This is a genomic window from Arthrobacter sp. E44, assembly GCF_041877125.1.
GTDB lineage: Bacteria > Actinomycetota > Actinomycetes > Actinomycetales > Micrococcaceae > Arthrobacter.
On record NZ_JBHDJA010000002.1, the window covers coordinates 281,154 to 338,824 of the forward strand.

Below are 57,671 nucleotides of genomic sequence, written 5' to 3' on the forward strand. Positions count from 1 at the left end.
CGTCTCGGTCCTCCCGTTCTACTGGATCCTCCGGACCGCGCTGTCCACCAACGGGGCCTTGGCCGGCAACGCCACCAACCTGCTCCCTGCAGACTTCAACCTCGGCGCATTCCAGCGCGTTTTCGGCCTGCAGTCCCCGGAAGAGGCCGTGGCCCAGGGCGGATCCGGTGCCCAGATCGACTTCTGGATCTACCTGCGCAACTCCGTCCTGTTCGCCTCCATCACCACTACCGGCGCCGTGTTCTTCAGCGCCATGGCCGCCTACGCGTTCGCCCGGCTGCGGTGGCGGGGACGGAACCTGGTCTTCAGCCTGTTCCTGGCCACCATGATGGTGCCACCGATCTTCACCGCGCTGCCCAACTTCCTGCTCATCAAGAACCTGGGCCTGCTCAACACCATGGTGGGACTGGTGCTCCCCTATATCTTCATGACCCCGTTCGCCATCTTCTTCCTCCGGCAGTTCTTCCTGAACATGTCCCGCGAGGTGGAGGAAGCGGCAATGCTCGACGGCGCCAAGCACCTTCGGATCTTCTTCCAGATCATCCTGCCAAACGCCGCAGCCCCCATCGCCACCCTTGCCCTGCTCACCTTCATCGGCCAGTGGAACGAATACTTCTGGCCCCTCCTGGTGGGCCAGGACGAATCCGTCCGGGTCCTCACGGTGGGCCTGGGCGTCTTCAAGTCGCAGTCGCCGCAGGGCGCCCCCGACTGGTCCGGACTCATGGCGGCCACCCTGGTATCCGCCCTTCCCGTGCTCATCCTGTTCGCCATCTTCGGCAAGAAAATCGTCAATTCCATCGGTTTCTCCGGCATCAAGTAGCAGTAACCCTCCCCACGCAATTCCCCAACACCCTGTCCCGGTACAGGCCATGGCGGCCTGCCCGGAAACACCTTGAAAGGACCTGTAATGAAAATGAACAAAAAAGCGCTCGGCTCCCTGGCAGCAGCCGCCGCAGTCCTGGCTCTCTCGGCCTGCGGTGGCGGCGGCGGCTCCGCCGAGGCCGGCAAGGGCGAAATCAACTATTGGCTCTGGGACGCCAACCAGCTGCCGGCGTACAAGCAGTGCGCTGACGACTTCCACAAGGCCAACCCGGACATCACCGTCAAGGTCACCCAGCGCGGCTGGGACGACTACTGGGGCACCCTCACCAACGGCTTCGTGGCCGGCACCGCCCCTGACGTCTTCACTGACCACCTGGGCAAGTACCCGGAATTCATCAAGAACAAGCAGCTGTTGGCACTGGATGACGCCGTCAAGAAGGACAACATCGACACCAGCGTCTACAACTCCGGCCTCGCCGACCTGTGGGTGGGACAGGACGGCAAGCGCTACGGACTGCCCAAGGACTGGGACACCATCGCGCTGTTCTACAACACCAAGCTCGCGGCCGACGCCGGCGTCACGCCTGAACAGATGGCCAGCCTCACCTGGAACCCCCAGGACGGCGGCACCTACGAAAAGACCATCGCCCACCTGACCGTGGACAAGAACGGCAAGCGCGGCGACGAACCCGGCTTCGACAAGAACAACGTGGCTGTCTACGGGCTGGGTCTCAACGGCTCCGGCTCCGGACAGGGCCAGACCGAGTGGAGCTACCTGACAGGCACCACCGACTGGACGCACACCGACAAGAACCCCTGGGGCAAGCACTTCAACTACGACGACCCCAAGTTCCAGCAGAGCATCGACTGGTTCGCCGGCCTGGTGGAAAAGGGCTACATGCCCAAGCTCGAAACCACGGTTGGCGCGAGCATGGCTGATACCTTTGCCGCCGGAAAGTCCGTCATCAACGCCAACGGCTCCTGGATGATCGGCCAGTACACCGGCTACAAGGACATCAAGGTGGGCATCGCCCCCACTCCCGTCGGAGTCAACGGCAAGCGCGCCAGCATGTACAACGGCCTGGCGGACTCCATCTACGCCGGCACCAAGAAGCCTGAAGCCGCCATCAAGTGGGTGGAGTACCTGGGCTCCGCCGCCTGCCAGGACGTGGTCGCCTCCAAGGCCGTCGTCTTCCCCGCCATCAAGACCTCTGCCGACAAGGCCGTTGAAGCCTTCAAGGCCAAGGGCGTGGACGTGACCCCCTTCAGCGAGCAGGTCAAGGACGGCACCACGTTCCTGTACCCGATTGCGGACAACGCCGCCAAGGTTGACGGCATCATGAAGCCGGCCATGGACTCGGTGGTGTCCGGCAAGGCACCAGCCAGCTCCCTCACCCAGGCCAACGACCAGGTCAACGCCCTGTTCAAGTAGCCCTCAGTATGTGGTTGCGTATGTGGTCGCAACCACCGGCCGGATGCCTCCGCTTCCTCCTCGCGGCGGCGGCATCCGGCCACCCCTTTCCCTTGCTTTCTCCCGTGCGTAACTTAAGATGCACCCCTTGAACACTGAAAGAGATCCTATGGAACCCCTCCACCTCCGTTCCGCCGGCACCAGCCTGGTGATTAGCTTCGACAGCGGGGAGGCCGAGGTCATCCACTGGGGTGCCGACTTGGGCGACGCCCTGCCGGACCTCGCGATCCTGGCCACGCCCGTGGGGCACTCCTCCATCGACGCCCGCGTCCCTGCCGGCCTCCTTCCCCAAGCCTCTTCCTCCTGGCGCGGCCGCCCGGCCCTGCGCGGCCACCGGATCAGCGAAGGCGCGGCCGGCCTTGACTTCTCCTCCCGCCTCCGCGTCACGTCCGTCAGCCCCGAAGGGGCCTCGGCCACCATTGAACACGCCGACGCCGACACCGGCATCGGCGTAACAACCTCCCTCACGCTGCACCCCGGCGGGCTGCTGGAACTGCGGCACACCGTCACCAACAACGGCACCACGCCCTTCCAGGTGGACGAACTGGCAACCGTCCTGCCCGTGGCGCCTGACGCCGTCGAACTTTTGGACCTGACCGGGCGCTGGTGCCGGGAACGCCACCCGCAGCGGCACCGGATCCAGCAGGGCACCTGGGTACGGACCGGACGGCACGGCCGCACCGGGCACGATTCCTCCCTGCTGTTCGCCGCCGGCACCCAAGGCTTCGGCAACCGGCACGGCAAGGTCTGGGCGACGCACCTGGCCTGGAGCGGCAACCACGAACAGTTTGCGGACACCATCGGTGACGGCCGGACCATGATCGGCGGCTCGGAACTCCTGGGCCCTGCCGAAGTCATCCTGGCAGCGGGCGGCAGCTACACCACGCCCGCCCTGTTCGCCGCCTACTCGGACCGGGGCCTGGACGGTATCACTGAAGCCTTCTACAGCTGGTTCCGCTCCCGCCCGCACCACGTGCTGCCCGCCGCAGCCACCGGGCTGCCCGCCGGCAAACCGCGCCCGGTGGTGCTGAATACCTGGGAGGCTGTGTACTTCGACCACAACCTGGACACCCTGATCGAGCTGGCCGACTCCGCCGCGGACCTCGGCGTGGAGCGCTTTGTGCTCGATGATGGCTGGTTCCGCGGGCGGCGCGACGACCGCGCAGGCCTGGGCGACTGGTATGTGGACGAGACGGTGTGGCCGGACGGCCTGGCGCCGCTGATTGACGCGGTCACCTCCCGCGGCATGGAGTTCGGCCTGTGGGTGGAACCGGAAATGGTCAACCTGGACTCGGACATCGCCCGGGCGCACCCCGAATGGATCGTGGGTCCCTCGGCCGCCGCGCACAAGGACGGCGGCCGGCTGCCGCTTGAGTGGCGCAACCAGCATGTCCTCGACCTGGTGAACCCCGAAGCCTGGCAGTACGTCTTTGACCGGATCGACGCCCTGCTGGCCGGCAACAACATCAGCTACCTGAAGTGGGACCAGAACCGGGACCTCACGGAACACGGCCACGGCGGCCGCGCTTCCGTCCACGAACAAACCCTTGCCGCCTACCGGCTGTTTGACGCACTCCGCAAGGCCCACCCCGGCGTCGAAATTGAAAGCTGCTCCTCCGGCGGCGCCAGGGTGGACCTGGGCATCCTGGAGCGGACGGACCGGATCTGGGCGTCGGACTGCAACGACGCGCTGGAGCGGCAGACCATCCAGCGCTGGACGGAGGCCGTGGTTCCGCCGGAACTCGTGGGCAGCCACATCGGGCCCACCACCTCGCACACCACCGCCCGCACCCACGACCTGTCCTTCCGTGGCATCACGGCACTGTTCGGCCACTTCGGGATGGAATGGGACGTGCGCAGCGTGCAGGGCAAGGAGCGCGAGGAGCTGCGGCGCATCGTGGCCCTGTACAAGGAGCACCGGGACCTGATCCACAGCGGCCGTGCCGTCCATGCGGACGTTGCGGACGATTCCTTCCTGCTGCACGGCGTGGTGGCGGACAGCTCCGTGGCGGCAGGGACGACGGCGGCCCTGTTCACCCTGGTCAGCACGCGTACCTCGGCTGCCGAGCAGCCGGGGCGGATGGGCATTCCGGGACTCGATGATGCGCGCAGCTACCGCGTGGAGGCGGTCTTCCCCACCGCAGAGGACGCCGACTACCGCCACACGTTCACCCAGGCCCAGCCGCCGGCATGGCTGGCTGAGGGTGCGGTGGCCAGCGGCAGGTTCCTTGCCGAAGTCGGCCTGCCGATGCCCATCCTGAACCCGGAGCACGCGCTGCTGCTGAAGGTCACAGCCCTCTAACAGCCTTCATCACCGTCGATTGCTGAGTACTTGTCGTTTACAGGCCTGAAAACGACAAGTACTCAGCAACCGATGGGAGGGAGTTGCGTAAGAATGCGCGGCGGGCCGGGCCACCCGATAGATTTGCAGGCATGACTGAAGCCTCCTCCACTGTCGAAGCCGGCCGCGGCACCATCCTGGTCATCAACGGCCCCAACCTGAACCTCCTCGGAACCCGTGAGCCGGAGAAGTACGGCACCTCAACCCTTGCCGACGTGGAACAGCTGGCAGCGGCCGCTGCCAAGGCGCACGGATTCGCGGTGGAATGCCTCCAGTCCAACCACGAGGGCGTCCTGCTGGACGCCATCCACGCAGCCCGGGGCACCGCCGCGGGCATCGTCCTGAACGCCGGCGCCTTCACGCACACCTCCGTGGCACTCCGTGACGCCCTGGCAGCCGTCCAGCTTCCCGCCGTCGAGGTTCACATCACCAACGTCCACCAGCGCGAGGAATTCCGGCACCACTCCTACCTGTCGCCGGTCTGCGCGGCAGTGATCGTGGGTGCGGGTGTGTTCGGCTACAAGCTGGCCATCGACTACCTGGCCGAGGTCCTCTGACCGCCAGGTCCTACTGCTGGATGCCCTGCCCTACTTCTGGATGCACTGTCCGGAGGAAACCGGTGAGGACAGTCCCGGCGCCTGCTCTGCCACAGGCTCCAGGTCATTCATGGTGATGGCGAACCCTACTTCGGCATCCGAGGTTGCCTTGGCGAACACCACCCCGGCCACCTGGCCGTCGGTGGTGAGCAGCGGGCCGCCCGAATTTCCGGGCTGCACGTCCCCGGCCAGGCGGTAGATGTCCTCCGGCGAGGGGTTGTTGCCGTAAATGTCCGGGACCAGGACGGTGGCGATGTCCTGGACGGTGGCAGGCTTGGACTGGAAGGGACCGCCGTGCGGGTACCCCGCGAATGCAGCCTGGCTGCCGCCGGGCAGGTCGCGGCTAAGCGGCAGCGGCCGGGAGGGCAGGTTATCCACTGCCAGGACTGCCAGGTCGTGCTTGGTGTCGAAGTAGACCACCCGGCCGGGCATGGCACCGCCGTCGGGCATTTCCACCACGGGCTGCGAGACGCCGGCCACCACGTGCGCGTTGGTCACCACGCGGTCATCGGAGACCACGAAGCCGCTGCCGGTCTGGTTCTGGCCGCATTCGTAGGCCGTGCCCGCAATCCTCAGGACGGACTGGGCAGCCTTGTTGAGCGCCGGCGTGTTGGTGCTCGTGTTGGGCACCTGGACCGCCTGGCCCTGGTCCAGCCCTTCAATCAACGTGGGAATGCCGTTGCCGATCACAGTGGAACGCAGCTGCGCCATGGTGGCCTTGACCGGCGTGGGAGTGAGCCCGTCGATGAAGCGGATCACCTTGGATGCGGCCAACTGCTGGGACACAACAGGCACGCCGAGGGAGCTGACGCTGAATGCCAGCATGGACATCACCAGCGCGGCGACCACAAGGTTCAGCGCCCCGCCCACCAGGCGGTCCACCGCGCGCAGCGGCCGGATCCGAACCACGCCGCGCAGTTGCCGGCCCACCATGGTCCCCAGGCCGTGTCCCAGTGCCATGAGTACGACGGCGGCAGCAATGATGGCGGTGAGCCGCCATCCTGAATCCTCAACGAAGGTGCTGACGAGGGGGACGGCGAAGAAGGCTGCGATGGCGCCGGCAGCAAAGCCCACGAGGCCGCCGACCGTGACCAGGAACCCGTTGCGGAGGCCGTAGATCAGGTATGACAGCAGCGCCAGGATCAGGACAATGTCCAGGACAGTCAGGCCGACCACAAAGGCTCCTTATTAACAGTTGAACCTCCATTCTAGTGGGGGGTGGCTGACAATCTTCTGTGGCCTGCCGCCCCCTCCGGCGGACCGGCTGCGCACTGCCCGCAGGTGTTTCGGCTGCCAAGTTCGTCACAGAACCTTGAAAATTCTGAAACAATGGCAAAAGCGCCACAGCCGATACTTTTACGTAGGAGATTTCATGGACATCGAGGTACTGCGCCGAGCACCCCTTTTCGCCACGCTCGACGACGACGCATTCCGTCTGCTGACGGACGAGCTCACCGAGGTGGACCTTTCCCGCGGCGCGTCGGTGTTCCGCGAGGGCGACCAGGGTGACCAGCTGTACTTCATCGTCTCCGGCAAGGTGAAGCTCGGCCGCACCTCCCCCGACGGCCGCGAGTCCCTCCTGGCCATCCTTGGCCCGGGTGAGCTCTTCGGCGAGATGGCCCTGTTCGATCCGAGTCCCCGCACGGCTACTGCCACCGCGGTGTCCGAGACCCGCCTGGCCGGGCTGAAGAACGAAAGCCTCAACACCCTGCTCCGCACCCGCCCGGAGGTCTCGGCCCAGCTGCTGCAGGCCCTGGCCCGCCGCCTGCGCCGCACCAACGATTCCCTCTCCGACCTCGTCTTCTCCGACGTCCCGGGGCGCGTGGCCAAGGCCCTGCTGGATCTTGCAGACCGCTTCGGCCGGCCGGCAACCGACGGTGTCCTGGTGGCACACGAGCTCACGCAGGAAGAACTGGCCCAACTGGTGGGCGCCTCCCGCGAAACGGTCAACAAGGCCCTGGCCGAGTTCGTCCAGCGCGGCTGGCTCCGCCTCGAAGCCCGCGCCGTGGTCATCCTGGACATGCAGCGCCTCCGCCAGCGCTCGCGCTAAATAAAGCTGGAACCCAACAAAAAAGCCGCCCGAGGGGGCGGCTTTTTTGTTGCCGGAGGTTCGTCGACCCGCCGTCGGATCAGCTCTTCGCCACGTCCAGTTCGACGACGGCCCACGAGAGGGCGGGAAGGCTGAGCCGCAGCTCGGAACCGTTTGCCTTTGCTCCCTCCAGCGGCTTGAGGCCCACCCGGTCGGGGTTTTCCTGGCTGTTGATGGTGAAGCGGTCGCCGCCTTCCGGGATTTCCAGGACCTCAGCACGGACTACCCGTTGGGCGTCGAAACCGCGCAGGCTGACCTCCACGTCGGCCGCTTCTTCAAGGCCCCGGTTGGCGAAGAAGAGCGCCACGCGGCCGGTCTCCTCGTTCCAGGTGGCACTGACATCCACGAGGTCCGTGCCGCCAAAGCGCTCATTTTCGTACTTGTCCGAGTCAACGGACAGCCGCAGGATCTGGCCCTTGGCGAGTTCTGCCATCCGGGAGAAGGGGTGGAAAATGGTTTGCCGCCAGGCCGGTCCGTTCTCTTCGCTGAAGATGGGGCCGATGACGTTGACCAGCTGCGCCTGGTTGGCGATCTTGACGCGGTCGCCGTGGCGGAGCAGCGAGTTCAGCAGGGTCCCCACCACCACGGCGTCGGTCACGTTGTACTTATCCTCGATGAGTCGCGGGTGCTCGCGCCAGCCCGCCTTGGCGACGTTCCGCAACTGGTCCTCGGTGTCCCTGCCGCGCTGGTACCAAACGTTCCATTCGTCGAAGGAAAGGTTGATGTGCTTCTTGTGCTTTCCCTTCGCCCGGACGGCATCGGCAGTTGCGATGACTGATTCGATGAAGTAGTCGGTATCAACTGCGCTTGCGAGGAAGCTGCCAGCGTCACCTTCATACTCATGGTAGTAGGCGTGCAGTGACACGTAGTCAACCTCGTTGTAGGTGTGTGTCAGGACAGTCTGCTCCCAGTCGCCGAACGTAGGCATGCGTGAATTGGAACTTCCGCAGGCCACCAGCTCGATGCCAGGGTCAACATAACGCATGGCCTTGGCAGCCTCCTGTGCCAGGCGGCCGTATTCGTCGGCGGTCTTGTGGCCAATTTGCCACGGCCCGTCCATCTCGTTGCCCAGGCACCAGAGCTTGATGTTGAACGGGTCCTTGTGGCCGTTCTTTGCGCGCAGGTCAGAGAGGCGGGTGCCGCCGGGGTGGTTGGCGTACTCCACGATTGCCCGGGCGGCGTCTACTCCCCTGGTGCCGAGATTGATGGCTTCCATGATTTCGGTTCCTGCCTGGCGGGACCAGTCCACAAACTCGTGGAGGCCGAAGGCGTTCGTTTCCACCGTGTGCCAGGCGCCGTCAAGCCGGCGCGGGCGGTCCTCGCGGGGACCGATGCCGTCTTCCCAGTCATAGCCGGAAACGAAGTTGCCGCCGGGATAGCGGATCACGGTGGCGCCCAACTCCTTGACGAGCTTGAGGACGTCCTGGCGGAAGCCGTTCTCGTCGGCCTCCGGGTGGCCCGGTTCAAAGATGCCGGTGTAGACGCAGCGGCCCATGTGCTCCACGAAGGAGCCAAACAGCCGGCGGGGCACTTCACCAATGGTGAAGTCGCGGTCGAGGGTGATTCTGGCGCGGGACATGAGGACTATCTCCTTGGTTGTGCAGCAGGTACGGGGTGAAAAGTGACGGTGGGCATCAGGTGCCGGCGAGGCCCGTCGTCGCAACGCCCTTGATGATCTGGCGCTGGAAGAACAGGAAGACCAGGATCAGGGGCAGGGCCGCGAGCAACGCGGACGCCATGTTCTGCGCGTACTGGATGCCATAGGCGCTCTTGATGGTCTGCAGGCCCACCGGGAGGGTGAGGAGGGACGGGTCGTTGGTGGCGATGAACGGCCACAGGAAGTTGTTCCAGGCGCCGATGAACACGAAGATGGCGACGGCGGCCAGGATGGGCCGGGACAGCGGCAGGATTATCTGGGTGAAGATCCTCATCCGGCTGGCGCCGTCCATCACTGCGGCTTCTTCAAGTTCGCGGGGAATCTGGTCGAAGAACTTCTTGAGCACGAACACCATGGCGGGGTGGATGACCTGCGGCAGGATGATGGCCCAGGACGTATCGATCATGTGGAGGGCGAGCATCTGGTAAAACAGCGGAATGATTAGGACCGGCGGAGGGACGATGATGGAGGCGATGATCACGGTCATCAGCACCTTCCTTCCCTTGAAGTCGATCCGGGACAAGGCGTACGCCACGAGCGACGAGATCACCAGCGTGACGGCCGTGATGGCCGCCGAAGTGTAAAGCGAATTCCAGGTCCAGAGTGGGATGTTGCCGTCCTGGAACACCTTCACGAACGCGTCGGCGGTAAAGCCAGACGGCGGGATCCAGTTGATTTTCGGCGAGGCGGCATCCGTCTCGCTCTTGAACGCCGTAACGGTCGCCCAGGCGAAGGGGACCAGCCACAGGACTGCGATAACGGCGGCGACAATTACGGCAGCGACCTTGCCGGCCGACATCTTCCTGTGTGGCTGGCGGACGGCTGGGCTGGTGCTTGCGCCCAATGTGGCACGGTTGAGGGTCTGGGTTGCCATGGTTATGCGCTCCTGCGGCGGGTTATGACGAACTGCATGGCCGAGACGAGCACGATCAGTCCGAAGAAGATGTAGGAGATGGCTGCGGAATAGCCCAGCCGGTAGCCGGTGAACCCGGTTTCGAAGATGTACTGCACCACGGGACGGGTCGATCCTCCCGGTCCACCGGCGGTCATCTGGTACACCTGATCGAAGATCTTGAGCGAGGCAAGGACCTGAAGGAGCACGATCATCACGGTGGTGGGGACCAGTTGCGGCAGGGTGATGGAGAAGAGCTGGCGCCAGGCCCCGGCACCATCCAATGACGCCGCCTCGTAATGCTGGGCGGGGATGTTCTGCATCGCAGCCAGGTACAACAGGAAGTTGAAACCCACCGTCCACCAGAGGGTGGCAATGACGATCGCCCACATGGCCACGTTGGGGTCGTTGAGCCAGGCGATCTTCGGGATGCCGATCTTGGACAGAGCATCGTTGATCAGGCCAAGCTGCGGGTTGTACATCCACGTGAAGAACAGGGACACGACGGTGGACGCCAGCAGGTACGGGGCAAAGTACGAGAGGCGCCACAGCCACTGCGCCGGCAATCCGACGTTCAGCAGCGCCGCCATCACCAACGCGACCAGCACGAGGGGGACCGTGCTGATGACCGTGAAGTAGAGGGTGTTTCCGAGTGAGCGCCACATGTCGGCGTCAGCGAAGGCTTCGGCGTAGTTCGCGAAGCCAATCACGCTGTCATTGGCTCCGGTAAGGGACTTGCCGGTGAGGCTCATATAGATGCCGTAGACAATGGGCCATACAAGGAAAACGAGGAAGAATGCCAGGAACGGCGCGGCGAACCCCCAACCGCTGAGGTTATTCCTGGTGACGCTGTCGCGGCTCCCCCGGGCTGCTGGTGAAGAAACCCGGCTCCCCGGACTCCGCCGGGCTGTTAATGAAGAACTCATGAAGGACTCCTTTGTCGCTCAGTACGGTTAGACCGGGTTGGGCCGGGAAAGAAGGGTGTTGGTGCGCTTCTCGAAGGCGGCCCATCCATCAGCTGCCTTGTCACGCCCAAGGAGGACGTTCTGTACGTTTTCCGCAAAGTAGGTCTGCCAGTCGGAGCCCGAGCCGCTGAACCAGGACTGGGGATCGTACGCGATGATGTCTGCGGCGTTGGCGTAGTGGATCTGGGGCGTGAGTTCGCGGTAGGCCTGGGATTGCACCACCGGCTGGAAGGCGGGGATATGTCCTGCCTCGGCCCAGGACAGCGAGCCCTTGAGGATGTCGCTGACGAATTTGTAGACGTCGCGGCGCTTGGCCTCGTCGACGTTCAGCTGCCGGGGAAGCACGAAGGAATGCGAGTCAGCGTATGCGGCCGGCGTTCCGAACAGCGTGGGGATGGTGGCGGCGTCAACGGGCAGGTTTGCCTTCTTGAAGGTGGGAAGCTCCCAGACCCCGCTGAAGAGCATGCCTGATCCCCCGCGGGCGAATTCCGCGATGCCGGTACTGATATCGCCGCTTTTGGCCGCGATGGTGTCATCAAAAAGCGATGCCATGAATTCCAACGACTCTATGGCTGCATCCCGGTCAACCTTCATCGGCTGGCCCGGAGTCAGTTCCATGTCCGCGCCGTGCTGTTTGTAGAGCGTGTAGAAAAGCCGCCACATCTGCGATCCACTGCCCAGGTAGCCAAAGGACAACCCGTGGGCTTGGGTAACCTTCTGCATTTCCTTGGCCATGGTGATGAACTCCTGCGGGGACTTCACCTCCTGCAGCTGTCCGTTGCCGGCCAGGACACCGGCTTTGCGTGCCACGTCGGTGTTGTAGAACATGATGAACGGGTGTGAATCCAGGGCGATGGAGAACACTTTGCCGTTTTGCTGGCTTTTGTCCCAGATCCTGGGCGCAAAGCTGTCTGCCGTGACGCCGTTCTCCGACAGCAGGTCCAGGTCCCATGGATCGATCAGTCCACCGGGCGCATAGCCTGGGACCCTGCTGGCGTGCATGATGGCGAGTTGCGGCGGCCGGCCGCCGGCCGATGCCATGGCTAGCTTGGTGTAGTAGGGCGGGCCCCATGCCAGGACGGTCGGGTGCACCTTGAACCCGGGGTTGCCCTCGTTGGCTTTGCTGATCAAGGCTTGCATCTTTATGCCGTCGCCGCCTGACAGGAGATGCCAGAACTGGATGTCCCTGGGAGCCGCGGCGGAGGCGTTCCCACCGCACCCGGAAAGGGTCGCCGCGGCTAGCAGGCTTCCTATTGCTGCCGTACCAGACAGCAGATGCCGCCTGGAAAGCTCCTTGCCTGCGAAAAAGTCAAACTGCTTCACCCGTCACTCCTTTGGATGGGTCCGCTGAAAGTCATTTCGTGCCTCAACCCCCTTGCCGGCAGGATCCCTTCGTTGCAGCCCTGTTGGTTCCGGGGTGTGACGCAGGCAACACGTTACATCGATGTAATGGGAGCCGCAATGAAAATTTGTTAGCGTTCGCAAAGTAACGGCGCGGTCTCGATTAGTCCGGGTCTGGTGGCCCGTCCGTCGACCGAAGGCTAGCGGGCCGTGCTTTCCCGTTCCACGATCTCGTAGTCGATGGCGACCACCCGCTGCGGGCCTTCACGGTTGCCCATGCGCTCGGTGAGGAGGCGAAGGGCCTCACGGGCCAGCTGGCGCTTGTCGAAGGAAACAGTTGTCAGCGCCGGTACCGCATATTTCGCGTCCGCGATGTCATCGAAACCGGCCACGGCAACGTCATCTGGGACCTTCAGGCCGCGCTTCCAGAACACACTGAGCGCGCCAATGGCCATGGAATCGGTGAAACAGAAAAGAGCATCGGGAACGGGATTTGAATCCAGGTAAGCGGACAGCGCACGGGCGGCCGCATCGGGGCTCCACTTTTCACACGGAATGACCAGTGAGTCATCCCGGGCAATGCCGAGTTCAGCAAGTGCGTCCTGGTAGCCACGGGTGCGCAGGGCAGCGGCCGCAGAGCCCCGGCCACCGGGGGCGCCAAGGACGGCAATACGGCGCCTTCCCGTCCTGCCAAGCGCCAGTGTCATGTCACGGGCCGCGGCCACGCTGTCCACCCAGACGCGGTCGGCCAGCTTCTGGGACACTTCCCCGAGCAGGACTACCGGAGGGAGAGCAACGCCGACTTTGACAGCACTCTGGTCCAGCACCACCGGGTTGAGGATGAGCCCATCGATCAGGTTGGACCGCGCCCGCGACATGAGCTCGTATTCGCGGGTGGGGTCGGACCCTGTCTCTTCGATCTGTACGCTCCACCCCTGCTCATGGGCAACTTCCACCACGCTGTGGGCGACTTCGGCGGAGTACGGAGTGCCGAGGTCCGGCAACGCCAGGGCGATGACGCCGGACCTGCCATTGCGCAGTCCCCGGGCGGAGAGGTTGGGGACATAGTCCAGCTCCGCCATGGCTTGCTCCACCTTGATGCGGGTGGGACCGCTGACCGGGACAATTCCGTTCATGACATTGGAGACTGTCTTGGGCGAAACCCCTGCGAGGCGCGCTACGTCCTTGACCGTTGCGCGCAAAGGCGCCCCCCTTGCTTCCGGTGTGGCTTTGCTGGAGATTTTACCCGGCTCCCCGGACGTCAGCGTTCGCGCTGGTGGTCCCCCGCCACGGTTTTGGCGGCCTCGACTTCCAGCATGAGCTTGCCGTCCTCTTCCACCAGGCTGGGCTGATAGACGTGCGGCTTGCGCTTGTAGCTCAGGTAGGCAATGCAGCCGTTTGCTGATGCCATTTTTTCGAGCATGATCTCTGAGCCAGGGACCAGCAGTTCACCCAAGGCACGGCCCACGGTGTTCTCCTGCCCCACTTCATCGCCCAGGGCAGTGGTATCCCGTTCCTGGACCACCTGCGCGGCGTTGACCCACCGGCCCCACACGCCCTTGCCTTGCAGCAGCGACGGTTCCTGGCCAAGCGGCAGGGTGGCCGCGAAGTAGCGGGTATCGAACCTGCGGTGCGCAAAGTCCGGGCTGCGCCAGTTGACCAGGGATTTGAGCAGGTCAGTGCGCAGGGACAGGCCGCGCTTGCCCAGCACCTGGGAAAGCGTCTTTTCCTGGTCCGCCACGGCCATCCGGGCGCGCATCCACTCCGACGTTGATGTGCCCTCGACGGTGTTCGACATATCCGGACCGGCCAACAGCACGCCTGTTTCTTCGAAGAGTTCGCGGATGGCGCCCACCACGTGGCGGCGCGCCAGCCCGACGTCGTCCGTTCCCATTTGCTCAGCCCAATGCTGCGGTGAGGGGCCCAGCCAACCCATGGGGTCGTCGTCGGCCGGGTCCAGGGAACCTCCGGGAAAGGCGAGGACCCCCAGCGGCGAGGAGCCCGGCCGGTAGCCCAGCCAGGTCTCCAGGCCGGTAGGTGAGTCCCGGAGAAGGACGACGGATGAGGCGAAGCGCGCCGCACGGGGGGTGCGCTCGCCGTGTTCGAGCCAGCTTTGCGCTGCCCCTTCAAGATCCTGGGGCAGTGCAAAAAGGCGTCGTGCGAGGTGAGGCAAGGGAAGTGTCCGGTCTTAGCTGAATTCGGCGATCAGCTCGACCTCTACGGGAGAGTCGAGCGGAAGAACGGCAACGCCGACGGCGGAACGAGCATGCTGCCCGGCGTCACCAAGGACGCGGCCCAGCAGTTCCGACGCCCCGTTGACGACGGCTGGCTGGCCGGTGAACGAGGGGTCTGAGGAGACGAATCCCACAACCTTGACGATTCGGGTGATCCGGTCCAGGTCCCCGATGACGCTCTTGACGGCGGCAAGGGCGTTGACAGCGCAAATGGCTGCATACTTCTGGGCATCCTCGGGAGAGACAGTGGGCTCGTCGGCAAACCCTTCGGTGCCGGCGGACACCTTGCCCGTGGCTTCGAGTTTGCCGTTGATGAACGGCAGCTGGCCTGAGGTGTAGACGTGGCTGCCGGACACCACGGCGGGAACGTAGGAAGCCACGGGAGCGGCCACCTCAGGGAGGGTAATGCCGAGTTCCGCGAGGCGCTGCTCGACGGCGGATGCGGGCGCCGTGGCCGCGCTGGACTGGGCTTCTGCGGGGGTGCTCATGCTACTGCTTCTCCCTCTTGAGGTAGGCGACAAGGCCGTTGCCGTCAGGTCCCGGGACTACCTGGACGAGCTCCCAACCGTCCTCTCCCCACTGGTCCAGGATCTGTTTTGTGGCGTGAATAATGAGCGGAATCGTCGCGTACTCCCATTTGGTCATGAAAGAAAGCGTAGTCCTTGCCGGTAAAGTGGAAAACATGGCGACTCGCAACAACCCCTTATTCGACACTGCCACCACACTGGGTAAGATTCTTCTCTTCCTTGGCGTGAGCGCAATCTGCGGTGTCCTCGTGGCGGGCCTGCTGGTCCCTGCCGCTGCCGTCTCCGGCAGCGCCGCAAGCGGTTCCATCGACTTCTTCGACTCCCTTCCGGCCGAGCTGAAGGTCGATCCGCCCAGCCAGACCACCCGGATCCTGGCCGCGGACGGCAGCGAGATCGCCAGCGTCTACACCGAGAACCGCACCAAGGTTCCGCTGGACCAGATTTCACCGAACATGAAGAACGCCATCATCGCCGTGGAGGACAGCCGGTTCTACGAGCACGGCGGCGTGGACACCACCGGCATCCTGCGAGCACTGGTCGCTACCGCCCGCGGCAACAAGCAGGGCGCGTCCACCATCACGCAGCAGTACGTCAACAACGTGCTCAACGCGAACCTTGCCGCCGCCGGCGAGGAAGACCAGATCAAGCTCAACGGTGTCAACAAGGGCGTGGGCGACAAGCTCCGGGAAATGAAGCTCTCCATCGCCCTGGAGAAGGAGTTCACCAAGGACCAGATCCTTGAGGGCTACCTGAACATCGTCTTCTTCAACCGGGACGCGTACGGCATCGAAGCCGCCTCCCGCTACTTCTTCAGCACCACCGCCAAGGACCTGACCCTGCCGCAGGCAGCCCTCCTGGCCGGCCTGGTTAACAGCCCGTCCGCGTTTGACCCCATCACCAATCCGGAGAAGTCCAAGCAGCGCCGCGACCTGGTGCTCGGGCTGATGTTGAACCAGGGCAAGATCACCCAGGCCGAGCACGACGCCGCCGTGGCCACCCCGGTGGAGCCCAAGGTAACCCAGCCCAAGCAGGGCTGTGCGTACGCGGCCTCCGCCCCCTACTTCTGCGACTACATCCTGCACCTGCTGGAAAACAACCCGGCCTATGGTGCGGACATAAAGGACCGCCAGCGGCTGATTTACGGCGGCGGCCTGACCATCACCACCACACTGGACCCCAACGCGCAGGCCACCGCCCAGGAACAGGTCAACGCTGCTGCGGGCGCAAACCCGGACAAGTGGGGCGCCTCGATGGTGTCGGTGCAGCCGGGCACCGGCAAGATCATCTCAATGGCCCAGAACACCACGTTCCTGCCCGGCCAGGGCTTCGATTCCCAGTTGAACTTCAACGTGGACAAGCTGGATAAGGACGGGAACGACCTCAACGGCATGGGTGGCGCACAGCCCGGGTCCACCATGAAACCCTTTACCTTTGCCGAGTGGCTCAACGAAGGCAAGACCATGAACACGGTGGTTAACGCCGCCCAGCGGGTCTACCCCATCGGTTTCCCCTGGCGCAACACCTGCGGCAAGGTGCAGGGCGCGTACAGCACGGCGCAAAAGAACCAGGGCCTGGATGCGGCGGACGACCTGCAGAACGCTGAGACAAAGTGGTACAAGCCGCTGACGGTTTTGGAAGGCCTTTACAACTCGATCAACACTGTGACGTTCGCGTCAGCCGCCCAGTTGGATCTCTGTGGAATCCAGAAGATCGTGGATGCGACAGGTCTGCATGGCGGCCTGCCCTCCGCAGATGATCCGCACCCGAAAATCGACATGTCAACCTTGGGTAACCTGCTGGGTTCCACGCAGACCTCGCCGCTGACCATGGCCAGTGCTTTCGCCACGTTTGCGAATGACGGCAAATACTGCGAGCCCATCGCCATCACCTCTGTTGTCGATGCCACGGGCAAGCAGCTGCCGGCCCAGTCCAGCAGCTGCCGCGATGCCATCAAGCCTGAAGTTGCCCGCGGCGTGAACTATGCCCTCCAGGAAGTCTTGAACAGGGGTTCAGGATCGCTGATCCGGCCGCGGATTTCCACGACCACCAGCTTCCCGATCGGCGCCAAGACCGGTACCTCCAACAACAACGGCTCCACCTGGGTTGTTGGCCACACCACGGGCCTGGCCACCGCCGCTTGGTTCGGCGACCCGCTGGGGGCGCAGGACCGCGCAGGGCAGAACATCACCGTCAACGGGAAGTTCTATGAAGGCATTGACGGCTACATGATCGCCGGTCCCATGTTCTCCAGCTACATGGCCAAGATTGCTCCGGCCTATGGGACCAACCCGTTCCCTGCCCCGCCGAGCAACATGATCAATGGCGTAACCACCACCTCGCCTGGCAGGACCACGCCCCAGGTCACCCAGGCTCCCGTTCCTGCCCCCCAGGCAACCCGGGCTCCTGCCACGCAGGCACCCGCCCCGGCCCCGGCCCCGACCAGCAACGGAAACGGCAACAACGGCAGAGGAAACGGCTAAGCGCATATGAGCATCGATAGCCTGGCAAGCCGCGCCCGTTCCATCGGGCGCGGCTTTGCCGTCACCGCCGGCGCCGGGGCCGCGGCCGGCGTTGCTGCGTTCGGGTACGGCCTGTGGGAGAAGAACCAGTTCGTCCTGCGCGAGGAGAATCTTGCCATCCTCCCGCCCGGCCGCGAACCATTCCGCATCCTGCACCTTAGCGATATCCATTTCGTCCCCGGGCAGCGGAAGAAGGCCGAGTGGCTCGGGTCCCTGGCGGACCTCCGGCCGGACCTGGTGGTCAACACCGGCGACAACCTCAGCCACGTCAAGGCGGTGGACCCGCTGCTGGAGGCACTGAAGCCGCTGCTGCAGTTCCCCGGTGTCTTTGTCCCCGGCTCCAACGACTACTTCGCCCCCAGCCCCAAGAACCCAGCGGCCTACTTACTGGGACCGTCCAAGGTGAAGCCCAAGCCGGTAGCCCTTGACTGGCCGCGCCTGCGCTCAGGCTTCGGCATGAGCGGCTGGGTTGACCTGACCAACCGCAACCAGTCCCTGGTTCTGAACGGCATGCGCTTCGACTTCTCCGGGGTCGACGATCCGCACCTGAAGCGGGAGCGGTATGCAGGCTGGCCCCGCGGAACAGTGAGCCAGAACGCAAAAGACCACGTTAAGGTGGCTGTTATCCACGCGCCCTATCAGCGGGTACTGGACCACTTCACCGAAAGCGGCGCCGACCTCCTGCTGGCGGGCCACACTCACGGCGGCCAGCTGTGCATCCCCGGGTACGGCGCCATCATCTCCAACTGCGACCTTCCCACCTGGCGCGCCAAAGGCCTCAACGACTGGTCAAGCAACGGAAGCACGACGCCGGTCAACGTCTCCGGCGGCATCGGCACCTCGCGCTTTGCCCCGGTAAGGATCGCCTGCAAGCCCGAAGCCGTCCTGTTGACCCTCACCTCACCGAACTAACCCATTGCTCCATCAGTTATGGTCCCCAAAAGCGGGTTATGGGGACCATAACTGATAGGGCATCCGGCATTACGGAGTGCAATAACTGGGGAAGCAGCCAGTGGCCCGCACAATCGCTGTGAAGCAGCTCACGCCATGGCATAGGGTTGTTGCTAGAGGAAACTACATTCGTTTTATAGCTTGAGAAGCGGGCATGGCCAAGCAGACTCCCTTTTTCCGATCCATCAGCCGTCTTTACCCCCACGTCCGGCCCATCATCCCCAGACTCCTGCTGGGGCTGCTCTGTGCACTCCTGGCCAGCATCGTTGCGCTGACCATCCCCCAGGTGCTGCGGGTCCTGGTCAACACCGCCCTGCAGCCCGGAGGTACGCCGGAGGCAGTCTGGACGTCAGCGGGCGTCATCCTGGTCCTGGGTATCGCCGAAGCTGGCCTGGTGGCGTTGCGCCGGCAATTCGTCATCAACCCTGCCACCACGGTGGAAACCCGGATGCGTGCGTCCCTCTACGACCACCTGCAGGACCTCACCGTTTCCTTCCATGACCGCTGGGGCTCCGGACAGCTGCTGTCCCGGGCCATGACCGACTTGAACTTCCTGCGCCGCTGGATGGCCTTCGGCGCCATCATGCTGGTGGTCACCACCCTCACCGTGATCATCGGCATCGTTGCCATGTTTGCCATGAGCTGGCAGCTGGCCCTGATCTTCCTTGCCGCCGCCGTTCCCATCACCATCAACAGCTTCCGGTTCCGCACCCGGTTCAGCAAGGTTGCCCGCCGCAGCCAGGACCAAGCCGGCGACCTCGCCACCACCGTGGAAGAATCCGTCCACGGCATCCGCGTGCTCAAGGCCTTTGGACGCAGCCGGGAAGCCCTGGAAAACTTCAACGAGCAGGCCGAGGAACTGCGCCAGACCGAGATCGAGAAGGCGCGCCACCAGGCAACGTTCACTATGGTGGTCACCCTGCTTCCCGAGCTGGCGCTGGGAGCCGGGCTGGTGGTGGGCGTCATGCTGTGCGCCAGCGGTCAACTGAGCATCGGCGCCCTGGTGGCGTTTTTTGCCACCGCGGCAGTTATTGCCTCCCCCGTGGAATTCTCCGGGATGCTGTTGGCCATGGCACTCACGGCCAAGACCGCCGTCGACCGCCATTACGAGGTGATGGACACGCAAAACACCATCACCAGCCCAACTCAGCCACGGCGCCCCAAGGAACTCGCTGGGGCACTCCGCTTCGCGAACGCAACCTTCGCCTTCGAGGACGCGCCGGACAAGCCCATCCTCAAGGACATCAACCTGGACATCCGTCCCGGCGAAACCATGGCCCTGGTGGGCATCACCGGCAGCGGCAAGAGCGCGCTGATCCAGCTGGTGCCGCGTCTCTACGACGTCACCACAGGGGCCATCACCATCGACGGCGTGGACATCCGGGACTTCGAGGTTGAGGAGCTTCGCAGGGTTGTTGGCGTGGCGTTCGAGGACACCACGCTCTTCTCCAATTCCGTACGGGACAACGTCCTCCTGGGCGCCCCGGTCCGGACGGAGGAGGTCCTCGACGAAGCACTGGATGTGGCCCAGGCACACTTCGCCTACTCTCTGCCGGAAGGGGTGGACACGCTGATCGGTGAGGAAGGCCTAAGCCTGTCCGGCGGGCAGCGGCAGCGGATCGCGCTGGCACGCGCCATCGCCGCCCGCCCGCGCGTGCTGGTCCTGGACGATCCCCTGTCCGCCCTGGACGTGCACACCGAGGAGTTGGTGGAAGCCCGCCTCAGGGAAGTGCTGAAGGACACCACCACCCTGATCGTGGCCCACCGCCCCTCCACCGTGGCTCTGGCGGATCGGGTGGCGTTGCTCGAGGATGGCCGCATCACCGCTGTCGGGACACACACCGAACTCCTGGCCCACAACCAGCACTACCGCTACGTCATCGCCAGCCTGGACCGCGAACCGCGCGACCTGGACTCCGAACTGTCGGCGCTTGAGGTCCAGGCGGAGGAAGTGACCCGATGAGCACCGCAACGTTCGGCACCGCCAATGAAGACAATGCCCACCTCAGCAAGAGCGACAGCAGGGCAGTACGACGGCGGTCACTCGCCTTGCTGGGGTCGCTGATCCGTCCGGTACGGGTACGGTTCTGGCTGACCATCGCCATGGTGGTCCTTTCGCAGGCCGCGCGCGTTGCAGGCCCGGCACTGATCGCCTTCGGCATCGACCGCGCGCTTCCCGCGCTCCGGGCCGGCGATAACCTCCCGCTGGTGTTCACCGGCGTCGCCTACCTGCTGGCAGCCATTGCAACGGCGGGACTCACGTCCCTTTACGTCACCTCCACGGCGCGGCTCAGCCAGGCCATGCTGCTGGACCTGCGGGTGCGCGTCTTCCGGCATACCCAGCGGCTCAGCCTGGAGTTCCACGAGAAGTACACCTCCGGCAGGATTATCGCCCGGCAGACCTCGGACCTGGAGGCGCTGAGGGAACTGCTCGATTCCGGCGTCAGCTCCCTGGCCTCGGGGATGCTGTTCATGGCGTTTACCGCAATCACCATTTTTGCCCTCGACTGGCGGAGCGGTTTGCTGGTGCTGGCCGCCGGTGTTCCGATGTTTTTCCTGTCCCGCTGGTACCAGAAGCACTCGCAGATCGCCTTCCGTGAGTCCCGTGTGGTTTCTGCCCGGCTCATTGTGCATTTCGTGGAGACCATGACCGGAATCCGCGCCGTCAAAGCTTTCCGCAAGGAAAAGGAAAACTCCGAGCGCTACGGCAAGCTTGCCGAGGACTACCGGCTGGTGACCGTCCGCTCCATCAACCTCAACGGCATCTTCCAGCCGGGACTGGTGCTGATCGGCAACGTCTGCGTGGCAGTGGTCCTGCTCTTCGGCGGCTTCCGGGTGCTGGGCGGCGACCTGGCCGTTGGCGTGCTCCTGGCCCTAATCCTCTCCACCAAGCGGTTCTTCCAGCCGGTGGACCAGATGGCCATGTTCTACAACTCGTTCCAGAGCGCGCAGGCAGCCCTTGAAAAGGTCTCCGGGCTGCTGGAAGAGGTGCCCACAGTCCGGCCACCGAAGAACCCGGTTGCCCTGCGCAGCGCCACGGGTCGCATCGACTTCAACGACGTCGAATTCCGCTACGGCGACGGGCCTGTGGTGGTCCCCCGCCTGGACCTGCACATCCCCGCCGGGCAGACGGTGGCGCTGGTGGGCCAGACCGGGGCCGGCAAATCGACCCTGGCCAAACTCATTGCCCGGTTCTACGACGTCACCTCCGGCACGCTCACCCTGGACGGCGTAGACGTTCGCGACCTGGCCACTTCCGACCTCCGGCGGAACATCGTCATGGTCACCCAGGAAGCCTTCCTGTTCAGCGGCTCGGTGGCGGACAACATCGCCCTGGGCCGGCCGGAAGCCTCACGGGAGGAAATCGAGGAAGCCGCCAAGGCGGTTGGGGCACACGAGTTCATCCTTGAACTTCCCGAAGGCTACGACACGGACGTCAACAAGCGCGGCGGCAGGGTCTCCTCCGGGCAACGGCAACTCATCAGCTTTGCGCGGGCTTTCCTGGCACGGCCGGCGGTGCTGATCCTGGACGAAGCCACTTCCTCGCTGGACATCCCGTCCGAACGACTGGTGCAGGCCGGGCTGGCCCGGCTCCTGGCCGGCACGGAGGCAGCACGGAGGACGGCACTGATCATCGCCCACCGCCTGTCCACGGTGGAGACCGCTGACCGCGTCCTGGTGGTGCATGACGGCCGGATCGTGGAAGACGGGACGCCTGAGGAACTGATCGGTGGCGGCGGACGCTTCGCCGACCTGCACGGGGCCTGGAAGGATTCACTGGTCTAGCCATCCCGTTCAGGATTTCGCATCGGGGCCCTGGATCGGCTATCCTTGTAAAGTTGCTTTTGCAGCGGATCGGGATGTAGCGCAGCTTGGTAGCGCGCTTCGTTCGGGACGAAGAGGTCGCAGGTTCAAATCCTGTCATCCCGACCATAATGAAAAGAGGGTCTCCTTGCGGAGGCCCTCTTTTTGCATCTCAAAGGGGTTGCGAAAGCATCGCGACCAGCCGGCTTCCGGCCTTACGCATGGTGGCCTTAAAAGGAACAGCCCCGGAGCAGTTGCTCCGGGGCTGCCTTCGCCTCCTGTGGTGAGGAAGCTATTTATGCGGGGTCAGGCCAGTTTCCTACGTACGTGGTGAAGGTAGTATCGGTCTTCTTGTCCTTCTTCACCTTCGCGGAGGCGGGATCAGGCCAGTTACCAACAGCTACCGACACACCCGAAGTGTCGGCGACGGAACCTGAAGCCAGGACGGCCGGAGCCGCCGCAGAAAAAGCCAGGGCCCCAGCCAAGGCGGCCGCGGTTGCGATCTTCTTCAACATATAAGTTCCTCAATACGAGTCGGATTCGTTACAAAGCCAGCACTGTCCTTGTTGACACACATTGTAAAATATTTTCCACAGGGCCTGTCAAGCATTCGGCAGGCCGAGTGTCCAGAAGGAGGAAACGCGTGGGCAACGGGTTCGGAGAGAAACTCCGCGCGGAGCGCCTTGAGCGTGGACTGACGCAGGCCGAACTGGGCAAGGACCTGTATTCACCCAGTTACATCTCGCTGCTTGAGACGGGCCGGCGTGAACCAACGGCTGAAGTCATTGAAGAACTGGCCCGCAGGCTGGAGTTGGCACCTAAGGCGCTGGAGGCTTGGAGCCAACCGATTTCTGTCAGCGATGCGGAATACGTGCTTGCCGGCCTCTATGCACGCCAAGCATGGGATCTTCGCGACTATCCTCTGGCGGCGAGCCATGCTGCCACAGCCGCCAAGATCGCCCTTGAAGGACGCAACACCAGCGCTTGGTGGAACATGACCTATATGCAGGCCGAATGCCTCATCAAGCAGGGCAACTGGCGCGAGGCCCAGAAAATCATGCAGCACCTACTGGAACACCCTATGGCAAGGGAATCCGCGGGACTGGCGGTACGGGCGCACCAAATGCTTGCAGGCATCTATCAGGGACAAGGCCAGCTAAGCCTTGCAGTTGATCAGGGGATCCAAGCTGTAGATCTATGCAGGCAACTCCCCAAGGGATCCACCCTTATCGTCAACGCCCATCACGCCCTGATCGGCGCTCTTGCGGAAAGCGGTCGGCTCGATGAGGCCTGGAAGTACTGCCAGGCCATGATTGATCACGTGGACGAGCTTTCCATGACCCAACTCGCTGGCGAAGTGGCCTGGGTAGTGGGAAACGTTGCCTTCATGCGGCATGACTATGCAGAAGGCGTCAAGCACCACGAGCGGGCAGCCCGTCTCCTGTCCCCCGCCAACGACATCGGCCTCTGGGCGCGGTTCAATAAGGCATCCGCCGCGGTGAGGCTATCTTCGGGGATCGTTGAGCCGGAAACCCTGTCAGCCATCGAGCGCGCAGAACTGGCGTTGTCCATCGTGGGCGGCAACAAGTCGGACCAACTGGAAGTTGCCTTCATTCGCGCCCGCTGGCTATACCTCACGGGGGACATCGTTGCCGCAGTCGAGAAGCTGCGCGAAATCCATGCCGAGCGGGAACACCTCGCAAAGCACACCGCCGGTGAGGTCTCCCTGCTGCTGGGCAAGTCGCTCAAGGCTGCAGGCGACAACGACGAGGCACTGGGGTATCTCGAGGAGGCCCAAAAGGCCTTCGCCGCGGCAGGTGCGCAGGACCGGGTTCAGCAGGCGCTGGATGCGATCCTGGAAATAAAGCTCGCGCAAAAAAGAGCGGCAGCAGCGGCTAAAGCAAGCTAAATAGAGCCGGCCAAGTAAGCGGGAGGCTTACCTGGCCGGCTTTCGGGCCTACCTGGCTTCGGTCTGAACAGCTAGGAAAACGTCTTTCCTGTGATCTTCTCAAACGCTTCAACGTACCGGCTGCGGGTGCGCTCGACCACGTCGGCTGGAAGCGCAGGCGGCGGGGTGTCGGAGGATTTGTCCCAGCCGGACTCGGCGGAGGTCAGCCAGTCCCGCACATACTGCTTGTCGTAGGACGGCTGGGCCTGGCCCGGTTTATAGGTGCTGGCGTCCCAGAACCGCGAGGAATCCGGGGTCAGTACCTCATCGCCCAGGGTGATGGACCCGGAGACGGCGTCGTATCCGAACTCCACCTTGGTGTCCGCCAGGATGATGCCGCGCTCCCGGGCGATCTTTTCCGCGGTGGTGTAGATCTTCAGCGTCAGCTCTTTCAGGCGGCCGGCGATGTCGTCCCCCACCAGCGCCACCACGGCGTCATAGGTGATGTTCTCGTCGTGCTCGCCGATCAAAGCCTTCGCCGACGGGGTGAAGATGGCGTGCTCCAGCCGGGATCCGTCCACCAGCCCTTCGGGCAGCGGGATGTTACAGACCGTGCCCGAGGCCTTGTACTCAAGGAGCCCGGAACCGGTGAGGTAGCCGCGGGCAATGCACTCCACCGGGAACATATCCAGCTTCTTGCAGATCATGGCCCGGCCCTCAACCTCGGCCGGCACGCCGTCCTCCACAGTGGAACCGAGCACGTGGTGCTCAACGCCCAACTGGTCGAACCACCAGAGGCTCAGCTGCGTGAGGATGCGCCCTTTGTCAGGGATTTCACTGGACAGCACGTGGTCGTAGGCGCTGATCCGGTCGCTGGCCACCACCAGCACGCAGTCCTGGCCCAGGCGCTGCAGGATGGACTCATCGGCGGGCTCATAGAGGTCGCGCACTTTGCCGGAATAGACATGCTTCCAACCGGGCAGGTCAAGCGTCTCGGTGGCGTAGCCGCGGTTCTCCGAAGTGTCAGTCATGTCAGGCCTTTGCTTTCACGATGGGCATTGAACCCGTGGCGCCGTAGGGAACCTTGATTTCGCCACGGGCGGCTTTGCGGGCGATGTCGCTGCGGAACTGCGAGCCTTCCAGCTGGACCAGCTCCACGCCGTCGTAGGCTCTTTCGCGCGCCTCCACCAGGTCGCTGCCCAGCGCTACGACAGCCAGGACGCGGCCGCCGGCGGAAACTACTTTGCCTTCATCATCCAGGGCGGTTCCGGCGTGGATGACGTGCACGCCCTCAAGCGCTTCCACCTTCTTGAGTCCGCGGATCCGGTCACCTGTGCGCGGCTTGTCCGGGTAGTTTTCCGAGGCTACGACGACGGCGACAGCGGCTTCCTTGGACCAGCGCAGCTGCTCTGCCTTGTCCAGTTCGCCCTTGGCAGCCGCCATGAGCAGGGCGCCGAGGGGCGTCTTGAGCCGGGCGAGGACCGCCTGCGTCTCGGGGTCGCCGAAGCGCACGTTGAATTCGATGACGCGGGTACCGCGTGAGGTGAGGGCCAGGCCGACGAACAGCACGCCGACAAACGGGGTGCCGCGGCGGGCCATCTCGTTGACGGTGGGCTGGGCCACCCGGTCCAGGACCTCCTGCACCAGGCCTTCAGGGGCCCACTCAAGCGGGGTGTAGGCGCCCATGCCGCCGGTGTTGGGGCCTTCGTCGTTGTCGAAGATGCGCTTGTAATCCTGCGCCGGTGTGAGCGCAACGGTGTTCTGCCCGTCGCAGAGCACAAACAGGGAAACTTCGGGCCCGTCCAGGAACTCCTCGATCACCACTGATCCGCCGGCGTCGAAGCAGGACTGCGCGTGGGCCAGGGCTTCGTCGCGGTTCCTGGTGACCACCACGCCCTTGCCGGCGGCCAGGCCGTCGTCCTTCACCACATAGGGGGCGCCGAAGGTGTCCAGTGCTGACGCTGCTTCCTCGGCATTGGTGGCCACCATGGCCATCGCCGTGGGTACCCCGGCTTCTGCCATGACTTCCTTGGCAAAAGCCTTGGAGGCCTCCAGCTGTGCGGCAGCCTTGCTGGGTCCGAAGACGGGGATGCCGGCTTCGCGCACGGCATCGGAGACACCGGCGGCCAGCGGAGCCTCGGGGCCCACCACCACGAGGTCCACGGCCAGCCGGGTGGCCAGTTCCGCAACCGCCTCGGGATCGTTGCCGTTGATGTTGTAGGTAGGGACCAGCTTGCTGATGCCGGCATTGCCCGGCGCCGCGTGGACCTCGGACACGTTGGGGTCGGCGAGCAGGGAGCGGACAATGGCGTGTTCGCGGCCTCCGGGGCCAATGACGAGTACCTTCACAGTCTCCAAGGGTACTTTGTGCACCCTTCCGGCTCCTAAGCTGTGACCTTCCCTGCCCGGCCCGTCAATCCGCGGCCCCGGCCGCTCCGAACCATACACATGACAACGCTTCGAAACCGGAAAACCGGCACCGCCGCCATGGCCGCTTTGGCAGGCGTGGTGGCGGCCGCCGTCGTACTTGCCGTTGCGGAGCTGATCGGCGCATTCTTCACCGCCAGGGCCACGCCGCTGTTTGCCCTGGGCTCCACGTTCATCGACTTCACACCGCCCGGGCTCAAGGACTTCGCGATCGCCACCTTCGGCACCAATGACAAGGCCGCCCTGTTCGTGGGCATGGGCCTCACCATCGCGGTGCTTGCCTGCATTCTTGGCGTGGTGGCCTACCGGAAGTGGGCGTTGGGCGTGTTGGGGGTCCTGTTCATGGGCGCCGTGATCGTTGCCTGCGTCGTGAGCCGCGCGGGTGTCAGCGCCGTGGACGCCATCCCGTCCGTGCTGGGAACGGTGGCGGGTCTGGTGGTCCTGCGCCGCCTGCTGGTGCCGCTGTGGGGGCTGCAGGAGTGGCCCGAAGCGCCGGCTGATACAGCGTACGACGGCGATGCGCGGGAACGTGGCGACGGCACCAGCCGCCGGGGTTTCTTCACCGCCGCGGGGATCACCGCGGTGGCTGCAGGAATCGCGGCGACTGGCGGCCGGCTCCTGGGTGCCGCACGCAACAATGTGGCCCAGGCCCGGGACGCCCTGCGGCTGCCGGCACCGGCCAAGGCTGCAGCGCCCGTCCCGGCGGGCGTGCAGTCCCCTGTTGCGGGCGTTACCCCGTGGCTGACGCCGAACAATGAGTTCTACCGCATCGATACGGCCTTGAGTGTCCCGGAAATCAACGTCGATGACTGGGAACTGCGGGTGCACGGGCTGGTGGAACAGGAAGTGACCCTGACGTTCCAGGACCTGCTGGACGCGCAGCTGATCGAATCGCATGTCACCCTCACCTGCGTTTCCAACCCCGTGGGCGGCAACCTGGCCGGCAACGCCAAGTGGCTGGGCCTTCCCATCCGCGAGGTCCTGGCACGCGCCAAGCCCAAGGACGGCGCGGACATGGTGCTGTCCACCTCCATTGACGGCTTCAGCGCCTCCACTCCCCTGGAGGTCCTGCAGGATGACCGCGACGCCATTCTGGCCATCGGAATGAACGGCGAACCCCTTCCGCTGGAGCACGGCTACCCTGTGCGGATGGTGGTTCCCGGGCTGTACGGCTTCGTCTCAGCCACCAAGTGGGTGGTTGACCTGGAAGTCACCCGCTTTGCCGACAACAAGGCATACTGGACCAACCGTGGCTGGTCCGAACGCGGACCCATCAAGACCATGGCACGCGTGGAGGTGCCCAAGTCCTTCGCCAAGGTGCCGGCCGGGAAGGTAGCGGTGGGCGGTACCGCCTGGGCCCAGACGCGCGGCATCACCAAGGTTGAGATCCAGATCGATAACGGCGAGTGGATGGAAACCACCCTGTCGGCCGAAGCGTCCACCATCACCTGGCGCCAGTGGTCCTACGAGTGGGACGCCACGCCCGGCCCGCACTACATCAAGGTCCGGGCCACCGACGGCACCGGCGAGGTCCAAACGGACAAGCGTGCCGACCCGGTTCCGGATGGCGCCTCCGGCTGGCAGTCGGTAATGGTGACCGTGCAGTAGATGGTCAGCGCTCAGTGGCGGGTCCCCGTGCAGTGGCAGGCTGGCCCATAGACTGGCGGTATGCCGCATAATCCGCATGCCACCTTCACCGTGGACTCCGCCGTCGAACTGGCCGTGATCGAACGCAGCGGCTTTGTGGAGTCGCGGCACATCGGTTCCGCCGTCCTTCTGTCCGCCGACGGGTCAGTGGTCACCGAGCTTGGCGACATCAACACCCCCATCTACGCCCGGTCCACCCTGAAGCCGTTCCAGGCGCTGGCATCCATGCAGTCCGGGGTTCCGCTGCGCGGCGCCCAGGTGGCCATCGCTTGCGGCAGCCACACCGGGTCACTGGACCACATGGACGTGGTGGCTGGCATGCTCAAGGCCGCCGGCGTCCGTGAAGACCAGCTGCAGTGCCCCGAAGCCTGGCCCCAGGACGAGACGGCCCGCAACTGGCTGGTGCGCTCGGAAAAGGGGAAGTCGCGGCTGGCCTACAACTGTTCCGGGAAGCACGCAGCATTCCTTTGGGCCTGCACGGAAAACGGGTGGGACACGCACAGCTACCTGGAGCCCAACCATCCCCTGCAGCAGCGGGTGCGGACGGTCATCGAGGAATACACGAGCGAGCAGATCGCGCACCTGGGCATCGACGGCTGCGGTGCGCCCGTGGCAGCCGTTTCCCTGAAGGGGCTGGCCCGGGCCTATTCGCAGCTGGCCAAAGCTCCGGGTGACCAGAGCTTCAGCGCCAGGGCAGCCACCATTGCCACCTCGATGCTGGATTACCCGTGGGCCGTGCAGGGCCGCGGTGAAGCCAACACCCTGGTGATGGACGAGCTCGAAATCATCGCCAAGATCGGGGCCGAGGGAGTCCTGGCCATGGCCACGCCCCAAGGCGTTTCCGTGGCAGTCAAGATCCTCGACGGAAACGTCCGCGCCACCTCGCTTGTGGCCCTGACCCTTCTTGCGGCAGCGGGGGCCGTGGAGATTCCGGGCGTTGCCAGCGCCCTGGAAAAAGTGGTTGAGCCGGTGCTTGGCGGCGGCCGACCGGTGGGCAAGATCCGGCTGGGTCCGGCAGTTTCCGCCCTTCTGGACTGACACCCCGTTCTCCGCCGCCGCAAAATCCGCACCGCCGCAAAAGGAAAGACTGAAAGCATGGCCGTAGCCCGTCGTCGTATCGACGTCCAGGAAGGCAAAGCAGCACTGAAGGCATGGCTGGAAGCCGCCCAGCCGCCGTCGGACGTTCCCGTGCCACGCACGGTCCTGGCCACCGCAGTGAGGTACTCGCTGGAGGAAGTGACCGCCCGCGCCCCGGGCAACTCTGTTGAGGTGCGTGTGCCGCCCTTTGGCGTCACACAGTGCGTGGAGGGGCCGCGGCACACGCGCGGCACCCCACCCAATGTGATTGAGTGCGACGCCGCCACCTGGCTTGGGATGGTGACGGGCCAGGTGCGCTGGGCAGATGCAGTTGCTGCCGGCAAAGTGGCAGCATCAGGCCTGCGGGCCGACCTGTCGGCCCTGCTGCCCCTCTAGCCCTGCCGCCTCCTCCCCAGCCGCGGCGAGTCGGCCGGAGCACGTCAGCCGCGGCCGATGAAGGGCATACCGGCCGCGGTAACCACCACTGAGCCAACACTGGCTGTGGCCGGCATGTTGGCCATCATCAGCACCGCGCGCGCCGCGTCCTTCACGGGGAACATTGGCTCCACCTTGCGGCTGCCGTCGGCCTGCAGTGCCCCCGAGCCGACGCCGATGGTGTCCATGATTTCCGTGGCCGTGTTGCCGATGTCGATCTGCCCGCACGTGATGCCATAGCCGCGGCCGTCCAACTCGATGCTCTTGGTCAGGCCGGTCATGGCGTGCTTGGTCACCGTGTATGCGACCGTCCGGGGCCGGGGCGAATGGGCGGAGATGGAACCGTTATTGATGATCCGCCCGCCCTGCGGCACCTGCGCTTTCATGGCCCGGACGGCCGCGGCCGCGCACAGCATGGAGCCTGTGAGGTTCACGGCCAGCGTGGCGTTCCAGTCGTCCAGGCTGATCTCGTCCACGCCGGCCGCCGGGCCGAACACGCCGGCATTGTTGAACAGGACATCCACGCGCCCCCACTGCCGGCGGGCAGCCTCGAAAAGGCGCTCGACGTCGTCGGGCCGGGTGACGTCGCACGGCACCACAAGAGCGTCGGGGTGACTGTCCGCTGTCTCCTTCAGCTGCGCTTCGCGTCGGCCGGCCAGTACCACGCGGAAGCCATCGGCCAGCATCTGCCGGGCGACCTCCCGGCCAATGCCGGAGCCGGCCCCGGTAACGACGGCGACGCGGGCAGTGGGAGGGGACGTGTCCATTCTGTCTCCTGGCTTAGGACTGCGCCGGCACGGCCGGCTTGATCAGCGGCCAGCCTATGACGGTCTTGGGGCGGGGCGCAGCGAACGTCCGCACTTTGGAGGTGGAGAGTCGCATCCGGACCAGGGATTCGGCGATTGTCACCGCGGAAGCCACGCCGTCCACTACGGGGACTCCGGCCCGCTGCCGGATCTGCTCATCCAGCCCGGCCATGCCGCCGCAGCCGAGCACGATGACCTCGGCCTTGTCCTGGGTGACGGCCAGCATCGCCTGATTGATGATGGCCTCCACTGCCCGCTCGGGTTCCTCCTCCAGCTCCAGCACGGCCATGCCGCTGGCACGGACAGACGCACATCTGGCGTCCAGTCCGGCCAGCTTCAGCCTGTCCTCGATGAGGGGAACCGTCCGGTCCAGGGTGGTCACCACGGAGTACTTGTGACCCAGGAACATAGCCGTGCTGGCTGCGGCTTCGGTGATGTCCACCACCGGCACGTCCAACAGCTCCTGCAGGCCTTCGCGGCCGTGCTCGCCGTAGCCGGCCTGGACAACGGCGTCGAAGGGCTCCGGGTAGGAGGTGACGGCGTCCATGACGGCGATGGCGGCGAGGTAGCTTTCAAAGTTGCCCTCGCAGGAGTCTGCGCCGAACCTCGGGGTGATGCCGATGATTTCCGTACCGGGAGCGGCCACACTGCGTGCCGAGGCCGCAATCGAGTCCGTCATCGACGAGGTGGTGTTCACATTGGCAACGAGTATGCGCATGGGGAAGTCCTTTGGTGCTCCGGGTCCCTGTGGGGCCGGTTGCTGGGTGGGTGGGGCTCAGTGGGTGCTGACGACGGCGATGGCCTCACCGTCGTGGTCTTCCAGCCGTTGGTTGCGGTCGGCGATGAAGAAGTAGAGCGTGGCGGCGATGCCTGCTGCAAAGAACCAGGCGAAGGGAGCGGCCGCAGCCAGTCCCGGGACGAAGACGATGAGGAGGGCCAGGACGGCGGCCGGAACCATGGCGATGATGGCCCGCGGGTTGACGCCCTTCTTGTAGAAGTACGTTCCGTCAGGGGATGCCGTGTAGAGCTGCGGCACGTTGACCTTCCCGCGGCGGATGAGCCAGTAGTCGGCCATGACGACGCCGAACAGCGGGCCGAGCAGCGCACCGAGTCCACCGAGGAAGTACACGATGACCAGCGGGTTGTTGTAGAGGTTCCAGGGCAGGATGACCAAGCCGATCGTCGCTGAGACCATGGCGGCCTTGCGGAAGTTCAGCCGCTTGGGGAACAGGTTGGTTAGTGCGTAAACCGGGGCAACGAAGTTGGCCATTAGGTTCACGGCGATGGTCAGGATCAGCAGGGCAAGGCAGGCCAGGACCAGGAAGAGCGTGTTGGGGATGGTCTGGACAATGTCCGAGGGGCTCTTGATGATGGTGCCGTTGATCTTGAACTGGCCACCGGCCATGACCACCACAATGGCGCCGAAAACCAGCATGTTGATGGGGATGCCCCAAAAGTTGCCGCGCACCACAGCCTTCTTGGAGACTGCCGAGCGGGTGAAGTCGCAAAAATTCAGGACGAAGGTGCCGTAGATGGACACCCACAGGGCGCCGCCGGCGAAGATGGTGAGCCACATTTCCGGCCCTTCCAGCGCCTTGTCGGAGGACCAGGCGATGCTTCCGCCTGCCTCGACGAAGATCCAGATGGCCATGGCGGCCATGGTGGCAAGAATGACCGGGCCGGCGAAGGCCTCATACTTGCGGATCATCTCCATACCGAAGCTGACGATCACCAACTGCACCACCCAAAGGGTCACAAACGCCATCCAGCCCAGGGTGGACAGGCCCAGGATGGAGTCTTTGTCCATGTCCGCCAACGCGGGGAACATGGCGACGAGCATCACGCGGAACACCACGGACGCGAGGTAGGTCTGGATGCCGAACCAGGCCACGGCCACTGCGCCGCGGAGGAGGCTGGCGATCTGGGCGCCCCTGATGCCGAAGCTGATTCGGCTCATGACTGGGAAGGGAACACCGGTCTTGACGCCCATGAATCCGGACAGCGTCAGGAGGCCGAACAACAGCGCCGCGCCGATGCCGAGGGCCATAAGGATCTGCCACCCGCCCAGCCCCAAGGCGAACAGCCCGATGGCGAAGGCGTAGTTGCCCAGGCTGTGCACGTCGTTGGCCCACAGGGTGAAGATGCTGTAACTGGTCCAGCTGCGGCCGGCGCGCTTGGTGGGGGCAAGATCGGAGTTGTACAGGGAAGGGCTGATGCTCGTGCCCGAGGCTGCGCTTGCTGATTCGCACAGGGCTTCAACGCTTCCGGGGGTATGTACGCTCCAACCCGCCGCTGCGGCCAGCTGGTGGCGGTTATCACGTTGACCCTGGACACGCCTCCTACTAATCTCGTCTAGCAACAATGTTTTCTCACAATACGAAAACATGAGGCCAAGCATTCAAAAATGAAAAGAGGCTGCCGTGGCTGCAGGAGAAGAGACCTCCCATATCCTCAGCGGGTTGACTAACCAGCTGCCTGATCGTGATCCGGAAGAGACTGCCGAGTGGGTTGAGTCCCTGGATGCGTTGATCAGGGAACAGGGTACCGAGCGTGCCCAATACATCATGCGGAGCCTGCTGCAGCGCGCGGGCGCGCAGAGCGTGGGTGTGCCGATGGTGACCACCACCGATTACGTGAACACGATCCCGGTGGACCAGGAAGCCGAGTTCCCGGGCAACGAGGAATACGAACGCCGCTACCGGGCCTACATGCGGTGGAACGCCGCGGTCATGGTGCACCGGGCGCAGCGGCCCGATATCGGCGTCGGCGGGCATATCTCCACGTACGCCGGCGCGGCGACCCTGTACGAGGTCGGGTTCAACCACTTCTTCCGCGGCAAGGATCACCCCGGCGGCGGGGACCAGGTCTTCTTCCAGGGCCACGCCTCCCCCGGCATGTACGCCCGGGCATTCATGGAAGGCCGCCTCTCCGAGGAAGACATGGACGGGTTCCGGCAGGAAAAGTCCCGCCAGGGCCACGCCCTGTCCTCCTACCCGCACCCCAGGTTGATGCCGCACTTCTGGGAATTCCCCACCGTGTCCATGGGCATCGGGCCGATGAACGCGATCTACCAGGCCCAGAACAACCGCTACCTGCACAACCGCGGCCTGAAAGACACCTCCGACCAGCAGGTCTGGGCGTTCCTGGGCGACGGGGAAATGGACGAACCCGAATCCCGCGGCCTGCTCCAGCTCGCCGCGAACGAGAACCTGGACAACCTGAACTTCGTGATCAACTGCAACCTCCAGCGCCTGGACGGTCCGGTCCGGGGCAACGGCAAGATCATGCAGGAACTCGAAGCGTTCTTCCGCGGCGCGGGCTGGAACGTGATCAAGGTCGTCTGGGGCCGGGAATGGGATGACCTGCTCACCCGCGACACCGACGGGTCCCTCGTGAAAATCATGAACGAAACCGTCGACGGGGACTACCAGACCTACAAGGCAGAATCCGGCGGGTTCGTCCGCGAACACTTCTTCGGCAAAACCCCGCAGACCAAAGACCTCGTCGCGGACCTGACCGATGACCAGATCTGGAACCTCAAACGCGGCGGCCACGACTACCGCAAGGTCTACGCCGCCTACAAAGCAGCCACAGAATTCAAGGGCAAACCCACCGTCATCCTCGCCCACACCGTCAAGGGCTACGGCCTCGGCCCCCACTTCGAAGGCCGCAACGCCACCCACCAGATGAAAAAACTCACTCTGGACGACCTGAAGAAATTCCGCGATCACCTCCGGATCCCCATTACTGACGAGCAGCTGGAGAACGACTCGTACCGGCCGCCGTACTACCACCCCGGTAACGACGCCCCGGAAATCAAGTACATGATGGAGCGCCGTGCCGCGCTGGGCGGATCAGTCCCGGAGCGCCGCAACACCCACGCTGAGATCGTGCTGCCCGAGGCGAAGTCCTACGAGGTGGCCAAGCGCGGTTCGGGCAAGCAAATGGCCGCCACCACCATGGCGTTCGTCCGCCTGCTCAAGGACCTGATGCGGGACAAGAACTTCGGCAAGCACATAGCCCCGATCATCCCCGACGAAGCCCGCACCTTCGGCATGGACGCGTTCTTCCCCACGGCGAAGATCTACAACCCCAAGGGCCAGAATTACTTGTCGGTGGACCGTGACCTGGTCCTGGCGTACAAGGAGTCCCCCGCGGGCCAGCTGATCCACCCCGGCATCAACGAAGCCGGCGCCGTGGCAGCGTTCACCGCCGCCGGAACCTCCTACGCCACCCACGGCATCCCCCTGGTCCCGGTCTACGCGTTCTACTCCATGTTCGGCTTCCAACGCACCGGCGACGCCTTCTGGGCAGCAGCGGACCAAATGACCCGCGGCTTCATCATCGGCGCCACCGCGGGACGGACCACCCTCACCGGCGAAGGCCTCCAGCACGCCGACGGCCACTCCCCCCTGCTGGCCTCCACCAACCCGGCCGTACTCACCTACGACCCCGCCTACGGCTACGAAATCGGACACATCGTCCGCTCCGGCCTGGAACGGATGTACGGGGAAGGCTCGACGGACAAGAACGTCATGTACTACCTCACCGTGTACAACGAACCCATCATCCAGCCCGCAGAACCGGAGAACCTCGACGTCGAAGGCGTCATCAAGGGCATCTACCTGCTCGCCCCGGCAAAGATCGACGGTCCCCGCACCCAGATCCTCGCCTCCGGCGTCTCCGTACCCTGGGCCCTCGAAGCCCAGCGCGTGCTGGCAGATGACTGGAACGTCTCCGCCGACGTCTGGTCCGTGACCTCCTGGAACGAACTGCGCCGCGACGGCCTCGCCGCCGAAGAAGAAGCCTTCCTCAACCCCGGCCAGCCCGCCCGCGTCCCCTTCGTCGCCCAGCAACTCGAAGGAGCCACCGGCCCCATCGTCGCCGTGTCCGACTACATGAAGGCAGCCCCGGACCAGATCCGGCAGTTCGTCCCCAACGAATTCGCCACCCTCGGCGCCGACGGCTTCGGCTTCTCCGACACCCGCGCAGCAGCCCGCCGCTACTTCAAGAACGACACCCACTCCATCGTGGTGAAAGTGCTGCAGATGCTGGCGGCGAGGGGCGAAGTTGAGGAGGGTGCGCCGTCATACGCGATTGACCGGTACAAGCTCCTGGACGTCAACGCCGGCACCACGGGCGGGGCGGGCGGCGACGCCTGAGAACCACCCAGGAGCAGTCGGGGCAGTCTCCGTGGGAGGCTGCCCCGTCTGCTTTGGCATTGGCTAGGGTGCAGCTATGAGGAACACTAAGGCCGCAGGCCCGACGGGTTTGGCGGACCCCGGAGTATGCGGCGTCGTCCTGGCGGCCGGGGCCGGGACACGTCTGGGCCTGGGACCGAAAGCCCTGCTGCCCTACCGGGGCCGGCCGCTGGTGGAGTCCGTCGGCAATGCACTGCTCGAGGGCGGCTGCCGGGAAGTAGTGGTGGTCCTCGGCGCAGGAGCGTCTGAAGTTCAGGCAGCTGCCAGCCTCGACCGCTTCCGCGTGCTGGACAACGCGGACTGGCAGACGGGCATGGGCAGCTCATTCCTGCTCGGGAACCACGCCGCGAACCCCGGAAGCCACCTGTTGATAGCCCTTGTGGACCAGCCCGGACTGACCCCGGAGACTGTCCGGCGGCTGTTGGCCGCCCATCGTCCGGGGCGTGTCACGACGGCGGCCTACCGCCGCGCGCCGTCCGACGGCGGGCTGCCGGACACCCGAAGCCACGAAGGCGACGCTGGCCGCGGAGACTGTCTTGAGCCAAAGGAGACAGCAGGAGGGAACGAAAACACACAGCAGGAGAACAGGTCACGACAGCCAGGATTCGCCCGCCACGGAAACAACCGCGGGCAAGCGGGCCAACTCCAGCGCGGGCACCCCCTGCTCATCGACGCCTCGCTGCGCGAGGCAGTGTGCGCAACGGTAACGGGTGACGCCGGCGCGCGCGGCTTCCTGCGTTCCCATCCTGACCTTGTGGACGAGGTGGACTGCAGCGACCAGTCCAGCGGCGAGGACGTGGATACGCCGGACCAGCTGGGCCTTCTTCAGTAGCAGTCGAGCTCCACAGGCACCGGGCCACCACTAGCAGGCGACCCCAACAGCACGCAAAGACGGTCAGGCGTGGGCAGGGCAGCATTACCCTGGCCGCGTCAGGCGGATGGAGCGTGCAGGACCCACTGCAGCCAATCTTCTGCCGGGGATATCCCGAGCTGCACGAGATCAGAAAGCACGCCAGGCGGTGCCTCCCCCGGTACCTGGTCCGCGTTGCGAAGAACAGGCCAACGGGTGGGTTCCCAGTCCTGGTGTTCGCTTGTGTAGTGGCGGCCGGTAGGCGAGATCCAGCCAGGTGGTTCGTTCTTGGTGGCCGCGGTGGGTTTCCAACCGGTGGTGTGCCGGAGCTTGTGGTGCTTAGGGCAGGGCTGTCCCAGGTTGGAGATCCCGGTGGTGCCGCCCTTGGCCCAGGCGAGGATGTGGTCGGCATCGTTGTCCAGGGAATTGTTGCTGCAGCCCGGGAACGGGCACTTACCGTCCCGCATCCGCAGCCAGGCCCGCATCGCCCCGGTCACCCGGTAACTCTTCCGGCCGATCTCCAGCGGCGCACCGTCCCGCGGATCCACCAACACCCGGTAAAACGATCCGGCGCCGTTCGCCACCAAATCGCGGGCCATCGAGGGCGGGATCGGCCCGTACCCGTCGAGCATGGCCGGTTCATCGGCCAACCCCATCAGGGAGAACACCGGGACCGTGACCAGAACCTGCGCCCGGATCGGTGAAGGCAAGTCTTCCCGTCCATCCCTGCCATTGACACCGGCGCTGTCACGGGCACCGGTATCGCCGTCACCACCATTAGCTTCGTCAATCGCATCCGTGACGCTGGCGCCACGGCCGCTACTGGTCCTATTGCTACTGCTGCTGCCATCGCCACTGCCACTGCTGCCACTGCTGCCACTGCTGCCGAGGATCGCATCAGCGAACTTGTCCGCCCGCAACTGGGACATGGTCCGGGACTCCGCGGGCCCCTGCAGTGACCGGGACATTGCGGTGAGCCGGTTCCACCCGGCCAACGCCTGATCCGCCGGCAAACACGCGGACAGCCACGCCATCCCGTCCTGGTCCGGCCGGAACTCCACCCGCCGATCCGCCACCCCCTTGGCATGGCGCACTTCGATGCTCTCGGCGTGGTGACGTTCCCGCCACGTCCGGGCCTTGACCCTGAACCGCTGCGCCGGCAGCTCCCCGGCAGGGCACCCCCGAGCAGCATCCGGGGCGTCCGGGTCAAGGAAATGAGCTTCCAACGCCGCCGCCCCCGCGGCACCCAGGCTCGCGGCCTCATCAGCCATCACCACCGCATGACTCCAGGACAACGTCCCCGCCTGCAGCCCCGCAAGGGTCCGCGGCAACGAGGAAACAACGGCGTGCGAAGTCGCCAGGAACGAGGACGCCGCCCGCGGCCCCAGCGCCAGCACGCACCCGACCTCCGCCGCGACCGCCATCTCCTGCGCCTGCACCGGCACATCCGGACCGGCAACAGCACTGGCGCTCTCCGCATACATCACCGCAGCCTTCGCCTTCAACCCGGCAATCCCTGCTTCAACCTCACGGGCACCGGCAAGAATGTCCAAGCAACCATCCGCCAGGCCGGCCAACGGATCAGCCACCGAAAACGACTCCGAACCGCACCAATCCACCTCGGCATTCAGCACAGCAAGGGCAGCCCGGATGTCTGCGTAAGCCTTGACCACCGCCGCCCTTCCCATGAACCAATCATGACAAAGGGGTACGACATTCTGGCTGTGAAGTGTTCAGCTCAGGCCTGCATCCCACTTTCCAGCAACTGCTCCAGCCCGCTCTTGAAACCCGCCCTGCCGCCATGCGCCGGATGCCGAATCTTGGGAACGGCCAAGCCGCTGCGTTGGAGGCTGTGCTGGGCCACGTTGCCCACGGCCACGATGGAGGTGGTGCCGAACAGTTCCGCCAATTCCTGCCAGAAGGGAGTCCCCAGCTTTGTCTCCGAAGGCTTGGGCGTGCGGTTGGACAAGGGCTTTCCTGGCTGGTGCGTGTGCCAGGGGAAAGCGCTCCACAGCAGTGGCACAGCCCCCACCTCTTCCAGCACCTGCCACAGCACCGTTGCCGTTGGCTCGGCAGCCACCCCTGCAGCTTCGGGCGGCAGCACGTACCCCTTGCCGGGGCCGAAAAGCCCGAAGCTGTTGGTGGGGCCTCCGAGGATAACCCGGTTGGTGAAGGGCACACCGGTGATCCGCATGCCCCGGAAACCGGGTGCCTCCCCTACCAGCAGCACCTTGGGCTGCCGGTCCAGCATCTCCTGCAGGTAGAGCTCCAGGTTGCGCCTGCGCAGCGCGTTCTCCGGGACTTCATGATTGAAGAAGTTAGTGCACGCCGGTCCGAGCTCCACGGCCGCAAGCCGCTGAACGAACGCAGAGATGCCGGGGGCCGTCATTCGGCGGACTTTTCGAGGACGGCAGCCAAACGCTCTGCTGCCGACGGATCGGCCCTGTGAAGGCGCGCTTTTCGAAGGTTCTCGCGTACGATCCAGCGCACGTCACGGTCCTGGCTGCGAGCCCACTTGGCGAGGTGTCCGAACCCAGTGACCGGTGCCGCGGCAACGGCAACGCTCCAGCAGTATCCAAGCCCCTGGCGCAGCACGCGGAATTGCTCCGACCGGCGGGATGCAGGATCCGTTCCTTCCACCACTCTGGTTATCCTGTCGAGGATCTCAACCGCTCTGGCGGCATCCTCCGGAGCACCCAGCAGCCGCGGTTCACAAATCCCGGCCGCAACGGCACGCTGCACGAGCGGCGCGTCGTCCGCCCATCGTTCCACCAGGGCCCACAAGGCGGGCATGTCCGCATCCCCCAGGCGCTGCAGGGCCATCGCTACCCCCTCGCGGACCCGCCAGCGGTCGTCTTCCGCCAGCGCCCGCAGGGTAGCGGCAGCATCAGAATCGCCCTCCACAAGCAGCCGGCCAAGACCAATAGCGCCGCACAGGGCAAGGTACTCGTCGGGGCTCCCGGCGCACAGCCGGACCAGGTCCGGCTCCGCTACATCGGCAAACGCCGCCGCCAGTTCCAGGTTGCCCCGGGGCCCAGGAAGCCCGGACTCAGCGGTCAGGTAGGCGGTCCACTCCCCGGGCGGAAGCAATTCCAGCACCGCCCGGTAATCCGACCGTTTGCCCATCGCTGAACTCCTTGCCGCCGGCGTGCCACCGAGCCGAGTGGGTAAGAAAGCCGCCCGGGGTCCCCGTGGCGAGCGAAGCGAGGCTTGGGGCAGGCGGCGAACGCTACCAGCGCGGGTGGATGGACTCGCGGAAGTAGTGGTCGTAGATCCAGCGGACCCCGTCGTCGAACTCCTTGCCCACGCTGACCGTGGCCGCGGCGGCATTGGCCCGTGCCTGATCCACGTTGCGTGCGCCGGGGATGACGGTAGTGACGCCGTCCTGGGCAGCAATCCAGGCGATGGCCGCCTGCGCCGTTGTAGCACCGGAAGGGACCAGCTGCTCGAACTCCTTCACGGCTTTCAGGCCCAGCTCGTAGTCCACGCCGGAGAAGGTCTCCCCAACGTCGAAGGCATCGCCCTGGCGGTTGTAGTTGCGGTGATCGTTCTCCGCGAAGGTGGTGTCCTTGGTGTACTTGCCGGAGAGCAGACCAGATGCCAGCGGCACGCGGGCGATGATGCCCACCCCTGCAGCCTTGGCGGCGGGCAGCACCTCGTCCAGCGGCTTGAGGCGGAAGGCGTTGAGGATGATCTGGACAGAGGCCGTTCCTTCATGCCGGATGGCTTCGAGGGCCTCGTCCGTCCGTTCCACACTGACGCCATAGTTGCGGATGGCACCTTCCGCCACCAGGGTGTCGAGGGCGTCGTAGACCTCGTTGTTGCTGTAGACCGGGGTGGGCGGGCAGTGCAGCTGGACCAGGTCCAGGGTGTCCATGCCCAGGTTCTTCCGAGAGCGGTCAACCCACTGGCGGAAGTTGGCCAGATTGTAGTTCTCCGGCCGCTGCTCCACCCGCCGGCCCATCTTGGTGGCAACCGTGACGCCGGAGCCCGGGTTGTCCGCCAGGAACTTCCCGATGGCCTGCTCACTCTTGCCGTCACCATAGACGTCCGCGGTGTCGAAGAGGGTAACTCCGGCCTCCACCGAGGCTGCGAGGATGGCCTGCGCCTGTGCCGGATCCACGTTTCCCCAGTCCGCACCGAGCTGCCAGGTACCCAGCCCCACGATGGAGACGTTCCGTCCGGTCTTGCCTAAAATCCGCTGTTCCATCCCCCGACTATATGCAACGATGCAACCCCGGGTCAGATCCGACCCCGGGTTGCATCCGCACCAGCGGAAGTATGACCCCGGCTGGCCTAGGAAGGCACACGCTCCAGCTTGGGCACCAGCCCGGCTTCCTTGAGCCCCAAATAGATCCGGTCGCGAGCGATGGGCAGGGACGCGAAGCGCACTCCGGTGGCATTCCGGAGTGCGTTGGCAAGCGCCGGCGCCACCGGATTGAACGGGCTTTCGCTCATCGATTTCGCCCCCAGCGGCCCCAGCTTGTCGTTGGTATCCGCGAAGTACACCTCGCTGCGAGGCACGTCCGCGAAAGTAGGAATGTGGTACTGCCGGAGGATGTCCGTGGTGACCTTGCCGGCGTCGTCCACTACGACTTCCTCATACAGCGTGGCACCCAAGGCCTGGGCAATCCCACCTTCGATCTGTCCGCGGCATTGCCGCGGGTTGACCACCACCCCCGCGTCGGCGGCCTGCACGCTTTGCAGGATCTTCAGCTCACCGGTGCCGCGGTTCACGGCCACCCGGAAGCCGTGCACGTTGAAGGCGACGGAACGCGGGGTACCGCCCCAGCGTCCCTCCGCGGCGAGTTCGACGCCGGCATCCGCGGCAGCCTGCGCCAGCTCAGCCAGTGCCACGGGAGTTCCGTCAACCACCACGGCATCGCCGTTGAGGACGCACGCGGACGCCTGCGTCTGCCGGATGCCGGCCGCGAAGGCGCGGATCCGGACTGCCAACTCTTCCGCAGCGGCGAGCGTGGCCTTTCCGGCCACCACCGTCCCTGCGGAGCCGAACGCGCCGGTATCGTGCTCCACCAGGTCCGTGTCCGACTGGCGCACCGCCACCCGGGACGCCTCCGTGGACAAGGCCGTGGCCGCCAGCTGCGCGTGCACCGTGGTTGTGCCGTTCCCAAACTCGGCGGTCCCGACGTCGGCCTGGTACGTTCCGTCCGGCAGGAGCCGGAGGCGGGAGTGGGCAAAGTGGCCGCGCGGGGGCACGGTGTCGATCATGGAGAGGGCGGCGCCCTCCCCCACCATCCAGTCCGGGCCAAGGTCGTCCAGGCCTGCATCCCGGTAGCGGGCCTTGCCGCGGTCCAGGGCGTCGCGGACCAGGTCAAGGCACTGGTCCAGTCCGTAGCTGCCGTAGTGGACGTCCTCTTCCGGATCCGGCTGGGTGGACAGCATGTGGTCTCCCTCGCGGACCATGTTCCGGCGGCGGAACTCCAGCGGATCCATGCCGATTCCGGCCGCCAGTTCATCCATGGCGGACTCGATGGCGAAGATCATCTGGCTGAGTCCGTAGCCGCGGAAGGCACCGGCCGGCACCGTGTTGGTGTACACCGAGTGCGCATCCACCTTCTTGTTGGCGCAGTTGTATACGGCCAGTGATTCGCCGCAACCGTGGAACATGACGCCAGGGCCGTGGTTGCCGTAAGCGCCGGTGTTGGTGACGACGTCCAGCTCCAGGGCCGTCAGCCTGCCTTCCCTGCTGGCACCGGCCTTCAGTTTGATCGTGAACGGGTGCCGGGTGGTGGTGGCGGTGAACTGCTCGGTGCGGGTCAGTTCCAGCTGGACCGGCCGCTTCAGTTTCAGGGCTGCGAGCGCCACGAGGTCCTCGGTGAGGACTTCCTGCTTGCCGCCGAACCCGCCGCCCACCCGGCCGGCCACCACGTGCACCTTGTCCTCATCCAGCCCGAACACCCGGCACAGCGTCCGCCGGACCAGGAACGGGACCTGGCTGGACGTGCGAACCTGCAGCCGGCCGTCGGCGTCCACCGAGGCGATGGCCGCGTGCGTCTCCAACGCCACGTGCTGCACCCGCTGGGTCTGGTAGGTCTGCTCGTGGATGAAATCGGCGGCAGCGAAGCCGTCGGCCACGTTTCCCAGCTCCGAGTGCAGCTCCGCCACCACGTTGCGGTCCGGCCGGCCAATTCGGGAGCGGGATGCATCCCTGTCCCCGTGCACCAGCGGTGCGCCCGGAAGCAGCGCGTCCTGCGGCGAAAAGACAGCAGGCAGCTCCTCATACTCCACGCGGAGCGCCCGGACGCCGGCTTCCGCAGCGCCGACGGATTCAGCCACGACGGCGGCAACCCGCTGGCCGCGGAACCTCACCACGTCATCGAGCACCCGGGTGTCATCCGGGTCGTCGGTAAAGAGCTCATGCTGCGCCGTTGAGAACAGCTGCTCCGGAGCGTCCTCGTGGGTGAAGACCGCCACGACGCCGGGAACCTGCAGCGTTGCCTCCTTGTCGATGGAGAGAACGCGGGCGTGGGCGTGCGGCGAGCGCAGGATCTTCAGGTGCAGCAGGGCCTGCTGCTGGTCCGTCGGCAGGTCCAAGGTGTAGCGGGCGGCGCCGGTAACCACTGCCCGGCTGGCCGGTGCGGGAACGTCGTCGCCCAACCGGCCCGGCTCCGGATCCGGCTGGCCTTCCCCCGCGATGCCGGAACCCGGTCCTTCGGGGGCGGGATGGCCGGCGTCCCCACAGACCGCATCGGCAATGGCGCGGTACCCGGTGCACCGGCAGAGGTTGCCCTTGAGGTTCCGGGGCAGGTTGTCCTCTTGTTCGTCGTCGAACGTTGCCGCCGTCATCACCATGCCCGCCGTGCAGAAGCCGCACTGGAACCCCTGGCGCTCCATGAACTGCTGCTGCACGGGGTGCAAGTCACCGTCGCCGCCACCTCCGGCCGCCGCCAGCCCCTCGATGGTGGTCACCGAGCGCCCCTCTGCCCGCACGGCCGGGTAGATGCAGCTGTGGACCGGTGTTCCGTCCACGTGCACGGTGCAGGCGCCGCAGTCGCCGCCGTCGCAGCCTTTCTTCACGCCGGTGTTACCCAGCTCCCGCAGGAAGGTGCGCAGGCACTGCCCGGGGCGCGGCGCCGTGCCGGCAGGGGTGCCGTTGATCTCGATGGCCATGCTTAGGCCCCTTTCGAAAGAGTGGTGCCGGGCCTTGCGGCCCGGGGCGGCCAGAAATCACCGGAAACAACGAGTCCCGGCGTCCCGTGGGGCGCGGCGAGTTCGGCCCGGATTTCTTCGGCAAGCCGGTAGGTCATGTCGCGGCGCCAGGCGGGCATGCCGTGGATGTCGTCGTGATAGAGCTCCGCCGGGATGGCATCGTCCAACGCAGCGGCCAGCCGGTCTGCATCCGGCACCCCGTCGAAACGCAGCTGTACGGGCCGCTTGGTGGCAGCGGTGACGGTGAGCACCAGGGAGGTGCCGCCGTCGAGCCTTCCGATGAGCAGCGCCCCGGACCGGCCCAGGTTGCTCAGCGACAGCCGGCGGAACGCCACCCGTGAGTTAAGGGCCGACGCCGGCAGGTGGATACTGCGGAGCAGCTCGCCGGGTGCCAGGCAGTTCGTGGCATCACCGGTGATGAACTCCGCCACCGGAACCTGCCGGCTGGCGCCGCCCGGGCCGAGGATGGTGGCCGTCCCCTCCATCCCGGCGCACAGCGAGATGATGGGCCCTGCGGGCAGGGAGGTGCAGAGGTTGCCGCCCACGGTGGACATGTTCCAGACCTTGAAGGAGGCCACGAAGGAATCGCAGCACGCCCGGACGAGGTCCAGCGCCGGCCAGCTGCGGTCCGCCACAGCCGGCGACACCGGAAGGTTGTACAGCTCCGCGATGGTGCACGTGGCGGCCAGCTCGATGCCGTCATCGGTGACGGTGACGGGCGTCCAGCCGGCGTCGCCGAGGTCCAGGAGCCGGGTGAGAGGCTGGGGCCCAAAGGCGTAGCTGCCGTAGGAGAACAGGACCGTGCCGCCGGCAAGCCAGGCATCGCCTTCGCGCCATTGCGCGGGGTCGGTGGTGCGGACCACCGCCTCGATGGTGTTCATGTCCATGCGATCTCCTGCTTGGTAAGGTCTGCGGCTGCCGGGGCAGCCGGGTGATGGTGGATGGCCCCGGAAGTTTCCCGCAACGGCATGCCGCTGGCAGCGCGGTTCCGGGCGGCAATCAGTTCCGCAGTCACGGACACCGCCACTTCGGCGGGAGTGACGGCGCCGAGGTCCAGGCCGATGGGTGAATGCAGTTGGGCAATCCGTTCCGGCGGAACGCCTGCGTTGAGGAGCTCATCCACCCGCTGGAGGTGGCTCCGGCGCGAGCCCATGGCGCCCACATAGGCGAGGTCCAGGGCCAGCGCGACCTCCAGCAGCGGAATGTCGAACTTGGGGTCGTGGGTCAGGACTGCGGCCACGGTACGGGGGTCCAGCCTGCCTGCCGCGGCTTCCGCCGCCAGGTACCGGTGCGGCCAGTCCGTCACCACCTGGTCGGCAGCGGCGAACCGGGGCTGCGACGCGAAGGCCGGGCGGGCATCGACCAGGGTCACGTAGTAGCCCAGCAGCTTGGCTGCCGGGACCAGCGCGGCACCGAAATCGTTGGCGCCGAACACCAGCATCCGCGGCGGGGCCAGCCGGGACTCCACCAGGACAGCCAGCTCTTCGCCCGGGCGCCCGTGCCCGCTCCGGTCCGGTGGACATTCCCGGTGCCCTGCCTGGCGGACCAGCCCGGTGCCGCCGCTGCGCACCATCGCTTCCACCTGCAGGGCGGGCTCCCCCTGCAGCAGCGCTGCCAGCTCCGGGTGGGCGGCCAGGCGGAAGGCGGCGGGATCGGAAAGGACGACGGCGGCGCTTCCCGGGCTACCCAGGAGCCGTACCAGCGCTACGGGTTGGTCCGGCCCGAGGGCAGCAAGCTGCAGCAGGGCAGCGCGCAGCGGATCCCTGGCAGCACCGGTCCCGGCGGGCACCGGCTGGATGTGAATGGCCAGTTCTCCCCCGCAGGTGAGTCCGGCGGCGAAGGCGTCGTCGGAACTGAAGCCGAACGTCTCGTGGCGCGGGACGCCGTCGTCCGTTGCCTCCTGGGCGAGCGCCACCACGGCGCCTTCCACACAGCCGCCGGAGAGGCTGCCCAGGACATCGCCGGATTCGGTGACCAGCATGGAGGTCCCCACCGGGCGCGGCACCGATCCGGTGGCGGCCAGGATGGTGGCCACGGCGAACTGTCGGCCTGCCAGCCTGCGCGTCCAGGGGCCAAGTGAAGGGATCAGGTCAAGCATGGCGGCGCTCCTTCTTCCGCGGCGGTGGTGTCCATTGTCGGTCCTGCAAGAGGCCGGGCCAAGGGCTGGCCCGACCCCTTGGGTGGTGGGGCAAGATCAGCCGCCGAGCAGGTGGTTGATCGGCCCGCGGGCGAAGTACACCAGGAACCCCGCGCTCACCACCCACATGAGCGGATGGATCTTCTTCGCCTTGCCGGATGCCGCCCCGATGACGGCCCAGCTCACGAAGCCCACCCCGATGCCGTTGGCGATGGAGTAGCTCAGCGGCATGGTCACGATGGTGAGGAACGCCGGCAGGGCCACGGTGAACTTGGTGAACTTGATCTCGCGGATCTGCGCCATCATCATGGCGCCCACCACCACCAGTGCGGCGGCGGCAACCTCGAGCGGCACCACGCTGGTGAGCGGGGTGAGGAACATCGAGCCCAGGAACAGCGCGCCGGTGACCACCGAAGCCAAACCGGTCCGGGCGCCCTCGCCGATGCCGGCTGCGGAGTCGATGTACACGGTGTTGGAGGAGCCGGAGGTGGCCCCGCCCGCCACGGCACCGAAGCCTTCCACGATGAAGGCCGACTTCAGCCGGGGGAATGTGCCGTCCTTGTGGGCGACGCCGGCGCTTTTGGCCAGGCCGGTCATGGTTCCCATGGCGTCGAAGAAGTTGGTGAACACCAGTGTGAAGACCAGCATGGTGGCTGCGAGTCCGCCGATCCTGGCGAAGGAGCCGAAGAGGTCGAACTGGCCCACCAGGCCCAGGTCCGGCGCCGAAACCAGCTGGCCGGACAGGACGGGGGTGTTCAGGTGCCAGCCGCCGGGGTTGGTAGCGCTGGCGGGGCCGATCTTCATGATGGCTTCCACGACGGCGGCCAGCACGGTGGTGCCCACGATGCCGATGAGCAGGCCGCCCTGGACCTTGCGCGCCACCAGGATGCCCATGGCCAGGAGTCCGACGACGAACACGAGCGTGGGCACTGAGGTGATGGAGCCGCCGTCGCCCAGCTGGACGGGTGGACCGCCGGCGGTGGGCCGGACGAAGCCGGAGTCCACGAAGCCGATGAAGGCGATGAACAGCCCGATGCCGACAGTGATCGCGGCTTTCAGCTCCTTGGGCACCGCCCGGAAGATGGCCGTCCGGGCGCCGGTGACGCCGAACAACACGATAAGGATGCCGTTGATCACCACCAGGCCCATGGCCTCGGGCCACGTGACTTCGTGAATCACCGAGACGGCCAGGAAGGAGTTGATGCCAAGCCCGGCGGCAAGACCGAAGGGCAGGTTGGCGATAAGGCCGAAGAGGATGGTCATGACGCCGGCGGTGAGGCCGGTGACGGCGCCCACCTGGGCGGCGGAGAGCCAACCGCCGGCAACATCGGTGGGGGCGTTGTCAGCGCTGAACCCGCCCAGGATGAGGGGGTTGAGGATGACGATGTACGCCATGGTGAAGAAGGTGACCAGGCCGCCGCGGAACTCGCGGGCAACGGTGGAGCCGCGCCGGGTGATCTGGAAGAAGCGGTCCAGGAAGGATTCCGGTGCCGGCGGTCGGGGTGTTCCGGTTGCCTGCGTGGAAGTGCGCGGCGCCCGCCGGATCGTGCTGGTGCTTGGAGCCGAATGCTCCTCGTGGGAATGGTCCAGGATGGTCATCGAAGCCGCCGGGCCTAGTAGTCGATCCTGGATTCGAGCGTGTTCCAGGTGTTGAACGGCTCCAGCGGCGCCGGGGCCTGGGGATCGCCCAGCTCCAGCTTGGAGACCGGCATCAGGGAATCCCTGTCCTGGTTTTCGAAGTATTCGTAGAACAGGGCGTCGTCAAAACCGACGGATGCGGCGTCATGCCGGTCGGCGGCGTAGACAACGCGGCTTACCCGGGCCCAGAGCGCGGAGGCCAGGCACATGGGGCAGGGCTCGCAGCTGGTGTAGAGGGTTGCGCCGCTGAGGTCGAAGGTGCCCAATTCGCGGCAGGCAGTGCGGATGGCGGTAACTTCGGCGTGCGCGGTGGGATCGTTATCCGCGGTGACACGGTTGACGCCGTCGAACGCCTGCCCGTCCGCCGTGACGATCATGGCGCCGAACGGGCCCCCGCTGTTGAGGACATTGGCCGTTGCCAGCCGGATGGAGCGGGCCAAAAACTGTTCGGCCGTGACGGTGGTACTCATGATGCGACTTCCTTTTGCCGGGAAGCCTGTTGCCGCGCAGGACCAGTAAAACCAGGTGCGAACGGTTACCAGGCTTCAGCATGTGCTGTGAAGGTTAAGTTGCGCCTGGTAGATAGCTTCCCGGGTTCGGGTGCCCGCCTTTGGCAGAATTGAGATTAGCACCCGTTTGTGGGCCACGCCATACTTTTCTGGAAATTCATTTTCGCTATGTGAAATGCATGTTGCCGACTCTTCACGGCTCCTCCCGGCGCCGCGGTCACAAAAAGCCACGTTGACGCACGTCAGCCGATTTCCCTACGCTGAACCCACCCGCCCTGCCTCCAGGCGCGGCACCTGGATCAGCAGACAGGGCCTCACTGAGCTGGACTTACCGCATCCGCCTTCGGCTCAGACAAGGACAGCCATGACCGCTCCCTCCCCTGCACCCGTATCCCGCTTATGGATCCGCAATCCGCTCGCAGCTTTCACCGCCAATGACCTCGACGCAACAGGCGGCCTGGTGGTCAGCGGCGGCGTCATCACCGAGGTCCTGGCCGCGGGCGAGCAGCCGTCCGCGCCCTGCACCGGGACCTTCGACGCAGGCAACCACGTGCTGCTGCCCGGCCTGATCAACACGCACCACCACTTCTACCAAACCCTCACGCGGGCCTGGGGGCCGGTGGCCAACACCCCGCTGTTCCCCTGGCTGCAGAACCTGTACCCCGTGTGGGCCCGGCTCACGCCGAAGGACCTGGAACTGGCAGCAACAGTGGCACTGGCCGAGCTGCTGCTTTCCGGCTGCACCACTGCCGCCGACCACCACTACCTCTTCCCCGCGGGCCTTGAGGATGCCGTGGACATCGAGGTTGAGGCGGTACGGCGGCTCGGCATGCGGGCCACGCTCACCCGTGGCTCCATGACCCTGGGGACGGACGACGGCGGCCTGCCGCCACAGTCCACCGTGCAGCATCCGGAGGTGGTGCTGGCGGACAGCGAGCGCTTGGTGGGCCAGTACCACGAGCGCGGGGTTGACGCGGTGATCCAGATCGCACTGGCCCCCTGCTCACCGTTCTCGGTGACGAAGGAGATCATGGCTGAAAGCGCGGCCCTCGCGGAGCGGCTGGACGTTCGGCTGCACACGCACCTGGCCGAGACCCTGGAGGAGGAGGACTTCTGCCGGGAGATGTTCGGCCTGCGGACCGTGGACTACCTGGACAGCGTTGGCTGGCTGACGGACCGCACCTGGCTGGGGCACGGAATCCACTTCAGCGATGCGGAGATCACCCGCCTCGGTGCAGCGGGGACCGGCGTCGCGCATTGCCCCACCTCCAACATGCGCCTGGCCTCCGGGACTGCCCGGGTCCTGGAACTGGAGGACGCCGGCGTCCCGGTGGGTCTGGGGGTGGACGGTTCGGCGTCGAACGATGCCTCCAACATGATCCTGGAAGCGCGGCAGGCCCTCTACCTCCAGCGGCTGCGCTATGGGGCTGACGTGCCGGTGGAACGGGCGCTGGGCTGGGCCACCCGGGGGTCCGCGGCAGTCCTTGGACGGCGCGGCCTGGGGCAGCTGGCACCTGGCATGCAGGCCGACCTGGCGCTGTTTCGACTTGACGACCTCCGCTTTTCCGGCAGCCATGACCCCGTCGCAGCCCTCCTCCTCTGCGCCGCCGACCGGGCGGACCGGGTGATGGTGGGCGGGCAGTGGCGGGTGGTGGACGGGCAGATCCCCGGGCTGGATGTGGTCGGCCTCATCGCCGGACACGCCGCAGCGGCAAAGAGGCTGGTCAACGGCTGACAGGCGTCCGGCCCGCTGCTAGCGTGGCGCCATGACACCGTCAAAGACGCCACCCGAGGTTCTGGACATCGATGGGATCGAAGTGCGGATCTCCAGCCCGGACAAAGTGGTGTTCCCGGAGCCAGGGCTGACCAAACTGGACCTGGTCCAGTACTACCTGTCGGTGGCGGACGGCGCGCTGAGGGGTGCGGGCGGCAGGCCCATGGTGCTCAAGCGGTTCCCCAAAGGCATCGATGCCGAGCCATTCTTCCAGAAGCGCGTGCCGGAAAACCACCCGCCGTTCATCGACACCACCATGCTGCACTACGCGTCCGGAACATCGGCGGAGGAAGCGGTGATCCGGGATGCCGCCGGTCTGGCATGGGTCATCAACCTCGGCTGCCTGGACCTGAATCCGCATCCGGTCCGCGCGGAGGACCTTGAACACCCGGACGAGCTGCGGGTGGACCTCGACCCCATGCCGGGGGTGGACTGGTCGCAGATCGTGGACGTCGCATACGTGGCGCAGGAGGTGCTGGACGACGCAGGCCTGGTGGGGTGGCCGAAGACGAGCGGTTCGCGCGGGCTGCATATCCTGGTGCGCATTGCTCCCGAGTGGTCCTACAAGGACGTCCGGCTCGCTGCCGAAACCCTGGCGCGGGAGGTGGAGAACCGCGCTCCCGGACTGGCCACCGCACGGTGGTGGAAGGAGGAGCGCGGCGAGAGCGTCTTCGTGGACTTCAACCAAAACGCCAAGGACCGCACCGTGGCCTCCGCCTACTCGGTGAGGCCGTTGCCGGATGCCCGGGTTTCGACGCCGCTGACGTGGGACGAGATGCGCACCGCCAGGCCTGAGCAGTTCAATATGCGCACGGTCCTCGAACGGTACGCGCAGATCGGTGATCCGCATTCCGAAATTGACGGCGCTGCGGGCAGGCTGGATGGGCTCCTGGCCCTTGCCAAGGAGCTGGGCCCCGCCGAAAAGGCCCCCCGGGCGGGGAACGGGTCCGGGCGCCGGCAGTCCACGATGCCGTTGATCGAGGTGGCCCGCACCAAGACCAAGCCAGAGGCCCTCGCGGCCCTCGACGAATGGAAAACCCGGCACGCCGCCGTCGTCAATTCCCTGCAGCCGGCTGATGTCCTGGTCGACGGGATGCGCGGGTCCAGCTCGCTTTGGTACCGGGTGCGGGTGAACCTGCAGCATGTTCCCGAAGACGAACGCCCGGCGCAGGAGAAGCTCATAGCCGACTATGATCCCTGGGCCGGAAAGCAGTGGCCGGGGCGGGAGTAGCCGGAACTCCCTGCTGGTCTTAGCGCCGCCCGAATCCAGGGAGGGCGGAAATCCACCGCGAAAAGCGGCCGGGTTCGTGGACGCGGTCCTCCGGAACGAAGAAGTCCGGGTCCGTACCGCCGCCGAGGGGAAGGTAGAACTCCTGGACTGCTGACGGTGCGGCTGGCTGTGGCGCGACCGGGGTCCTGTCCTGCTGGTACATCGAAGCCTCCTATTTTTCATAGTACGAAAATTTGTTTCTGCTTTATGAAATTCTAGAACTGGGTTGGCCGGGGGGTCAATAGCCCCTGCCGAGGCCCAAGTGCCTAGTCCGGTCACAAACCGAATTTTGCACCTGTGATGTACACCACCGCCATTGCGGGGTACGCTGTTGTGCAACTCGTGGCGCACGTCACGTAACCTGGGAGCAGCAGGCAGGGTCGTAATGAGCTGGCATCAACGGATGCCGGCTCTTTTTTGTTGGGTCGGCTCCATCGGAAACGCGCATGAAACGCGCGCTTAATTTCAGTGATGGAACCTAGGTTCCACTTACCGGAAGTTGGGAAAAGACCATGAGCAGCAAGATCATCCTCGGCGAAAACCAGTACGGCAAGGCAGAAGTCCGCGTCGTCAAGATCACCCGGGACACGAACCGCCACGAGATCGAAGACCTGAACGTCACCTCGCAACTGCGGGGCGACTTCGCCGCGGCCCACCTTGAGGGCGACAACGCCCACGTGGTGGCCACCGACACCCAGAAGAACACCATCTACGCCTTTGCCCGTGAGGGCATCGGGTCACCGGAACAGTTCCTGCTGCGCCTCGGTGAGCACTTCACCTCCAGCTTCGACTGGGTCACCGGCGGACGCTGGGAAGCCGAGTCTTACGCCTGGAACCGGATCCAGGCCCACGGCAGCGAACACGACCACTCCTTCGTCCGCAATGGCCAGGAAGTCCGGACCGCCGTCCTGGTCCGAGACGGTGCCACGAGCCACCTGATCTCCGGACTCAAGGACCTGACCGTCCTCAAGTCCACCCAGTCAGGATTCGTCGGCTACCCCCGGGACCGCTACACCACGCTGCCCGAGACCACCGACCGCATCCTCGCCACGGACGTTTCAGCCCGGTGGCGCTTCAAGACCGGCACCGATTTCAGCACGCTGGACTTCAACAAGAGCTACGACGACGTCAAGGGCCTCCTGCTGGAAGGCTTCACCGAGAAGTACTCCCACGCCCTCCAGCAGACCCTGTTCGACATGGGCACCAAGGTGCTTGAAGCACACAGCGAAATCGATGAGATCAAGTTCTCCATGCCCAACAAGCACCACTTCCTGGTGGACCTCTCACCGTTCGGCCTCGACAACCCCAACGAGGTCTTCTTCGCGGCGGACCGCCCCTACGGCCTGATCGAGGCCACCGTCCAGCGCGACGACGCGGCCCCGGCTCCCACCGCCTGGTCGGGCATCGCGGGCTTCTGCTAAATCCCGGATTCACCATCGACGGGCTCAGCTACCTGGTTGGGCCCGTCGTCACCCCCACAGATTCACCTGTTAGCCAGACACCAGTTAGCCAGACGATGACGTCTGCCATGAACCAAGAAAGTCTGCCATGAACACCAAGAAGAAACTCGCCGCCGCAGCCGCTGCAAAAGGCGCACGGCCGGCCCGCCCCGAGGACCAGCGGCTCCCAATTGGAAGCATGTTTGCCTACGGCTTCCAACACGTCCTGACCATGTACGGCGGCATCGTCGCCCCTCCCCTGATCATCGGCGCAGCCGCAGGGATGAACTCCCAGGACATCGGCCTGCTCATCGCGGCCTGCCTTTTCGTCGGCGGCCTGGCCACCATCCTGCAGACCGTCGGCGTCCCCTTCTTCGGTTCGCAGCTGCCGCTGGTCCAGGGCGTCTCCTTCGCGGGGGTCTCCACCATGGTGGCCATCGTCCACGGCGGCGGGGGAATCCAGGCCGTCTTCGGGTCGGTCATCGCGGCGTCCCTGATCGGTCTGTTGATCACTCCCCTGTTCTCGAAGATCATCCGCTTCTTCCCGCCAGTCGTTACCGGCACGGTGATCACCACCATCGGCCTGACCCTGATGCCGGTTGCCGCGAACTGGGCCATGGGCGGAAACAACAAGGCGCCCAACTACGGCAGCATGGCGAACATCGGGCTCGCCGCCGCCACCATGGGCATCGTCCTGCTCCTGAGCAAGGTGGGCAGCGCCGCCATTTCCCGGCTGTCCATCCTGCTGGCCATGGTCCTGGGCACGGTGATCGCAGTCGTCTTCGGCATGGCCGACTTCTCCAAGGTGGGCCAGGGCGAGATTGTCGCCTTCCCCACCCCCTTCGCCTTCGGACCGCCTACGTTCGAGGCAGCCGCCATCATCTCCATGCTGATCGTCATCCTGGTCACCCTCACCGAGACCTCTGCCGACATCATCGCCGTGGGCGAGATCGTGGGCACCAAGGTGGACTCGAAACGGATCGGCAACGGCCTGCGGGCGGACATGCTTTCCAGCGCAGTCTCCCCGCTCTTCAACTCCTTCACCCAAAGCGCCTTCGCCCAGAACGTGGGGCTGGTGGCCATCACGGGCGTCAAGAGCCGGTTCGTTGTCAGCGCCGGCGGCATCATCCTGGTGGTCCTTGGCCTGCTGCCCGTCCTTGGCCGGGTGGTGGCAGCGGTCCCCACGCCCGTCCTGGGCGGTGCCGGCGTAGTACTCTTCGGCACCGTCGCGGCCAGCGGCATCCGCACCCTGTCCAAGGTCGACTACAAAAACAACATGAACCTGATCGTGGTGGCCGCTTCCATCGGCTTCGGGATGATCCCCATCGCCGCGCCCACCTTCTACGACCAGTTCCCGTCCTGGTTCGGCACCATCTTCCACTCCGGCATAAGCTCCGCGGCCGTCATGGCCATCCTGCTGAACCTGCTGTTCAACCACCTCAAGGCCGGCAACTCTGATAACCAGTCCGTGTTCGTCGCCGGTACCGAACGCCTGGTACGCGCCGAGGACCTGCGCTGCCTGGCCGAGGGTGACCGGTTCGAGAACGGCAAGCTCATCGACTGCGACGGCAAGGAAGTACCGGTCCAGTCATCCGAGAAGGCATCAGAGCACTGAGTGACCAACGCGAGATGGCAGTTCACGGCAGTGTTCCCCAGGAACATTGCCGCGAACTGCCATCTCGCGGGTTAAGGACGACGGCGGGACGCCGCGTCGCTGCCTCAGGTGCGGTTGAGCTCGCGGGAGATGGCCTCGGCGGCCTCCCGCAGGATGGGCACAGCTTTGTCGGCGAAGTCTTCATCCACCCGGGATACCGGCCCGGAAACGGAAATCGCACTGGGCGTGGGGGCGTTGGGTACCGCCATGGCGAAGCAGCGGACGCCGAGTTCCTGTTCCTCCTCGTCGATGGAGTAGCCACGCTCGCGGATGAGCTTGAGGTCGGCCAGGAGTTCCTCCACGTCGCCGATGCTCTTGGCGGTGGGGGTGGGCATGCCGGCGCGGGCAACGATGCCGCGCACGGTGTCGTCGTCGAGCTGGGCCAGGATGGCCTTGCCCACGCCGGTGGCATGGGTATGGGCGCGGCGGCCCACTTCGGTGAACATGCGCATGGAGTGCAGCGATGGCACCTGGGCCACGTAGATCACCATGTCCGAGTCCAGCACGGCCATGTTGGAGGTCTCCCCCAGCCGGTCCACCAGCATCTTCAACTGGGGCTGGGCCAAGGCTCCGAGCTGCTTGTTCGCACCCTCGCCAAGGCGGATGAGCCGGGGGCCCAGCGCGTAGCGCCGGTTGGGCAGCTGGCGGATGTAGCCAAGCGACACCAGGGTGCGGAGCAGGCGGTGGATGGTGGGCAGCGGCAGGTCTGTCGAGGACGACAGCTCGCTGAGGGTGACGTCGCCGCCGGCATCGGTGATGAGCTCGAGCAGTTCGAAGACGCGCTCCACCGACTGCACCCCGCCAGAGGCTTTTTCTGCCATTCCGTTGTCTCCTATGGCTCGGAATCCGACAACTCTTATCCGCATCGTGAAAAGAGTTGCTTAGAACACCCAACATACAGCACGGCAAGCGCCACCGCGACGCGCAGGGACAGTCGCATTCGCAGGGCTTGTATTTCCATAAAGTAGATAATAATATCCATAATACGAAAATATTCGGATTAGAGTAGAAGCCCGACCAGGCCTAACAGGAGGACATTCAATGGCGAACCCCAGCCCCGGAAATTCGATCACCCTGCGCGTGGAAGCGCCTTCAAGCTTCAGCGCCACCAGCGAACTTGCCGCAGCCGTCGGAGCAGCCGGCGCGGCCATCACCGCACTGGACGTCACGGAGTCCCACCACGAAACCCTCGTCGTTGACGTCACCTGCAACACCACCGACGACGACCACGCCGCACGCGTCAAGGACGCCCTCAACGCGCTCGACGGCGTTACGGTCCAGCACGTCTCGGACCGCACCTTCCTGATGCACCTCGGCGGCAAGCTCGAGGTGGTCCCCAAGGTCCCGCTGCGCAACCGCGACGATCTCTCCCGTGCCTACACGCCGGGCGTCGCCCGCGTCTGCCTGGCCATCGCCGAGGACCCTGCCGCTGCCCGCAACCTGACGGTCAAGCGCAACACGGTGGCAGTGGTCACCGACGGCTCCGCGGTGCTGGGCCTGGGCAACATCGGTCCCGCAGCCGCGCTCCCGGTCATGGAAGGCAAAGCCGCACTCTTCAAGCAGTTTGCCAACGTGGACGCCTGGCCGGTCTGCCTGGACACCCAGGACACCGAGGAAATCATCCGCACGGTCAAGCTCCTGGCACCCGTCTTCGGCGGGGTGAACCTGGAGGACATCGCTGCTCCGCGCTGCTTCGAGATCGAGGCCCGCCTGCGCGAGGAACTGGACATCCCGGTCTTCCATGATGACCAGCACGGCACGGCCATCGTGACCCTGGCAGCCCTGGTCAACGCCCTGCGCGTAGTGGACAAGAAGATCGCGGACGTCAAGATCGTGGTGTCCGGCGTCGGCGCCGCCGGTTCTGCCATCATCCAGCTGCTCAAAGCCCAGGGCGCCCGGCACATCGTGGCCGCCGGCCGCTCCGGCGCCATCCACAAGGGCGAGACCTACAACGATCCCCACCGCACCTGGATCGCGGACAACACCAACCAGGAAGGCTTCGCCGGCAGCCTGCACGAGGCCCTGGCGGGTGCCGATGTCTTCATCGGCGTCTCCGCCCCGAACATCCTTGGCGAAGAGCACATTGCATCCATGGCCAAGGACGCCATCGTGTTCGCCATGGCCAACCCCACCCCCGAGGTGGACCCCGCCGTTGCCTCCCGGCACGCCGCCGTCGTGGCCACCGGCCGCAGCGACTTCCCCAACCAGATCAACAATGTCCTTGCCTTCCCCGGCCTCTTCCGCGGGCTCCTTGATGTCGGCGCAAGCGACATCACGCCGGAAATGCTGGTGGCTGCCGCCGAGGCAATCGCAAACCGCGTGAATGATAATGAGCTCAATGCGAGCTACATCATTCCGAGCATTTTCGACCCCCATGTGACCGCCGACGTCGCAGCGGCCGTAGCGGCCGCAGCCCAGGCCTCAAACGTTGCAACGGCCGCCGAATCGGCCGACTCTGCCAAGGAATCAGTGCCGGCACTCGCCTCCGCCTGACCCGCCCGACTTCCCAGCCCAAGGAAAGGACCAGAAATGGCCATCACCGTCACAGATCCCCGGCCGATCGACCGCGCGGAGGAGATCCTCACGCCCAAGGCACTGGCCTTCGTGGAAGAGCTCCACAACCGGTTCGCGGGTACCCGCAACGAGCTCCTGGCGGCCCGCGCCGTCAAGCGGCAGCGGGTAGCCGAGACCGGCAAGCTGGACTTCCTGCCGGAGACCAAGGACGTGCGCGACGGCGACTGGAAGGTTGCGCCGGCACCGGCGGCTTTGCAGGACCGCCGCGTGGAGATGACCGGACCCGCGTCGCCGGCAAAGATGGCCATCAACGCCCTGAACTCCGGCGCCAAGGTGTGGCTGGCGGACCTTGAGGACGCCAGCACGCCCACCTGGGCCAACGTCATCGACGCCATCCTGAACCTCCGCGACGCGGCCCAGGGTACCCTCAGCTTCACCTCGGAGGAAGGCAAGGAGTACCGCCTCCGAACCGACGCACCGCTCGCCGTCGTAGTGGCCCGCCCCCGCGGCTGGCACATGCAGGAAAAGCACCTGCTGATCAACGGTGAACCGGCCGTGGGCGCGCTGGTGGACTTTGGGCTGCATTTCTTCCACATCGCCAAACAGCTGGTGCTCAACGGACAGGGCCCGTACTACTACCTGCCCAAGATGGAGAGCCACCTCGAGGCGCGTCTGTGGAACGACGTGTTCGTGTTCGCGCAGGACTACCTGGGCCTGAACCAGGGCACCATCCGCGCCACCGTGCTGATCGAAACCATCCCGGCCGCCTTCGAGATGGACGAGATCCTGTACGAACTGCGGGACCACGCCTCCGGACTGAATGCCGGCCGCTGGGACTACCTGTTCAGCATCATCAAGTACTTCCGCGACGCCGGCGAGGAATTCGTCCTGCCGGACCGCGCGTCCGTGGTGATGACCGCCCCGTTCATGCGTGCCTACACCGAACTCCTGGTGAAGACCTGCCACAAGCGCGGCGCCTTCGCCATGGGCGGCATGGCAGCGGTCATCCCCAACCGGCGCCACCCG

The 57,671-nt window shown here is 65.5% G+C and carries 47 protein-coding genes and 1 tRNA gene (2 of these 48 cut by a window edge); 22 read left to right on the top strand and 26 right to left on the bottom strand.

The features are described from left to right. From ACETK3_RS03430 to aroQ, 4 genes are all read left to right on the top strand, one after another. Nucleotides 1-820: the 3' portion of a carbohydrate ABC transporter permease gene (locus tag ACETK3_RS03430; protein ID WP_236799590.1), read on the top strand. The gene continues 104 nt to the left of window position 1, outside the view; the window shows 820 of its 924 coding nt (coding positions 105-924); the start codon falls outside the window, past its left edge; the stop codon is at nt 818-820. Nucleotides 821-913: 93 nt separating this feature from the next. Further along, nucleotides 914-2,254, top strand: coding sequence for a sugar ABC transporter substrate-binding protein (locus ACETK3_RS03435; protein WP_306968157.1), 1,341 nt, complete (start codon nt 914-916; stop codon nt 2,252-2,254). Nucleotides 2,255-2,402: 148 nt separating this feature from the next. Then, complete coding sequence (locus ACETK3_RS03440) at nt 2,403-4,595, top strand: alpha-galactosidase (protein WP_373992526.1); 2,193 nt, start codon at nt 2,403-2,405, stop codon at nt 4,593-4,595. A gap of 131 nt (nt 4,596-4,726) precedes the next feature. Next, nucleotides 4,727-5,191, top strand: a complete 465-nt coding sequence (aroQ, locus tag ACETK3_RS03445) for a type II 3-dehydroquinate dehydratase (RefSeq protein WP_236799592.1) — start codon at nt 4,727-4,729, stop codon at nt 5,189-5,191. Between the two features lie 30 nt (nt 5,192-5,221). Here the strand turns inward: aroQ and ACETK3_RS03450 are convergent, their stop codons facing one another. Continuing rightward, nucleotides 5,222-6,406: a MarP family serine protease gene (locus ACETK3_RS03450; RefSeq protein WP_373992527.1), complete on the bottom strand. Its 1,185-nt coding sequence runs from the start codon at nt 6,404-6,406 to the stop codon at nt 5,222-5,224. 196 nt (nt 6,407-6,602) lie between these two features. On the opposite strand from ACETK3_RS03450, the gene ACETK3_RS03455 reads away from it, so the two are divergent. Further along, a complete protein-coding gene (locus ACETK3_RS03455) occupies nt 6,603-7,280 on the top strand; it encodes a Crp/Fnr family transcriptional regulator (protein WP_013602309.1) in 678 nt (225 codons plus the stop codon). A 79-nt stretch (nt 7,281-7,359) separates the two neighbouring features. Here ACETK3_RS03455 and ACETK3_RS03460 read toward each other — a convergent pair whose 3' ends face one another. From ACETK3_RS03460 to ACETK3_RS03495, 8 genes are all read right to left on the bottom strand, one after another. Next, nucleotides 7,360-8,898 carry an alpha-N-arabinofuranosidase gene (locus ACETK3_RS03460; protein ID WP_237428926.1) on the bottom strand — a complete coding sequence of 513 codons (1,539 nt, stop codon included), beginning with the start codon at nt 8,896-8,898 and terminating at the stop codon, nt 7,360-7,362. A 55-nt stretch (nt 8,899-8,953) separates the two neighbouring features. Next, entirely contained in the window at nt 8,954-9,850 is an 897-nt protein-coding gene (locus ACETK3_RS03465) for a carbohydrate ABC transporter permease (RefSeq protein ID WP_237428927.1), read from the bottom strand. Nucleotides 9,851-9,852: 2 nt separating this feature from the next. Beyond that, a complete protein-coding gene (locus tag ACETK3_RS03470; RefSeq protein ID WP_237428928.1) occupies nt 9,853-10,794 on the bottom strand; it encodes a carbohydrate ABC transporter permease in 942 nt (313 codons plus the stop codon). 27 nt (nt 10,795-10,821) lie between these two features. Further along, complete coding sequence (locus tag ACETK3_RS03475; RefSeq protein WP_373992528.1) at nt 10,822-12,156, bottom strand: ABC transporter substrate-binding protein; 1,335 nt, start codon at nt 12,154-12,156, stop codon at nt 10,822-10,824. 218 nt (nt 12,157-12,374) lie between these two features. After that, complete coding sequence (locus ACETK3_RS03480) at nt 12,375-13,376, bottom strand: LacI family DNA-binding transcriptional regulator (protein WP_236799598.1); 1,002 nt, start codon at nt 13,374-13,376, stop codon at nt 12,375-12,377. A 59-nt stretch (nt 13,377-13,435) separates the two neighbouring features. Further along, complete coding sequence (locus tag ACETK3_RS03485; RefSeq protein ID WP_373992529.1) at nt 13,436-14,347, bottom strand: NUDIX hydrolase; 912 nt, start codon at nt 14,345-14,347, stop codon at nt 13,436-13,438. Between the two features lie 15 nt (nt 14,348-14,362). Further along, the gene (locus ACETK3_RS03490; RefSeq protein ID WP_236799600.1) at nt 14,363-14,896 is read right to left on the bottom strand and encodes a RidA family protein; all 534 of its coding nucleotides are present in this window, start codon (nt 14,894-14,896) and stop codon (nt 14,363-14,365) included. A 1-nt stretch (nt 14,897) separates the two neighbouring features. Then, on the bottom strand, nt 14,898-15,053 hold the full coding sequence (locus ACETK3_RS03495; protein ID WP_009359196.1) for a DUF4177 domain-containing protein: 156 nt from the start codon (nt 15,051-15,053) through the stop codon (nt 14,898-14,900). 37 nt (nt 15,054-15,090) lie between these two features. Between ACETK3_RS03495 and ACETK3_RS03500 the strand changes: the two genes are divergently transcribed. The 5 genes from ACETK3_RS03500 (at nt 15,091) to ACETK3_RS03520 (ending at nt 22,338) form a co-directional block, all read left to right on the top strand. After that, the gene (locus ACETK3_RS03500) at nt 15,091-17,415 is read left to right on the top strand and encodes a transglycosylase domain-containing protein (RefSeq protein ID WP_236820457.1); all 2,325 of its coding nucleotides are present in this window, start codon (nt 15,091-15,093) and stop codon (nt 17,413-17,415) included. A gap of 6 nt (nt 17,416-17,421) precedes the next feature. Beyond that, entirely contained in the window at nt 17,422-18,366 is a 945-nt protein-coding gene (locus ACETK3_RS03505; protein ID WP_237428931.1) for a metallophosphoesterase, read from the top strand. A gap of 193 nt (nt 18,367-18,559) precedes the next feature. Continuing rightward, on the top strand, nt 18,560-20,368 hold the full coding sequence (locus tag ACETK3_RS03510) for an ABC transporter ATP-binding protein (RefSeq protein ID WP_373992530.1): 1,809 nt from the start codon (nt 18,560-18,562) through the stop codon (nt 20,366-20,368). Then, complete coding sequence (locus ACETK3_RS03515) at nt 20,365-22,191, top strand: ABC transporter ATP-binding protein (RefSeq protein WP_373992531.1); 1,827 nt, start codon at nt 20,365-20,367, stop codon at nt 22,189-22,191. The genes ACETK3_RS03510 and ACETK3_RS03515 overlap by 4 nt, the downstream gene beginning before the upstream one ends. Nucleotides 22,192-22,261: 70 nt before the next feature. Next, nucleotides 22,262-22,338 (top strand) — tRNA-Pro (locus tag ACETK3_RS03520). 167 nt (nt 22,339-22,505) lie between these two features. Here the strand turns inward: ACETK3_RS03520 and ACETK3_RS03525 are convergent. Then, on the bottom strand, nt 22,506-22,724 hold the full coding sequence (locus ACETK3_RS03525; RefSeq protein WP_236799605.1) for a hypothetical protein: 219 nt from the start codon (nt 22,722-22,724) through the stop codon (nt 22,506-22,508). A 128-nt stretch (nt 22,725-22,852) separates the two neighbouring features. Here ACETK3_RS03525 and ACETK3_RS03530 point away from each other — a divergent pair, with 128 nt between their 5' ends. After that, nucleotides 22,853-24,118 (top strand): helix-turn-helix domain-containing protein, encoded by a 1,266-nt coding sequence (locus ACETK3_RS03530; protein ID WP_373992532.1) that lies wholly within the window; start codon nt 22,853-22,855, stop codon nt 24,116-24,118. A 71-nt stretch (nt 24,119-24,189) separates the two neighbouring features. Here ACETK3_RS03530 and ACETK3_RS03535 read toward each other — a convergent pair whose 3' ends face one another. Both ACETK3_RS03535 and purD read right to left on the bottom strand, forming a co-directional pair. Continuing rightward, nucleotides 24,190-25,128, bottom strand: a complete 939-nt coding sequence (locus ACETK3_RS03535; RefSeq protein ID WP_373992533.1) for a phosphoribosylaminoimidazolesuccinocarboxamide synthase — start codon at nt 25,126-25,128, stop codon at nt 24,190-24,192. A 1-nt stretch (nt 25,129) separates the two neighbouring features. Then, on the bottom strand, nt 25,130-26,446 hold the full coding sequence (gene purD / locus ACETK3_RS03540) for a phosphoribosylamine--glycine ligase (RefSeq protein WP_373992548.1): 1,317 nt from the start codon (nt 26,444-26,446) through the stop codon (nt 25,130-25,132). 99 nt (nt 26,447-26,545) lie between these two features. On the opposite strand from purD, the gene ACETK3_RS03545 reads away from it, so the two are divergent. From ACETK3_RS03545 to ACETK3_RS03555, 3 genes are read left to right on the top strand one after another with little or no spacing between them, the layout of a single operon-like run. Continuing rightward, nucleotides 26,546-28,132, top strand: a complete 1,587-nt coding sequence (locus tag ACETK3_RS03545; RefSeq protein ID WP_373992534.1) for a molybdopterin-dependent oxidoreductase — start codon at nt 26,546-26,548, stop codon at nt 28,130-28,132. 60 nt (nt 28,133-28,192) lie between these two features. Then, nucleotides 28,193-29,209, top strand: coding sequence for an asparaginase (locus ACETK3_RS03550; RefSeq protein ID WP_306967988.1), 1,017 nt, complete (start codon nt 28,193-28,195; stop codon nt 29,207-29,209). A gap of 57 nt (nt 29,210-29,266) precedes the next feature. Further along, entirely contained in the window at nt 29,267-29,644 is a 378-nt protein-coding gene (locus ACETK3_RS03555) for a sterol carrier family protein (RefSeq protein WP_236799610.1), read from the top strand. Nucleotides 29,645-29,688: 44 nt separating this feature from the next. Here the strand turns inward: ACETK3_RS03555 and ACETK3_RS03560 are convergent, their stop codons facing one another. Genes ACETK3_RS03560 through ACETK3_RS03570 form a run of 3 tightly spaced genes read right to left on the bottom strand, consistent with a single transcriptional unit; the run spans nt 29,689 to nt 32,791 of the window. Next, nucleotides 29,689-30,450: an SDR family oxidoreductase gene (locus ACETK3_RS03560; RefSeq protein WP_236799611.1), complete on the bottom strand. Its 762-nt coding sequence runs from the start codon at nt 30,448-30,450 to the stop codon at nt 29,689-29,691. Nucleotides 30,451-30,463: 13 nt separating this feature from the next. Continuing rightward, the gene (locus tag ACETK3_RS03565; RefSeq protein ID WP_373992535.1) at nt 30,464-31,207 is read right to left on the bottom strand and encodes an aspartate/glutamate racemase family protein; all 744 of its coding nucleotides are present in this window, start codon (nt 31,205-31,207) and stop codon (nt 30,464-30,466) included. A 57-nt stretch (nt 31,208-31,264) separates the two neighbouring features. Next, nucleotides 31,265-32,791 carry an NCS1 family nucleobase:cation symporter-1 gene (locus ACETK3_RS03570; RefSeq protein WP_237430548.1) on the bottom strand — a complete coding sequence of 509 codons (1,527 nt, stop codon included), beginning with the start codon at nt 32,789-32,791 and terminating at the stop codon, nt 31,265-31,267. A gap of 118 nt (nt 32,792-32,909) precedes the next feature. On the opposite strand from ACETK3_RS03570, the gene aceE reads away from it, so the two are divergent. Then, a complete protein-coding gene (gene aceE / locus ACETK3_RS03575) occupies nt 32,910-35,651 on the top strand; it encodes a pyruvate dehydrogenase (acetyl-transferring), homodimeric type (RefSeq protein ID WP_373992536.1) in 2,742 nt (913 codons plus the stop codon). A gap of 76 nt (nt 35,652-35,727) precedes the next feature. Then, nucleotides 35,728-36,522 (top strand): NTP transferase domain-containing protein, encoded by a 795-nt coding sequence (locus ACETK3_RS03580; protein ID WP_237428939.1) that lies wholly within the window; start codon nt 35,728-35,730, stop codon nt 36,520-36,522. Nucleotides 36,523-36,620: 98 nt separating this feature from the next. Here ACETK3_RS03580 and ACETK3_RS03585 read toward each other — a convergent pair whose 3' ends face one another. The 9 genes from ACETK3_RS03585 to ACETK3_RS03625 all read right to left on the bottom strand — a co-directional run bounded on the left by ACETK3_RS03585 (nt 36,621) and on the right by ACETK3_RS03625 (nt 47,955). Next, a complete protein-coding gene (locus tag ACETK3_RS03585; protein WP_373992537.1) occupies nt 36,621-38,228 on the bottom strand; it encodes a DUF222 domain-containing protein in 1,608 nt (535 codons plus the stop codon). A gap of 50 nt (nt 38,229-38,278) precedes the next feature. Then, nucleotides 38,279-38,929 (bottom strand): uracil-DNA glycosylase, encoded by a 651-nt coding sequence (locus ACETK3_RS03590; protein ID WP_237428941.1) that lies wholly within the window; start codon nt 38,927-38,929, stop codon nt 38,279-38,281. Beyond that, a complete protein-coding gene (locus ACETK3_RS03595) occupies nt 38,926-39,666 on the bottom strand; it encodes a HEAT repeat domain-containing protein (RefSeq protein ID WP_237428942.1) in 741 nt (246 codons plus the stop codon). Before ACETK3_RS03595 ends, ACETK3_RS03590 begins: the two co-directional genes overlap by 4 nt. Before the next feature lie 103 nt (nt 39,667-39,769). Beyond that, nucleotides 39,770-40,750, bottom strand: a complete 981-nt coding sequence (locus ACETK3_RS03600; protein WP_236799619.1) for an aldo/keto reductase — start codon at nt 40,748-40,750, stop codon at nt 39,770-39,772. Nucleotides 40,751-40,836: 86 nt separating this feature from the next. Next, entirely contained in the window at nt 40,837-43,671 is a 2,835-nt protein-coding gene (locus ACETK3_RS03605) for a molybdopterin cofactor-binding domain-containing protein (protein ID WP_236799620.1), read from the bottom strand. A 2-nt stretch (nt 43,672-43,673) separates the two neighbouring features. Next, a complete protein-coding gene (locus ACETK3_RS03610) occupies nt 43,674-44,597 on the bottom strand; it encodes a xanthine dehydrogenase family protein subunit M (protein ID WP_236799621.1) in 924 nt (307 codons plus the stop codon). Beyond that, the gene (locus ACETK3_RS03615; RefSeq protein ID WP_237428943.1) at nt 44,588-45,808 is read right to left on the bottom strand and encodes an XdhC family protein; all 1,221 of its coding nucleotides are present in this window, start codon (nt 45,806-45,808) and stop codon (nt 44,588-44,590) included. The genes ACETK3_RS03610 and ACETK3_RS03615 overlap by 10 nt, the downstream gene beginning before the upstream one ends. 96 nt (nt 45,809-45,904) lie before the next feature. Next, nucleotides 45,905-47,446, bottom strand: a complete 1,542-nt coding sequence (locus tag ACETK3_RS03620; protein ID WP_236820476.1) for an NCS2 family permease — start codon at nt 47,444-47,446, stop codon at nt 45,905-45,907. Between the two features lie 14 nt (nt 47,447-47,460). Next, entirely contained in the window at nt 47,461-47,955 is a 495-nt protein-coding gene (locus ACETK3_RS03625) for a nucleoside deaminase (protein WP_236799624.1), read from the bottom strand. 403 nt (nt 47,956-48,358) lie between these two features. Between ACETK3_RS03625 and ACETK3_RS03630 the strand changes: the two genes are divergently transcribed. Continuing rightward, nucleotides 48,359-49,729: an 8-oxoguanine deaminase gene (locus ACETK3_RS03630; protein ID WP_237428944.1), complete on the top strand. Its 1,371-nt coding sequence runs from the start codon at nt 48,359-48,361 to the stop codon at nt 49,727-49,729. A 31-nt stretch (nt 49,730-49,760) separates the two neighbouring features. Further along, nucleotides 49,761-50,999, top strand: a complete 1,239-nt coding sequence (ligD, locus tag ACETK3_RS03635; RefSeq protein ID WP_237428945.1) for a non-homologous end-joining DNA ligase — start codon at nt 49,761-49,763, stop codon at nt 50,997-50,999. Between the two features lie 19 nt (nt 51,000-51,018). On the opposite strand, the gene ACETK3_RS03640 is transcribed toward ligD, so the two are convergent. After that, entirely contained in the window at nt 51,019-51,201 is a 183-nt protein-coding gene (locus tag ACETK3_RS03640) for a hypothetical protein (protein ID WP_236799627.1), read from the bottom strand. A 349-nt stretch (nt 51,202-51,550) separates the two neighbouring features. Here ACETK3_RS03640 and pucL point away from each other — a divergent pair, with 349 nt between their 5' ends. Both pucL and ACETK3_RS03650 read left to right on the top strand, forming a co-directional pair. After that, on the top strand, nt 51,551-52,459 hold the full coding sequence (gene pucL, locus ACETK3_RS03645; RefSeq protein WP_236799628.1) for a factor-independent urate hydroxylase: 909 nt from the start codon (nt 51,551-51,553) through the stop codon (nt 52,457-52,459). A gap of 127 nt (nt 52,460-52,586) precedes the next feature. Further along, nucleotides 52,587-54,092: a nucleobase:cation symporter-2 family protein gene (locus tag ACETK3_RS03650; RefSeq protein WP_237428946.1), complete on the top strand. Its 1,506-nt coding sequence runs from the start codon at nt 52,587-52,589 to the stop codon at nt 54,090-54,092. 104 nt (nt 54,093-54,196) lie between these two features. Here ACETK3_RS03650 and ACETK3_RS03655 read toward each other — a convergent pair whose 3' ends face one another. Beyond that, the gene (locus ACETK3_RS03655) at nt 54,197-54,952 is read right to left on the bottom strand and encodes an IclR family transcriptional regulator (protein WP_236799630.1); all 756 of its coding nucleotides are present in this window, start codon (nt 54,950-54,952) and stop codon (nt 54,197-54,199) included. A gap of 220 nt (nt 54,953-55,172) precedes the next feature. On the opposite strand from ACETK3_RS03655, the gene ACETK3_RS03660 reads away from it, so the two are divergent. Then, the gene (locus ACETK3_RS03660; protein ID WP_236799631.1) at nt 55,173-56,624 is read left to right on the top strand and encodes an NAD-dependent malic enzyme; all 1,452 of its coding nucleotides are present in this window, start codon (nt 55,173-55,175) and stop codon (nt 56,622-56,624) included. A 36-nt stretch (nt 56,625-56,660) separates the two neighbouring features. Next, a protein-coding gene (aceB, locus tag ACETK3_RS03665; protein WP_236820481.1) for a malate synthase A crosses the window boundary here: on the top strand, nt 56,661-57,671 show its 5' portion. Its footprint extends 588 nt past the window's final position; only the first 1,011 of its 1,599 coding nucleotides appear in the window; it begins with the start codon at nt 56,661-56,663; its stop codon lies beyond the right edge, outside the window.

Excerpts from the sequence above, each read along its gene's own strand:
- ACETK3_RS03435 (WP_306968157.1), top strand. The coding sequence starts at position 914 with ATGAACAAAAAAGCGCTCGGCTCCCTGGCAGCAGCCGCCGCAGTCCTG.
- ACETK3_RS03440 (WP_373992526.1), top strand. The coding sequence starts at position 2,403 with ATGGAACCCCTCCACCTCCGTTCCGCCGGCACCAGCCTGGTGATTAGC.
- aroQ (WP_236799592.1), top strand. The coding sequence starts at position 4,727 with ATGACTGAAGCCTCCTCCACTGTCGAAGCCGGCCGCGGCACCATCCTG.
- ACETK3_RS03455 (WP_013602309.1), top strand. The coding sequence starts at position 6,603 with ATGGACATCGAGGTACTGCGCCGAGCACCCCTTTTCGCCACGCTCGAC.
- ACETK3_RS03460 (WP_237428926.1), bottom strand. The coding sequence starts at position 8,898 with ATGTCCCGCGCCAGAATCACCCTCGACCGCGACTTCACCATTGGTGAA.
- ACETK3_RS03465 (WP_237428927.1), bottom strand. The coding sequence starts at position 9,850 with ATGGCAACCCAGACCCTCAACCGTGCCACATTGGGCGCAAGCACCAGC.
- ACETK3_RS03470 (WP_237428928.1), bottom strand. The coding sequence starts at position 10,794 with ATGAGTTCTTCATTAACAGCCCGGCGGAGTCCGGGGAGCCGGGTTTCT.
- ACETK3_RS03490 (WP_236799600.1), bottom strand. The coding sequence starts at position 14,896 with ATGAGCACCCCCGCAGAAGCCCAGTCCAGCGCGGCCACGGCGCCCGCA.
- ACETK3_RS03495 (WP_009359196.1), bottom strand. The coding sequence starts at position 15,053 with ATGACCAAATGGGAGTACGCGACGATTCCGCTCATTATTCACGCCACA.
- ACETK3_RS03500 (WP_236820457.1), top strand. The coding sequence starts at position 15,091 with ATGGCGACTCGCAACAACCCCTTATTCGACACTGCCACCACACTGGGT.
- ACETK3_RS03505 (WP_237428931.1), top strand. The coding sequence starts at position 17,422 with ATGAGCATCGATAGCCTGGCAAGCCGCGCCCGTTCCATCGGGCGCGGC.
- ACETK3_RS03510 (WP_373992530.1), top strand. The coding sequence starts at position 18,560 with ATGGCCAAGCAGACTCCCTTTTTCCGATCCATCAGCCGTCTTTACCCC.
- ACETK3_RS03515 (WP_373992531.1), top strand. The coding sequence starts at position 20,365 with ATGAGCACCGCAACGTTCGGCACCGCCAATGAAGACAATGCCCACCTC.
- ACETK3_RS03525 (WP_236799605.1), bottom strand. The coding sequence starts at position 22,724 with ATGTTGAAGAAGATCGCAACCGCGGCCGCCTTGGCTGGGGCCCTGGCT.
- ACETK3_RS03535 (WP_373992533.1), bottom strand. The coding sequence starts at position 25,128 with ATGACTGACACTTCGGAGAACCGCGGCTACGCCACCGAGACGCTTGAC.
- ACETK3_RS03545 (WP_373992534.1), top strand. The coding sequence starts at position 26,546 with ATGACAACGCTTCGAAACCGGAAAACCGGCACCGCCGCCATGGCCGCT.
- ACETK3_RS03550 (WP_306967988.1), top strand. The coding sequence starts at position 28,193 with ATGCCGCATAATCCGCATGCCACCTTCACCGTGGACTCCGCCGTCGAA.
- ACETK3_RS03555 (WP_236799610.1), top strand. The coding sequence starts at position 29,267 with ATGGCCGTAGCCCGTCGTCGTATCGACGTCCAGGAAGGCAAAGCAGCA.
- ACETK3_RS03560 (WP_236799611.1), bottom strand. The coding sequence starts at position 30,450 with ATGGACACGTCCCCTCCCACTGCCCGCGTCGCCGTCGTTACCGGGGCC.
- ACETK3_RS03565 (WP_373992535.1), bottom strand. The coding sequence starts at position 31,207 with ATGCGCATACTCGTTGCCAATGTGAACACCACCTCGTCGATGACGGAC.
- ACETK3_RS03580 (WP_237428939.1), top strand. The coding sequence starts at position 35,728 with ATGAGGAACACTAAGGCCGCAGGCCCGACGGGTTTGGCGGACCCCGGA.
- ACETK3_RS03585 (WP_373992537.1), bottom strand. The coding sequence starts at position 38,228 with ATGGGAAGGGCGGCGGTGGTCAAGGCTTACGCAGACATCCGGGCTGCC.
- ACETK3_RS03590 (WP_237428941.1), bottom strand. The coding sequence starts at position 38,929 with ATGACGGCCCCCGGCATCTCTGCGTTCGTTCAGCGGCTTGCGGCCGTG.
- ACETK3_RS03595 (WP_237428942.1), bottom strand. The coding sequence starts at position 39,666 with ATGGGCAAACGGTCGGATTACCGGGCGGTGCTGGAATTGCTTCCGCCC.
- ACETK3_RS03600 (WP_236799619.1), bottom strand. The coding sequence starts at position 40,750 with ATGGAACAGCGGATTTTAGGCAAGACCGGACGGAACGTCTCCATCGTG.
- ACETK3_RS03605 (WP_236799620.1), bottom strand. The coding sequence starts at position 43,671 with ATGGCCATCGAGATCAACGGCACCCCTGCCGGCACGGCGCCGCGCCCC.
- ACETK3_RS03610 (WP_236799621.1), bottom strand. The coding sequence starts at position 44,597 with ATGGACATGAACACCATCGAGGCGGTGGTCCGCACCACCGACCCCGCG.
- ACETK3_RS03615 (WP_237428943.1), bottom strand. The coding sequence starts at position 45,808 with ATGCTTGACCTGATCCCTTCACTTGGCCCCTGGACGCGCAGGCTGGCA.
- ACETK3_RS03620 (WP_236820476.1), bottom strand. The coding sequence starts at position 47,446 with ATGACCATCCTGGACCATTCCCACGAGGAGCATTCGGCTCCAAGCACC.
- ACETK3_RS03625 (WP_236799624.1), bottom strand. The coding sequence starts at position 47,955 with ATGAGTACCACCGTCACGGCCGAACAGTTTTTGGCCCGCTCCATCCGG.
- ACETK3_RS03630 (WP_237428944.1), top strand. The coding sequence starts at position 48,359 with ATGACCGCTCCCTCCCCTGCACCCGTATCCCGCTTATGGATCCGCAAT.
- ligD (WP_237428945.1), top strand. The coding sequence starts at position 49,761 with ATGACACCGTCAAAGACGCCACCCGAGGTTCTGGACATCGATGGGATC.
- ACETK3_RS03640 (WP_236799627.1), bottom strand. The coding sequence starts at position 51,201 with ATGTACCAGCAGGACAGGACCCCGGTCGCGCCACAGCCAGCCGCACCG.
- pucL (WP_236799628.1), top strand. The coding sequence starts at position 51,551 with ATGAGCAGCAAGATCATCCTCGGCGAAAACCAGTACGGCAAGGCAGAA.
- ACETK3_RS03650 (WP_237428946.1), top strand. The coding sequence starts at position 52,587 with ATGAACACCAAGAAGAAACTCGCCGCCGCAGCCGCTGCAAAAGGCGCA.
- ACETK3_RS03655 (WP_236799630.1), bottom strand. The coding sequence starts at position 54,952 with ATGGCAGAAAAAGCCTCTGGCGGGGTGCAGTCGGTGGAGCGCGTCTTC.
- ACETK3_RS03660 (WP_236799631.1), top strand. The coding sequence starts at position 55,173 with ATGGCGAACCCCAGCCCCGGAAATTCGATCACCCTGCGCGTGGAAGCG.